The sequence below is a fragment of the Vagococcus sp. WN89Y genome, assembly GCF_052220145.1.
Taxonomy (GTDB): Bacteria; Pseudomonadota; Gammaproteobacteria; order Enterobacterales; family Enterobacteriaceae; genus Kosakonia.
Genome location: NZ_JBQPOM010000068.1, coordinates 1 through 57,671 on the forward strand (window position 1 = coordinate 1; position 57,671 = coordinate 57,671).

Annotated in this window: 43 protein-coding genes (1 of these 43 running past the window's edge); 27 read left to right on the top strand and 16 right to left on the bottom strand. The window is 51.9% G+C overall.

All coding sequences use genetic code 11. From position 1 onward, the window contains the following. Nucleotides 1-182 precede the first annotated feature (182 nt). Nucleotides 183-1,388 (bottom strand): L-lactate MFS transporter, encoded by a 1,206-nt coding sequence (locus ACTU3N_RS19620; protein WP_443087814.1) that lies wholly within the window; start codon nt 1,386-1,388, stop codon nt 183-185. A 241-nt stretch (nt 1,389-1,629) separates the two neighbouring features. Continuing rightward, on the bottom strand, nt 1,630-2,319 hold the full coding sequence (locus ACTU3N_RS19625; protein WP_443087815.1) for an autotransporter domain-containing protein: 690 nt from the start codon (nt 2,317-2,319) through the stop codon (nt 1,630-1,632). Between the two features lie 150 nt (nt 2,320-2,469). On the opposite strand from ACTU3N_RS19625, the gene tag reads away from it, so the two are divergent. Together tag and ACTU3N_RS19635 are read left to right on the top strand one after the other, a co-directional pair. Further along, a complete protein-coding gene (gene tag / locus ACTU3N_RS19630) occupies nt 2,470-3,048 on the top strand; it encodes a DNA-3-methyladenine glycosylase I (RefSeq protein WP_443087816.1) in 579 nt (192 codons plus the stop codon). Further along, nucleotides 3,029-3,469 carry an N-acetyltransferase gene (locus ACTU3N_RS19635; protein ID WP_443087817.1) on the top strand — a complete coding sequence of 147 codons (441 nt, stop codon included), beginning with the start codon at nt 3,029-3,031 and terminating at the stop codon, nt 3,467-3,469. Before tag ends, ACTU3N_RS19635 begins: the two co-directional genes overlap by 20 nt. Here the strand turns inward: ACTU3N_RS19635 and ACTU3N_RS19640 are convergent. Next, on the bottom strand, nt 3,438-5,771 hold the full coding sequence (locus tag ACTU3N_RS19640) for a molybdopterin guanine dinucleotide-containing S/N-oxide reductase (protein WP_443087818.1): 2,334 nt from the start codon (nt 5,769-5,771) through the stop codon (nt 3,438-3,440). The genes ACTU3N_RS19635 and ACTU3N_RS19640 overlap by 32 nt on opposite strands. Nucleotides 5,772-5,953: 182 nt before the next feature. Here ACTU3N_RS19640 and ACTU3N_RS19645 point away from each other — a divergent pair, with 182 nt between their 5' ends. The 5 genes from ACTU3N_RS19645 to ghrB all read left to right on the top strand — a co-directional run bounded on the left by ACTU3N_RS19645 (nt 5,954) and on the right by ghrB (nt 11,114). Then, nucleotides 5,954-6,970 (top strand): LacI family DNA-binding transcriptional regulator, encoded by a 1,017-nt coding sequence (locus tag ACTU3N_RS19645; protein ID WP_443087819.1) that lies wholly within the window; start codon nt 5,954-5,956, stop codon nt 6,968-6,970. A 100-nt stretch (nt 6,971-7,070) separates the two neighbouring features. Continuing rightward, the gene (locus ACTU3N_RS19650; RefSeq protein ID WP_443087820.1) at nt 7,071-7,832 is read left to right on the top strand and encodes a sugar phosphate isomerase/epimerase family protein; all 762 of its coding nucleotides are present in this window, start codon (nt 7,071-7,073) and stop codon (nt 7,830-7,832) included. Then, complete coding sequence (locus tag ACTU3N_RS19655; protein WP_443087821.1) at nt 7,825-8,763, top strand: sugar kinase; 939 nt, start codon at nt 7,825-7,827, stop codon at nt 8,761-8,763. The genes ACTU3N_RS19650 and ACTU3N_RS19655 overlap by 8 nt, the downstream gene beginning before the upstream one ends. An 87-nt stretch (nt 8,764-8,850) precedes the next feature. Further along, the gene (locus ACTU3N_RS19660; RefSeq protein WP_443087823.1) at nt 8,851-10,143 is read left to right on the top strand and encodes an MFS transporter; all 1,293 of its coding nucleotides are present in this window, start codon (nt 8,851-8,853) and stop codon (nt 10,141-10,143) included. Next, nucleotides 10,140-11,114, top strand: coding sequence for a glyoxylate/hydroxypyruvate reductase GhrB (gene ghrB, locus ACTU3N_RS19665; RefSeq protein ID WP_443087824.1), 975 nt, complete (start codon nt 10,140-10,142; stop codon nt 11,112-11,114). Before ACTU3N_RS19660 ends, ghrB begins: the two co-directional genes overlap by 4 nt. A gap of 46 nt (nt 11,115-11,160) precedes the next feature. On the opposite strand, the gene ACTU3N_RS19670 is transcribed toward ghrB, so the two are convergent. Beyond that, nucleotides 11,161-11,874 carry a DUF3053 domain-containing protein gene (locus ACTU3N_RS19670; protein WP_443087825.1) on the bottom strand — a complete coding sequence of 238 codons (714 nt, stop codon included), beginning with the start codon at nt 11,872-11,874 and terminating at the stop codon, nt 11,161-11,163. Between the two features lie 382 nt (nt 11,875-12,256). Between ACTU3N_RS19670 and ACTU3N_RS19675 the strand changes: the two genes are divergently transcribed. Further along, nucleotides 12,257-12,550 (top strand): HTH-type transcriptional regulator, encoded by a 294-nt coding sequence (locus ACTU3N_RS19675; RefSeq protein WP_443087826.1) that lies wholly within the window; start codon nt 12,257-12,259, stop codon nt 12,548-12,550. A 290-nt stretch (nt 12,551-12,840) separates the two neighbouring features. Here the strand turns inward: ACTU3N_RS19675 and ACTU3N_RS19680 are convergent, their stop codons facing one another. From ACTU3N_RS19680 to ACTU3N_RS19700, 5 genes are all read right to left on the bottom strand, one after another. Then, nucleotides 12,841-12,993, bottom strand: coding sequence for a Hok/Gef family protein (locus ACTU3N_RS19680; RefSeq protein WP_443087827.1), 153 nt, complete (start codon nt 12,991-12,993; stop codon nt 12,841-12,843). 338 nt (nt 12,994-13,331) lie between these two features. Continuing rightward, the gene (locus ACTU3N_RS19685) at nt 13,332-13,484 is read right to left on the bottom strand and encodes a Hok/Gef family protein (RefSeq protein WP_443087828.1); all 153 of its coding nucleotides are present in this window, start codon (nt 13,482-13,484) and stop codon (nt 13,332-13,334) included. 301 nt (nt 13,485-13,785) lie between these two features. Continuing rightward, a complete protein-coding gene (gene glyS, locus ACTU3N_RS19690) occupies nt 13,786-15,855 on the bottom strand; it encodes a glycine--tRNA ligase subunit beta (protein ID WP_443087829.1) in 2,070 nt (689 codons plus the stop codon). A gap of 9 nt (nt 15,856-15,864) precedes the next feature. Then, complete coding sequence (gene glyQ, locus ACTU3N_RS19695) at nt 15,865-16,776, bottom strand: glycine--tRNA ligase subunit alpha (RefSeq protein WP_004387598.1); 912 nt, start codon at nt 16,774-16,776, stop codon at nt 15,865-15,867. 139 nt (nt 16,777-16,915) lie between these two features. Continuing rightward, nucleotides 16,916-17,224 (bottom strand): YsaB family lipoprotein, encoded by a 309-nt coding sequence (locus ACTU3N_RS19700; RefSeq protein WP_443087830.1) that lies wholly within the window; start codon nt 17,222-17,224, stop codon nt 16,916-16,918. A 167-nt stretch (nt 17,225-17,391) separates the two neighbouring features. Between ACTU3N_RS19700 and ACTU3N_RS19705 the strand changes: the two genes are divergently transcribed. Next, nucleotides 17,392-18,381 (top strand): acyltransferase, encoded by a 990-nt coding sequence (locus ACTU3N_RS19705; RefSeq protein WP_443087831.1) that lies wholly within the window; start codon nt 17,392-17,394, stop codon nt 18,379-18,381. Nucleotide 18,382: 1 nt separating this feature from the next. Here ACTU3N_RS19705 and xylB read toward each other — a convergent pair whose 3' ends face one another. Both xylB and xylA read right to left on the bottom strand, forming a co-directional pair. After that, entirely contained in the window at nt 18,383-19,837 is a 1,455-nt protein-coding gene (xylB, locus tag ACTU3N_RS19710; protein WP_443087832.1) for a xylulokinase, read from the bottom strand. Nucleotides 19,838-19,870: 33 nt separating this feature from the next. Further along, complete coding sequence (xylA, locus tag ACTU3N_RS19715) at nt 19,871-21,193, bottom strand: xylose isomerase (RefSeq protein WP_443087833.1); 1,323 nt, start codon at nt 21,191-21,193, stop codon at nt 19,871-19,873. A 53-nt stretch (nt 21,194-21,246) separates the two neighbouring features. Between xylA and ACTU3N_RS19720 the strand changes: the two genes are divergently transcribed. The 5 genes from ACTU3N_RS19720 to xylR all read left to right on the top strand — a co-directional run bounded on the left by ACTU3N_RS19720 (nt 21,247) and on the right by xylR (nt 26,583). Then, on the top strand, nt 21,247-21,438 hold the full coding sequence (locus ACTU3N_RS19720; RefSeq protein WP_443087834.1) for a hypothetical protein: 192 nt from the start codon (nt 21,247-21,249) through the stop codon (nt 21,436-21,438). Between the two features lie 108 nt (nt 21,439-21,546). Beyond that, a complete protein-coding gene (gene xylF / locus ACTU3N_RS19725; RefSeq protein WP_443087835.1) occupies nt 21,547-22,539 on the top strand; it encodes a D-xylose ABC transporter substrate-binding protein in 993 nt (330 codons plus the stop codon). 62 nt (nt 22,540-22,601) lie between these two features. Then, on the top strand, nt 22,602-24,143 hold the full coding sequence (locus ACTU3N_RS19730) for a xylose ABC transporter ATP-binding protein (RefSeq protein ID WP_443087836.1): 1,542 nt from the start codon (nt 22,602-22,604) through the stop codon (nt 24,141-24,143). Next, nucleotides 24,121-25,302: a xylose ABC transporter permease XylH gene (gene xylH / locus ACTU3N_RS19735; protein ID WP_443087837.1), complete on the top strand. Its 1,182-nt coding sequence runs from the start codon at nt 24,121-24,123 to the stop codon at nt 25,300-25,302. Before ACTU3N_RS19730 ends, xylH begins: the two co-directional genes overlap by 23 nt. Before the next feature lie 102 nt (nt 25,303-25,404). Then, complete coding sequence (gene xylR / locus ACTU3N_RS19740) at nt 25,405-26,583, top strand: D-xylose utilization transcriptional activator XylR (protein WP_443087838.1); 1,179 nt, start codon at nt 25,405-25,407, stop codon at nt 26,581-26,583. Nucleotides 26,584-26,631: 48 nt separating this feature from the next. Here xylR and ACTU3N_RS19745 read toward each other — a convergent pair whose 3' ends face one another. Then, nucleotides 26,632-27,456, bottom strand: a complete 825-nt coding sequence (locus tag ACTU3N_RS19745) for a protein bax (RefSeq protein ID WP_443087839.1) — start codon at nt 27,454-27,456, stop codon at nt 26,632-26,634. Between the two features lie 341 nt (nt 27,457-27,797). Here ACTU3N_RS19745 and ACTU3N_RS19750 point away from each other — a divergent pair, with 341 nt between their 5' ends. The 4 genes from ACTU3N_RS19750 (at nt 27,798) to ACTU3N_RS19765 (ending at nt 34,596) form a co-directional block, all read left to right on the top strand. Beyond that, entirely contained in the window at nt 27,798-29,834 is a 2,037-nt protein-coding gene (locus tag ACTU3N_RS19750) for an alpha-amylase (protein ID WP_443087840.1), read from the top strand. Nucleotides 29,835-29,984: 150 nt separating this feature from the next. After that, on the top strand, nt 29,985-31,244 hold the full coding sequence (gene avtA / locus ACTU3N_RS19755) for a valine--pyruvate transaminase (protein WP_443087841.1): 1,260 nt from the start codon (nt 29,985-29,987) through the stop codon (nt 31,242-31,244). A 392-nt stretch (nt 31,245-31,636) separates the two neighbouring features. Beyond that, nucleotides 31,637-32,794, top strand: a complete 1,158-nt coding sequence (locus tag ACTU3N_RS19760; RefSeq protein WP_443087842.1) for a collagen-like triple helix repeat-containing protein — start codon at nt 31,637-31,639, stop codon at nt 32,792-32,794. A gap of 83 nt (nt 32,795-32,877) precedes the next feature. Then, nucleotides 32,878-34,596 (top strand): ShlB/FhaC/HecB family hemolysin secretion/activation protein, encoded by a 1,719-nt coding sequence (locus ACTU3N_RS19765; protein WP_443087843.1) that lies wholly within the window; start codon nt 32,878-32,880, stop codon nt 34,594-34,596. Here the strand turns inward: ACTU3N_RS19765 and ACTU3N_RS19770 are convergent. The 4 genes from ACTU3N_RS19770 to ACTU3N_RS19785 form a co-directional block, all read right to left on the bottom strand. Further along, nucleotides 34,588-35,061, bottom strand: a complete 474-nt coding sequence (locus tag ACTU3N_RS19770; RefSeq protein ID WP_443087844.1) for a 4Fe-4S dicluster domain-containing protein — start codon at nt 35,059-35,061, stop codon at nt 34,588-34,590. The genes ACTU3N_RS19765 and ACTU3N_RS19770 overlap by 9 nt on opposite strands. Nucleotides 35,062-35,203: 142 nt before the next feature. Continuing rightward, nucleotides 35,204-37,054: a selenocysteine-specific translation elongation factor gene (selB, locus tag ACTU3N_RS19775; protein WP_443087845.1), complete on the bottom strand. Its 1,851-nt coding sequence runs from the start codon at nt 37,052-37,054 to the stop codon at nt 35,204-35,206. Next, nucleotides 37,051-38,427 (bottom strand): L-seryl-tRNA(Sec) selenium transferase, encoded by a 1,377-nt coding sequence (selA, locus tag ACTU3N_RS19780; RefSeq protein WP_443087846.1) that lies wholly within the window; start codon nt 38,425-38,427, stop codon nt 37,051-37,053. Before selA ends, selB begins: the two co-directional genes overlap by 4 nt. Before the next feature lie 96 nt (nt 38,428-38,523). Beyond that, on the bottom strand, nt 38,524-39,132 hold the full coding sequence (locus ACTU3N_RS19785) for a glutathione S-transferase (protein WP_443087847.1): 609 nt from the start codon (nt 39,130-39,132) through the stop codon (nt 38,524-38,526). A 513-nt stretch (nt 39,133-39,645) separates the two neighbouring features. Here ACTU3N_RS19785 and ACTU3N_RS19790 point away from each other — a divergent pair. The 9 genes from ACTU3N_RS19790 to ACTU3N_RS19830 form a co-directional block, all read left to right on the top strand. Continuing rightward, nucleotides 39,646-41,556: a PTS mannitol transporter subunit IICBA gene (locus ACTU3N_RS19790; RefSeq protein ID WP_443087848.1), complete on the top strand. Its 1,911-nt coding sequence runs from the start codon at nt 39,646-39,648 to the stop codon at nt 41,554-41,556. A gap of 102 nt (nt 41,557-41,658) precedes the next feature. Continuing rightward, the gene (gene mtlD, locus ACTU3N_RS19795) at nt 41,659-42,807 is read left to right on the top strand and encodes a mannitol-1-phosphate 5-dehydrogenase (protein ID WP_443087849.1); all 1,149 of its coding nucleotides are present in this window, start codon (nt 41,659-41,661) and stop codon (nt 42,805-42,807) included. Next, a complete protein-coding gene (gene mtlR / locus ACTU3N_RS19800) occupies nt 42,807-43,394 on the top strand; it encodes a mannitol operon repressor MtlR (RefSeq protein ID WP_443087902.1) in 588 nt (195 codons plus the stop codon). The genes mtlD and mtlR overlap by 1 nt, the downstream gene beginning before the upstream one ends. Nucleotides 43,395-43,447: 53 nt before the next feature. Beyond that, nucleotides 43,448-43,810, top strand: a complete 363-nt coding sequence (locus ACTU3N_RS19805) for a YibL family ribosome-associated protein (RefSeq protein ID WP_443087850.1) — start codon at nt 43,448-43,450, stop codon at nt 43,808-43,810. Nucleotides 43,811-44,044: 234 nt separating this feature from the next. After that, nucleotides 44,045-48,982 carry a hypothetical protein gene (locus tag ACTU3N_RS19810; RefSeq protein ID WP_443087851.1) on the top strand — a complete coding sequence of 1,646 codons (4,938 nt, stop codon included), beginning with the start codon at nt 44,045-44,047 and terminating at the stop codon, nt 48,980-48,982. Between the two features lie 297 nt (nt 48,983-49,279). Continuing rightward, on the top strand, nt 49,280-50,935 hold the full coding sequence (gene lldP / locus ACTU3N_RS19815) for an L-lactate permease (protein ID WP_443087852.1): 1,656 nt from the start codon (nt 49,280-49,282) through the stop codon (nt 50,933-50,935). Then, a complete protein-coding gene (gene lldR, locus ACTU3N_RS19820; protein ID WP_443087853.1) occupies nt 50,932-51,708 on the top strand; it encodes a transcriptional regulator LldR in 777 nt (258 codons plus the stop codon). Before lldP ends, lldR begins: the two co-directional genes overlap by 4 nt. Then, nucleotides 51,705-52,892, top strand: coding sequence for an FMN-dependent L-lactate dehydrogenase LldD (gene lldD / locus ACTU3N_RS19825; RefSeq protein ID WP_443087854.1), 1,188 nt, complete (start codon nt 51,705-51,707; stop codon nt 52,890-52,892). Before lldR ends, lldD begins: the two co-directional genes overlap by 4 nt. Nucleotides 52,893-53,280: 388 nt before the next feature. Further along, nucleotides 53,281-57,671 carry the 5' portion of a hypothetical protein gene (locus ACTU3N_RS19830; protein ID WP_443087855.1) on the top strand. The gene runs 1,363 nt beyond the window's last position, so 4,391 of the gene's 5,754 nt are visible here — the first part of the coding sequence; the start codon lies at nt 53,281-53,283; its stop codon lies off the right edge, out of view.

The window sequence follows — 57,671 nt, forward strand, 5'->3', positions numbered from 1 at the left end:
TCGATCTGCTCAACAACGGCTATTTTAAAGGATAGAGGATAATCGCGTTGGGTGCGTTTGAACTCAGTCATCATCACGTTCTCCGGGTTTGAGTCAGGAATGTGTCAACGCTATTCAGGACGGGTCAGGAGATACAAAAAAACCGCCGGTTTACTGGCGGTTTTTTGCACATATCAGAATGATCAGGCGTGAGCGTGTTCTTTGTAGAACTCACGCTGCGGCTGGCGAATCGTCGAGGAGAGCGCCAGTGAAATAATCAACAGGGCGAAAATCACGCAGAAGGTGACATAAAAACCGCCAAACAAAGAGGCAATAAGGGAACCGCAAATGCTGCCGATACCGAAACCGAGGTAAATCACACCGTAGTTTTTCGCCAGATTGTTCAGGCCGAAGAACTCACTCACCAGGGATGGGAAAACGGTAATGGTGCCGCCAAAGTTAAAGGCAACACAGGCGATTGCTGCGAAAAAGCTCATGGCGTTCAACGGCGCGAACAGCAGTGCCGCCATACCGACCAGTGAAATGACCTGGCCTATTGTGATAACGCGGATACGCGCAATTTTATCGGAGAGCACGCCCAGCACCAGACGACCGCTCAGGTTAGCAATAGCGATAATAGTCACTGCGTTCGCGGCGGTGGCCACATCAAGATGTACCATGCCCTGGGCAATATCTTTCGCCACACCAATCACGTACAGACCGCTCATGCACGCCGTCAGGAACATCACCACCAGCATCCAGTACTGCGGTTTGCGCATTGACTCGGCCAGGGTAAAGTCATTTTCTACCACGCCATTCACGGTGGAGACTTCCTGGTGCGGCGCATCGGTCATCAGCATGGCGCCAAAAACAATCATCACCAGCGTAATTGCGCCCCAGATCATAAAGGTTTTTTCCAGACCGACGGTCGCCAACAGATGGCTGTCGATAAATTTAAAGCCCAGGCTACCTAACCCGTAAGAGCCGATAGAAAAGGCCGAAATCAGTCCTTTGCGTTCCGGGAACCATTTGACGCAGTTAGAAAGCGTTAACAGATAACCCGCGCCATCTGCCAGGCCCACCAGCACGCCAGCGCTCAGCCAGAGCATCAAAAGAGTGTTGGAATGGGCCGTCAGGAAAAAGCCAACGCCCAGTAAAATACCGGAAGCGATAGTGACGCGTTTGACGCCAAAACGTTCCTGTAATTTCCCGGCGATAGAAGAAGAAAGCGCGAGGCCGAGACTCAGCAAGCCAAAGGAGAACGCGACCTGGCTTACCGGCTCATTCAGTTTTTCTGCCAGCGAGCTGTTAAACAGACTCCAGGTGTAGACGGAACCTAACGCAAATTGCGTGATAATCGTTCCCAAAAGGGTTAACCAGCGAGTACGGTTAGTTATGGAATTATTCATGGCAGTTGTCCTGCAGAAAAGAAAAAGATTTCACTGCGGATAACCATAACGAAGCGCGTTTCATGGCAGGGCGAAAAAGGCATGAAATGCAGTTCAAACGGAATGAAATGCATTGAGGATGGAATGAATGACATTGAAAACATTCATTCCAAGAATGAATAAATGTGAGTTAGTACATACTATCAACAGAAAAGGCATGGTTGTTGTTTATTTAATGTGAACTTTTTGTTTTAAATTAACATCAGAAGCGCGCGCTAACGCCCATGCTGTAGAGATAATTTTGGCCAAACGCATCGTTTTCGGCCTGTGATAAAGACGCGTACGCCGCAAGGTGAGAATTCAGCAGCATATCGGCACCTAAGGTAACGTCCAGCCAGTTACCGTACTGATTCGCCGATACCAGGCGATTAAGCCCGGACTGGGTTTTCCAGATATTCTCGCCAAACTGCTGGTTATAGCTAATTTGCGCCCACGGGCGCAGGTCGCCTAAGCGGCTATCCACGCGCCAGCCCAGCGAACTCACGCTGGCATGCCACAGCGGATCGCTGTATTGCAGGGTGGTCGCGCTATCACCAAATTCGTTATACATTGAGGTTGTTGAGCCGTCGTAATGCCAGGCTGCCACTGGCCCGGTGGTCACGCGGCTGGTAAGCGGAATGTTCCAGCCGACGCTCATCGAGCTTACCGGGTCGAGCGGTGTGTCACTGGAAAGATTTAGCGCAATACCCGGCGAATTTTGCGCAGAGCGAATACGCTCAGCAAGAATATCGTCGTAGCGCGGCTGGCGCTCACTGTCCCATGTGTAGCGTTCGCTGGGAACATTTTGCCGGTCACTGCCGATGTATTCCTGCTGCCACGCATGCGCCGTCTGGCAAAATAACAGCCAGACAGGGGTCAGCGACAGCAAGAAGCCACTGGTTATAATTTTCATCAATATGCGACTCCAGAAAAGAGCCGAACTCGGCGTGAAAGTTATCGTTATCGAGAGGACTATTACCTCTACTAAACTATTGCCGTTTAATTGACCACGTCAAGACGCCGGGAAAATTTATTTCTACCTATCGCGAACGGAGTACGAAAAATGCAACGATGTGGTTGGGTAACGCAAGACCCGCTTTATCTCGCTTACCACGATAATGAGTGGGGCGTTGCAGAACGGGACGCTAAAAAACTGTTTGAGATGATCTGTCTGGAAGGGCAACAGGCCGGTTTATCCTGGATCACGGTATTAAAAAAAAGAGAAAATTATCGTAACGCTTTCCTGCAATTTGACCCGGCGCGCGTTGCTGCAATGACCGCTGACGATGTGGAAATACTGTTGCAAAATGCCGGAATTATTCGCCACCGGGGCAAAATCGAAGCGATTATTGGTAATGCCCGCGCCTTTCTGGCAATGGAACAAAACGGCGAACCCTTCGCGGAGTTTGTCTGGCGTTTCGTTGACAATACGCCGCAAATAACCCAGGCAGCGACGCTTGCGGAAATACCGGTTTCCACGCCAGCGTCTGAGGCAATGTCAAAAGCGCTAAAAAAGCGTGGCTTTAAATTTGTCGGCTCCACTATTTGCTACTCATTTATGCAAGCCTGCGGCCTGGTAAACGATCATATTACCGGCTGTTTTTGTCATCCCGGGAGCCAGCATGATCCACGAGTGGCATAACAGCGATCTCTCCCCTTTGTTGTCGCTGTGGCTGGAAAGCACCATTTATGCACATCCTTTTATTCAGGAACGCTACTGGCACGACAGCGAAGCGCTGGTGCGCGAAGCCTATCTTCCCTATGCCACCACCTGGGTCTGGCAAGAACATGGCGAGCTGGAAGGGTTTATCAGCGTGATGGATGGGCAATTTATTGGGGCGCTGTTTGTGCGCCCGGCGCTGATTGGTCGCGGCATCGGTAAAGCGTTAATGAACCATGTAAAGCAGCGCTACGACTGGCTGAGCCTTGAGGTGTATCAGAAAAACGAACGGGCGGTGAAGTTCTACTATGCCCAGGGCTTTCGTATAGAAGAAAGCGCCTGGCAAGAAGAGACCCGCCACCCGACGTGGATTATGAACTGGCAGGCGGGTCAAACGCCGTAAGCTTAAGCGCCGGGCCGTGGTATTTCTCCACCCACGCCAGCGCGGTATTACCGGCACAGCCGTTACCGAGCCGTGAGCTTGGCAAATCTTTCGTCAGCACGTTGACCGCGCCATTTTTACAGATCCCGCCCGCATTCGGGTCAAGATCGGGCCATGCGCCTTCGTGGATACAGATAACGCCCTGTTTAATCCCCTCGGTGACGACCGCGCCCGCCAGCACCTGACCGCGCTCATTCCACACGCGCACGACATCGCCGGGGGCAATTCCGCGCGCTTGTGCATCCTTAACGTTCAGCGTCACCGGCTCACGCCCGGCTACCGCATACTGCTCACGCAAGCGTGAATAATTCAGCTGGCTGTGCAGCCGATGAGCCGGGTGCGCAGAGAGCACCTGCAACTGCTGCGGCGCGGCATTCCCGTGCCACTCGTCCGGCTCCAGCCACATCGGATGCGGCGGGCAATCCGCGTAACCGAAACTGGCGATCCGCTCAGAAAAGATTTCAATTTTCCCGCTTGGCGTTTTCAATGGGTGAGCCTGCGGATCGCGGCGAAAATCGCTGTAGCGCACAAAGCGCGCATTTTGCTCGCTCTCGGGCATTTCAATCAGCTGATTGGCTTGCCAGAACTGCGCAAACGGCGGCAGCGTCACCTGCTGGCTGGCCCCGCGCTGCGCGGCGATTGCATAAAACGTCTCCAGCCATTGCAGGTCGTTTTTCCCTTCGGTAAAACGCGCACGCCCACCGGCTTCCCAGCGCTCGCTCAGCTCGGCAAACACCTCAAAATCATCGCGCGCTTCATACTGCGGAGCAACAACACGCTTCATCGGCACCAGATGCTGGTTGCTGTAATCCCCGGTCATGGTCAGGTCGTTACGCTCAAACGACGTCGTCGCTGGCAACACAATATCGGCGTGTTTCGCCGCCGCCGTCCAGAAACATTCGGAAACGACCACCAGCTCCGGTTTCTGCCAGGCGCGGATTAAGCGGTTAGTATCCTGATGATGGGTAAAGTTTGCGCCGCCTGCCCACCAGACGAAACGGATGTCGGGGAAGTGCCTGTCCATACCATTATGCTGGTAAGGCGCGCCGGGGTTTTCCAGCGCTTCAACAATGCGGGCGACGGGGATTTTATCCACCGCATCGACACCCTCTTTCACCGTACCCTGCATGGATGCCAGCACCGCCGCACGGCGCGTTGGGTTGCCGCCGTTCGCAAAATGATAAGAGAGACCAAAACCACCGCCAGGGGTGCCAATCTGCCCGAGCATGGCGGCAAGCGTTACCAGCATCCAGTGCTTTTGCTCGCCGTACTGCTGGCGCTGCATCCCCCACCCGGCCATCAGCATGGTGGTATTTTTATGGAAAAGTTCTGCCAGTTCACGGATTTTATCCGCATTTATGCCACAAATAGCCGCTGCCCATTCAGCGCTCTTTGCCACGCCGTCACGCTCGCCGCTCAGGTAAGCGGCAAAGGCCGGATAGCCAACGGTGCAGCGCTTAAGGAAATCCTCATCCTGCCAGTTATTTTCCACCAGTGTATGGGCAATACCGAGCATCAAAGCCACGTCAGTGCCCATATGCGGCGCAATCCACTCCATGCTGTCACCGAAGAAATCCACGGTTTCGCTACGCATCGGATCAATACAGATAAGCCGTTTGCCGCTTTTACGCAGCGCGTCGAACCAGGCAATGCCCTGCTCATCGGAAGCGTTCCAGGCTATTTTCAGCGTATTGAGCGGGTTCGCGCTCCACAGCACCACGACCTCGCTGTGCTCAAGAATTAACGGCCAGCTGGTTTGCTGCTGATAGACTTCGTTACCTCCAACCACATGCGGCATGATTGCCTGCGCCGCGCCAGTCGAGTAGTCCCCAAGATGGCCCGTGTAGCCGCCCGCCAGGCTCATATAGCGTTGCAGCAGCGTCGCGGCTTTGTGCAGCACGCCGTTGGAGCGCCAGCCGTAAGAACCGGCGAAAATCGACGCTGGCCCATAGCTTTCACGAATGCGTTTGTGCTGCGAATGCACAAGTGTTAGCGCCTCATCCCAGCTCACGCGAACAAACTCATCCTGCCCGCGAATACCCTGCGGGTTTTCGGGCGAGGCCAGAAACCCTTTTCGCACCATCGGGTAGCGCACACGCGTTGCGCTATGCACTTGATCCTGCACGACAGTTTGCAGGGAATTGAGGTGGCCGGTGGGCAGTGCGCCGCGGGAAGAGAGCACTTTTTCGCCATCGGTTTCGACCAGTATCGGCCCCCAATGGGCAGCGGTAAGAACGGTTTTTGTCGCAGAGTTTGCCAACACGCACTCCTGAGTAGCTTGCAGGTGATTACTTTGTTTGCGCTCTATCATCCACAGCCACGGCGCGATCGCAAAGAATTAAACGTCATTACATCGCAACTGGCGGTGATAAGCGCTTCTTTGTACTTGCTTGCGCATCATTTCACGTTAATGTGTGGACAACGATTCACGGCGAGGGAAGCAATATGGCGAAAACAGCGCGCCCCACTATCAGTGATGTGGCGAAGGCGGCGAAAACGGGGAAAACCAGTATTTCGCGTTATCTGAACGGTGAAAAGCATCTGCTTTCCGCTGCGCTTCTGGCACGTATTGAGCAGGCCATTGCCGATCTGGATTATCGCCCAAGCCTGATGGCTCGCGGTCTTAAGCGTGGCCGGACACGGCTTATCGGCCTGATTATCGCCGATATCACCAACCCCTATTCCGTCCATGTTTTAAGCGGTATCGAAGCTGCCTGTCGCGAGAAAGGTTTTACACCGCTGGTGTGTAATACCAATAATGAGCTGGATCAGGAGCTGCATTACCTTGACTTGCTGCGCAGTTATCAGGTGGAGGGCATTGTGGTAAACGCGGTGGGAATGCGCGAAGAGGGGCTGAGCCGCCTGCAACAATCGTCCCTGCCGATGGTGCTTATCGACCGTAAAATTCCCGACTTCGCCTGCGATGTGGTGGGGCTGGATAACACGCAGGCTGCCACAACGGCGACCGAACATTTAATCGAACAAGGTTTTGAAGCCTTGCTGTTTCTCAGCGAACCGCTCGGCACCGTCAACACTCGCCGGGAGCGCCTGAACGCCTTTCGCGCGACGCTCGCCCGCTACCCGGGCATGGTGGCGGAAAATGCCGAAACACCGCTGCATGAAGCGGCACAGATAGACAACACGTTGCGTCAGTTTCACGCCAGCCATCGCGGGATGCGCAAAGCGGTGATATCCGCCAATGGCGCGCTAACCTTGCAAGTTGCCCGCTCTTTAAAACGCATCGGTCTGAACTGGGGCAGCGACATTGGCCTGCTCGGTTTTGACGAGCTGGAGTGGGCAGAACTGGCCGGTGTGGGGATCACCACTCTTAAACAGCCAACCTGGCAAATCGGCTATGCCGCTGTCGAGCAAGTTGTGCGCCGGATTGAAGGCCGCAGCGATACCGTGCGCGAGCAGGTTTTCTCCGGTGAGCTAATTGTGCGGGGTTCCACCGCCCGGTAACTGACCTTCGTGATGGCGATCATACTTCCGCGATGCTGCACTTCTCTTTGGAACCGGTTCCATCTAGCGTTAAGAGAAAGCAATGCAGTGGAGCAGAAAGATGCAGAGAAAAATCATTGTCGTCACCGCCGCCTACGGCCATGAACACATTCAGCGGCTCGGGGGGCAAATCGCGCTGTTACCCATTATCGCCGGTGCCGGTGCCGACGGGGTGGAGATTCGCCGGGAGCTGCTGAGCGACAACGAGCTGGCGCACCTGCCCTCGCTGACCTTCGCCATTGAAATGCACAACCTGCAAGCCTGTTACTCAGCACCTGAACCTCTGTGCCTGGAAAACGGGGCGCTCAATCCCCGCCTGCCTGCTTTACTCAATGAGGCCCGCACGCTGAACGCGCTCTGGCTTAAAGTCTCGCTCGGTCACTTCCAGGACGAAGCGGTGCTGGCGGCGTTACATAAGTGGCTTTCGGCAAGCCGCGTCAGACTGGTGGTGGAAAACGATCAGACCGCATGTGGGAAGCTGGCGGCGATGGTGCATTTTAAAAACGCCTGCCACTCGGCGGAGTTGCCCGTCTCGCTGACGTTTGATACCGGAAACTGGTTATGGGTGGGCGATTCACCAGAGGAAGCCGCGCGCCAGCTTGCGCCCGCCGTCGACTATATTCACGTCAAAGCAGCCGTTCCCCATCATCAAAGTTATCGCGCCGTTGCGCCAGACCAGGCCGATGCGCGCTGGCTCGCCTTGCTCAAGAGCTTACCCACAGACGCGCCACGCGGTATCGAGTTCCCGCTTGAAGGCGAGGATTTGACCACCGTTACCCAACATTACGTCAATTTATTACGCCAGGAGTCAAACCATGCATAACCCACTGGATGTCATCACCATTGGCGAAGCGATGGCCATGTTTGTCGCGACAGAAAGCGGTGATTTAGCCGATGCCGGGCAATTTATTAAGCGTGCGGCAGGCGCAGAACTGAACGTTGCGACCGGTCTTGCTCGCCTGGGATTTAAAGTGCGCTGGGTAAGCCGCGTCGGCGACGATAGCTTCGGGCGCTTTATTCTTAACACGCTGCGCCAGGAAGGCATCGATACCGGTGGCGTCACGATTGATGGACGCTACGCAACCGGTTTTCAGCTCAAATCAAAAGCGGAAAATGGAACCGATCCCATTGTGGAGTATTTCCGCAAAGGCTCTGCGGCAAGCCACCTTTCCCCGGAGGATTATCACGCTCAGCAGGCGCGCCATCTCCACGTGAGCGGCGTTGCGGCGGCGCTGTCCACCTCTTCCTATGCGCTACTGGAACATGCGGTGCAATCGATGAAAGCGCAGGGAAGCACCATCACGTTTGACCCCAATCTTCGCCCGGTGCTGTGGAACAGCGAAGCCGAGATGGTGGAAAAACTTAATCGCCTCGCCTTTCAGGCCGACTGGGTTCTGCCAGGGTTGAAAGAAGGCACGATTCTCACCGGAGAGAAGACGCCGGAAGGCATTGCAGATTTCTACCTGCAACGCGGCGTTAGCGTGGTTGCCATTAAAACCGGCGCGGATGGCGCATGGTTTAAGACCGCCAGCGGCGAACAGGGAGCCGTGGCACCTGTAAAAGTCACAAACGTCGTGGATACCGTGGGCGCGGGCGATGGTTTTGCCGTCGGTGCGATAAGCGCGCTGCTGGAAGGCAAAAGCGTCCGTGAAGCCGTGCGTCGGGGTAACGCTATCGGCGCGCTGGCCATCCAGGTGCCGGGAGACAGCGAAGGATTACCCACACGTACGGAGCTTGCGGCGCTGCACGTTTAATGCCCTCTCCATAAACCATGGAGAAATCATCAACTAGCCGCGCTGTACCCTACATGCAGGCGGTAAGCCACAACGATAGAGGCAATTATGACTAATGCGACAAACTCGACCAAACGCTGGCTGTATATCATGCCAATCGTGTTTATCACCTACAGCCTGGCCTATCTCGATCGGGCGAACTTCAGCTTCGCCTCCGCCGCCGGAATCAACGAAGATTTAGGCATTACCAAGGGTATCTCTTCGCTGCTGGGCGCTCTGTTCTTTCTTGGTTACTTCTTCTTTCAAATTCCAGGCGCGATGTACGCGGAACGCCGCAGCGTGCGCAAACTGATTTTTGTTTGCCTTATTTTATGGGGAGGATGCGCCTCGTTAACCGGCATGGTCAGTAACATTCCTGCGCTCGCCGCGATCCGCTTTATCCTTGGCGTCGTGGAAGCTGCCGTGATGCCCGCGATGCTTATCTACATCAGCAACTGGTTTACTAAATCCGAACGCTCGCGCGCGAACACCTTCCTGATCCTCGGAAACCCAGTCACGGTGCTGTGGATGTCGGTGGTTTCCGGCTACTTGATTCAGGCGTTTGGCTGGCGCGAGATGTTTATTATTGAAGGCGTTCCGGCCATTATCTGGGCGTTTTGCTGGTGGGTGCTGGTAAAAGATAAACCGGCGCAGGTGGGCTGGCTGTCCGGCGCAGAAAAAGCGGCGCTGCAAACGCAACTGGATAAAGAGCAGCAAGGCATTAAGGCGGTGCGTAATTACAGCGAAGCGTTTCGTTCACGTAACGTCGTGCTGCTGTGCCTGCAATACTTTGCCTGGAGCATCGGCGTATATGGCTTCGTCCTGTGGCTGCCTTCGATTATCCGCAGCGGCGGCGAAAACTTAGGCATGGTCGAGGTGGGCTGGCTCTCTTCGGTGCCTTATCTGGCCGCGACACTTGCCATGATCCTTGCCTCCTGGGGTTCGGATAAACTGCAAAACCGCAAACTGTTTGTCTGGCCGCTGTTACTTATCGGGGCATTTGCTTTTATCGGCTCATGGGCGGTAGGCGCCAATCATTTCTGGGTTTCTTATACGTTACTGGTTATCGCCGGGGCGGCAATGTATGCCCCTTATGGCCCCTTCTTTGCGATTATTCCGGAAATGCTGCCGCGTAATGTTGCCGGTGGTGCTATGGCGCTTATCAATAGTATGGGCGCGCTCGGCTCCTTCTGCGGCTCCTGGTTTGTCGGCTACCTGAACGGCGTAACCGGCAATCCGTCGGCATCGTACATTTTTATGGGGGTAGCACTTTTTACCTCTGTATGGCTTACTTTACTTGTTAAACCCGCTAACAATAAATTGTCGCCAGCAGGCGCCCCATCACAAGGGAGAACCGCATGAAGCCGTCCATCATTCTGTACAAAAACTTACCTGATGATCTGCAAAAACGTCTGGAAGCACATTTCACGGTGACCCGTGTTCCAAACCTGAAACCGGAAACGGTGCAGCAGTACGCGCAGGCGTTTGCCAGCACGCAAGGGCTGTTGGGTTCGAGTGAAAAGGTGGATACGGCGCTGCTGGAAAAAATGCCGCAGTTGCGCGCAGCGTCCACGGTTTCGGTGGGGTATGACAATTTTGATGTGGATGCGCTGAATGCTCGCAAAATTTTACTGATGCACACCCCAACCGTGCTGACGGAAACCGTGGCCGACACCATGATGGCACTGATATTGAGCACGGCTCGCCGCGTGGTGGAAGTGGCCGAGCGGGTCAAAGTGGGCGAGTGGACGTCCAGTATTGGCGAGGACTGGTTTGGTGTGGATGTGCACCACAAAACGCTGGGCATCATTGGTATGGGCCGTATTGGTATGGCGCTGGCACAGCGTGCGCATTTTGGATTCGGCATGCCGATTCTCTATAACGCGCGTCGCCAGCATCCCCAGGCGGAAGAGCGCTTCCAGGCGCGCTATTGCTCTCTTGATACACTGCTTCAGGAGTCTGACTTTGTCTGCCTGGTGTTGCCGCTCACCGAAGAAACTCATCATCTGATCGGCAAGCCGCAGTTCGCATTGATGAAAAAATCGGCCATCTTTATCAACGCTGGTCGTGGGCCGGTGGTTGATGAAGCAGCGCTGATTGATGCGTTGCAGAGCGGGGAAATCCACGCGGCGGGCCTGGATGTCTTCGAGAAAGAGCCGCTGCCAGTTGACTCGCCGCTGCTGTCGCTGCCAAACGTGGTTGCGCTGCCGCATATCGGCTCGGCAACCCATGAGACGCGTTACAATATGGCAGCCTGCGCAGTCGATAACCTGATTGATGCGCTAAACGGTAAGGTTGAGAAAAACTGCGTTAACCCACAGGTTGCGGGCTAAACAAAAAAAGAGGCGAAATCGCCTCTTTTTTTTAGCAAGCGCGGAATTACTGCTGCATGGCGCTGACGGTTGCGCTCCACGCCTGAGTAAAGGCTTTATGTTGCGCCGCCAGCGGAGCAATAAGCGCATTATATTGGCTGGCCTGCTCTGAGGTCGGGAACTGTATACCGTTGGCAACGAAGCTCACCTGCGTGTCCTGCTGAGCGATATAATCACCAACCTGCACCAGTTGCTGGGTAAATACTTGCGCCGCAGGGATTAAAGGTTGCAGCGCATTAGCAGGGTTGGTAACGACTTTCGTATAGACCTGGTCATACACCGGTTTAAGATCATCGGCCTGTTTCAGCGCGGCGTGCGACGCATCCGCCTGCATTTTTGCATTCTGCAATTGCTGGCTCAGCACGCCGAGAGAACCATTCGCCTGGCGCAGTGGTTCGCGCTGAGTCATATAATCCTGCGGCACACGGATAGCATTGACGCTATCGACGACCGGACGCAACCCAGAATCAATGGCCTGGTTAACCTGCTGCGAGTAACCATAAATAATCGCGTAGTCAGAGACAAACGGCCCGAACTGTTTCTTCTGGTCTGCCGTCAGGGCTGGCAAACGTTCGCTGCTGCGCATTGCAGTATTTTGCAGAAAATCGATAAACGCCTTGCGCTGATCGCCTTCTTTATCGAAGCACCCACTCAGGCTAACTACCATTAATAACGCCGCAAGAGGCGCAAACCAGCGAGAGCAGGACTTTCCTGTCGCCATTTTATTACTCCTTTCACCCATAAAAGCGCACATGCGTGCCTGACGCTGACAAGGATAGTCCAGGTCAGCGCCGCAAGATACCCTTTCCTGTCATTCTGATAAAGGAAAACGCCTCGCCGACGCCCGTTTTTCACCCGGCGATTCTGATGCTGCGTCATATCATTTTTGTCTGTCGATTTACAAAAAAATACTTAGCTCCCTCACCTTAAATGGAATCAATCAATTAAGCGGCAACTTTACGCATGAACATGCATTTTCGGCACATTTTATACTCCGAATTCTTGTTAAGTTGCGAATGTGACCTCGCGCAATAATTTTTCCCGTCTATGATTAACGAGCTGTATCACGATCCCGCAGTGTGATTTTTTATGAGGAGTGCTCAATGGAATTTAAAGATCCAATGTTTGAACTGCTGAGCAGTCTGGAACAGATTGTCTTTAAGAAAGAAGATATGCAGACGGTTGCTCTGAGCCAAAAACCAAACGCTGTAAGCGATTTTGAACAACTCAGAAGAGGAACCGGTCTGAAAATTGATGATTTTGCTAGTGCCATGGGAGTCAGCGTGGCGGTAGTTCACGAGTGGGAATCACAACGCGTACAACCCACCGCCACTGAAATCAAACTGATGCGTCTGATTCATGCGAACCCGGCGCTTAGCAAGCAACTTATTGATTAATTTTTTGTGCAGTCCCCCCCGCTGAGCCGGGGGTCTATACCCACTAAACGCCCTCATAGTCCTTCACTTTCTTCCGCTCTTCGTCACACAACACCCGCAGAAAACCCTGTATGTGATACCGCACTCTTGTTCCGGCGGCGGGCCTCAATGACATGAAAAGATACCTGACTGGCTACTGAGCAACAGGTGCGACTTCAGGGCAATCCACGCTCAGGGACGCAGTGAAAAAGGGTGCAATGAGAATGCATCTCGCCAAAAGAACGGCGGGGAGCGCTCCCCGCCGGAAGCTCTTACTGTTTTACCTCGCAGGCCAGAAATGCCACCAGCTCAATATTTCCCTGCCGGAGATGCAATCCACATAATGAATCACGAATCAGCAGGGTAAATAATAAAATGGTGAGACATTTCACCATCAAGCTGAACAATAAATATTTGTAGGGCATTTGCGGCCTCCGTGTTGATTTTCAACGAGCAAGAGGCTACTCTTATGTTGTTCATGCATAGGAAGCCTCACTTTGATATTACATCGGGTGGGGCTTTTCTCTGCTTGTCATCCGGCGAATACCTGAGACAAGCAGTCTCAAGCACCCGCAGTTATTCTAACGAAAATAACCGGATTGTTTCGTTAGCAAACTCTGAAAATAAAACACGCTCAATGAATAATCTATTTCTGATTATTCACCCGCGCATTATTAACTGTTAGCGTAAAAGAGTTAAAAAGGGTGCAATGAGAATGCATCTCGCCAAAAGAATGGCGGGGATCACTCCCCGCCGGAAGCTCTTACTGTTTTATTTCGCAGGCCAGAAATGCCACCAGCTCAATATTCCCCTGCCGGAGATGCAATCCACATAATGAATCACGAATCAGCAAAGTAAATAATAAAATGGTGAGACATTTCACCATCAAGCTGAACAATAAATATTTATAGGGCATCTGCGGCCTCCGTGTTGATTTTCAACGAGCAAGAGGCTACTCTTATGTTGCTAAGCATAGGAAGCCTCACTTTGATATTACATCGGGTGGGGCTTTTCTCTGCTTGTCATCCGGCGAATACCTGAGACAAGCAGTCTCAAGCACCCACAGTTATTCTAACGGAAATAATGGATTTATTTCGTTAATAAAATCCGAAATGAGTTCTGGTGCAATCAACAATTATTATTAACGGTTGTTGTTAAAATATCTCTGATAATAAAAAGCCGCCCAAAATAAGGCGGCTTTTTTAGGATTTGCTAACTCACTGCAACAGCGAAATATCCGCCACTTGCAGGAACAGCTCACGTAATTGAGAAAGCAGCGTCAGGCGGTTGATACGCACCTCTTTATCATCAGCGTTAACCATCACCTGCTCAAAAAACTCATCGACAGGCTCGCGTAATGCGGCCAGTTCGATCAGCGCCTCCTGATAGCGCCCCTCGGCAAAATAGGGCTGCAACTGATCGCGCAGAACCACCAGATTGCCCGCCAGCTTAATCTCTGCGGCCTCTTTCAGCACCGAAGCTTGCACGGCATCATTCAGGGTTTCATCCGATTTTGCCAGGATATTGGAGACGCGCTTATTTGCCGCTGCCAGCGCTGCTGCTTCATCCAGCGTGCGGAAATGCGACACCGCTTTCATGCGCGCATCGAAATCTGCCGGTTTAGTCGGGCGACGTGCCAGCACAGCCTGAATGGTATCAACGCTGTAACCTTCGTCCTGATACCAGGCGCGGAAACGGCCCAGCATGAAATCAATCACGTCATCGACCACGTTGCCGTTGGTAAGCTTGTCACCATACAGACGCACCGCTTCTTCTGCCAGCGTTTGCAGATCCAGCGGCAGGTTCTTCTCAACAATAATGCGCAGCACGCCCAGCGCAGCACGGCGCAATGCGAACGGGTCTTTATCCCCCTTCGGATGCTGACCAATGCCGAAAATCCCTGCCAGCGTATCCATTTTGTCAGCAATTGCCAGCGCGCACGCAACCGGGTTTGACGGCAGATCATCACCCGCAAAACGCGGCTGATACTGCTCGTTAAGCGCAACAGCCACATCTTCCGCTTCGCCATCATGACGCGCGTAGTGCATCCCCATCACACCCTGGGTGTCGGTAAATTCAAACACCATATTGGTCATCAGGTCACACTTGGACAACAGCCCTGCGCGCGTGGCGTGGTTCACATCAGCACCAATCTGCCCGGCAATCCAGCCCGCCAGCGCCTGGATGCGATCGGTTTTATCGCGCAGCGTTCCCAACTGCTGTTGGAACAATACGGTTTGCAGACGTGGCAGATGGTCTTCCAGACGTTTTTTACGGTCAGTATTAAAGAAGAATTCAGCATCTGCCAGACGCGGGCGTACAACCTTCTCGTTACCGGCGATAATTTGTTGCGGATCTTTCGATTCAATATTGGCAACGAAGATAAAGTTCGGCAGCAGCTTGCCGTCATTGCCATACACCGGGAAGTACTTCTGGTCACCCTTCATGGTGTAAACCAGCGCTTCTGCCGGAACGGCGAGGAATTTTTCTTCGAACTTCGCAGTCAGCACCACCGGCCATTCTACCAGCGAAGTGACCTCTTCAAGCAGGTTGTCGCTCAAATCAGCGTTACCGCCAATCTGGCGCGCAGCAGCTTCAGCGTCGGCTTTGATTTTAGCCTTACGCGCAGCATAATCCGCCATCACTTTCCCGCGTTCAAGCAGAATGTCCGGGTACTGGTCAGCATTATCAATCGTGAACTCCGGCTCACCCATAAAGCGGTGCCCACGGATCACGCGATTAGATTCGATGCCCAGAATGGTTGCCGGAATAACGTTATCGCCCAGCAACAGGGTGACAGTATGAACCGGGCGCACAAAGTGCACATCGGAGGCACCCCAGCGCATCAGTTTCGGGATTGGCAGCTTGCTAAGCGAAGTGGCGACCATATTCGGCAGCAGCGCTTCCACGCTTTCGCCTTTCACATGCGCGCGATAGAGCAGCCATTCGCCCTTTTCCGTCTTCAGACGTTCGGCCTGGTCAACCGTGATGCCACAGCCGCGCGCCCAGCCTTCTGCTGCTTTGCTCGGATTGCCGCTGGCATCAAACGCCTGGGCAATGGCCGGGCCGCGTTTTTCGACTTCACGATCCGGCTGCGAGGCCGCCAGCGAAGCGACTTTCAACGCCAGACGACGCGGTGCGGCGAACCACTGTACCTCACCATGAGCAAGGCCAGCCGCATCCAGTTCTGCGGTAAAATTGGCAGCGAAGGACTCCGCCAGGCTGCGCAATGCTTTTGGTGGCAACTCTTCAGTGCCTATTTCCACCAGGAAGGTTTTCTCAGACATGGCCGCCTCTTATTTGTTTCTGTTGCACATCGGGAAGCCAAGGGCTTCACGGGAAGCGTAGTACGCTTCAGCGACTGCTTTGGTCAGCGTACGGATGCGCAGAATATAGCGCTGGCGTTCCGTCACGGAGATGGCTTTACGCGCATCCAGCAAGTTGAAGCTGTGGGCGGCTTTCAGAATGCGCTCATAAGCGGGCAGCGGCAGCGGGTTTTCCAGCGCCAGCAGCTGCTGAGCTTCTTTCTCGTACTGCTCAAAACAGGTGAACAAAAAGTCCACGTCCGCATACTCAAAGTTATAGGTGGACTGTTCGACTTCGTTTTGATGGAACACATCCCCGTAGGTCGTTTTCCCCAGCGGGCCATCGCTCCATACCAGATCGTAAACGCTGTCTACGCCCTGGATATACATCGCCAGACGTTCCAGGCCGTAAGTGATCTCGCCGGTTACCGGTTTGCACTCCAGGCCGCCGACTTGCTGGAAGTAGGTGAACTGCGTCACTTCCATGCCGTTCAGCCACACTTCCCAGCCCAGCCCCCAGGCACCCAGCGTTGGGTTTTCCCAGTTGTCTTCAACGAAGCGAATATCATGAATGGTCGGGTCCATGCCCAGCTCTTTCAGCGATCCGAGATACAGCTCCTGAATATTGTCCGGTGAGGGCTTAATGATCACCTGAAACTGATAATAGTGCTGTAAACGGTTCGGGTTTTCGCCATAGCGACCATCAGTCGGGCGGCGTGACGGCTGCACATAAGCAGCGGCGATAGGCTCCGGGCCGAGGGCGCGCAGGCAGGTCATCGGGTGAGAAGTGCCGGCGCCGACTTCCATGTCCAGTGGTTGAACAATGGTGCAGCCCTGGCGAGCCCAGTAATCCTGTAAGGTCAGGATCAGGCCCTGAAAGGTCCTGGTATCAAACTTTTGCATATGATTTCGTGCTGGATACGTGTGGATTTAAAGGAAGGGACCAGTATACCCGCTGACTGCAAGATATACAGTACGAAACGGGTTCTTTAGGCAAAATTGGGTAAAACGGGCGGTAGCAAGTAGGCCGCCCCGGGTCAGTTTAGCGCATAGAAAGATGTAAAAACTGCCCTTCTGGATCAAAAGCGCAGACAAAAGCCTCATGCCGGGGCGTCATCCCCCGCATTTCGTAACTTCCCTGAAACTGTTCGAAGGCGGTGACATTAATTTGCTGTGCGCCCGTATTGTAACGATGCGCAGCGTTCTGCCTGCACAGCTGTTCCATATCAAGAGACGACACCGGGCCAGGTTTCACTTTTTGCGCTTTCTGGGCAGGAATATCCTGAGAAGCACTGCACCCGACTAACATCAGAATGAATACCGGGGCGAGATACTTGCTCATTTTTATCATTGCGCTGTCCATTGGCTGCTATTTTAAATGCGTGAAAGGTTTGATTCTGCAAACCTGAGGAATAGTGTACAAGCACGAGCGGCAAAACTCAGAATTATCCAATGAGATATGTGCTAAAAAGATGAGTCCCAGGGAGAGAAGATGCGAATACTGAAGGATTGCTACCGTTGAAAATTTACTGGATAGATAACTTACGCGGCATCGCCTGTTTGATGGTCGTTATGATACATACTACGACCTGGTATATTACCAACCCGGCAAGCGTAAGCCTTTTCGACTGGAATATTGCGAATATCCTTGATTCCGCCTCCCGCGTCAGCGTTCCCTTATTTTTTATGATATCGGGCTATCTCTTTTTTGGTGAACGCAGCGCGCAGCCGCGCCACTTTGCCCGTATCGCCCTGTGCCTGCTTTTTTACAGCGTTATTGCATTGCTCTATATCTCTCTTTTCACCACGATGAATACAGAGCTGTCGTTACGAAATTTGCTGCAAAAACCGGTGTTCTATCATCTGTGGTTTTTCTTTGCGATTATCGTTATTTATCTGGTTTCGCCCCTGATTCAGGTGAAAGCCGTCAGCGGAAAAATGCTGCTGGCGCTAATTGCCGTAGCGGGTATTCTGGCAAACCCTAATACGCCGGCGCAAAAAGCAGGCGACGTACAGTGGCTACCCGTCAACCTCTTTATTTACGGCGACACCTTTTACTACATTCTTTATGGCATGCTTGGGCGCGCGATTGGCATGATGGAGACGCAAAAGCGCGCCGTAACGCTTGCTTGCGCAGCGGTTTTTATCCTGGCGGTCGCGGTTATTTCTCGCGGCACGCTGCACGAACTGCAGTGGCGCGGCAATTTCGCTGACACCTGGTACCTCTACTGCGGCCCAATGGTGTTCCTCTGCGCAGTATCGCTCTTTACGCTGGTGAAAAATACGCTGAACATCCGCACGCTGCCAGGCCTGAAAATAATTTCCCAACATTCGCTCGGGATCTACGGTTTCCATGCGTTCATCATCCATGCCCTGCGCACTCGCGGCATTGAATTCCAGGACTCGCCGCTGCTTGATATTGCCTGGATTTTCACCGCCACGCTGCTGGCAAGCCTTGCTTTGTCGATGCTGGTACAACGCATCGACAAAAAGCACTTCGTAAGTTGAATCAAGACATCAGCGGTAGCAGCTGCTGGTAGATACGGCGGAAAGTATCCCGCCGCGCAGCATAATGCGTGTGGCGCGCTGCATTTGGCGTATGCTGCTGCTCTATCGGTAACTGCGGTAACAAGGTGGCTAACGGTGTGTTCGGATTACAAGCAATTTGCGCCAGCCGCGCCGCGCCAAGCGCCGGGCCAACGTCCCCACCGGTACGATAATCCAGTTTCAGGCCGCTGATATCAGAGAGCATTTGCCGCCACCAGGCACTACGCGCACCGCCGCCAATAAGTGTAATGCTTTCTGGCGTTACACCACATGAATGCACAACATCCATACCCTCTGCCAGCGCGTAGCCGACGCCCTCCAGCACCGCACGCGCTAACTCTTCTTGCCCGTGCTGGTGAGTCAGACCGAAAAATACCCCTTTCGCCTGTGGATTGTTATGCGGCGTACGCTCACCCGACAGATAAGGCAAAAACCAGAGATCGCCCGCGTTCTCGTCCGCTCGCTCCGCCGCGCTCACCAGTGCCGGAACCGTCCCAAGACCGGTCAGTTTTGCCGCCCAGTCCAGGCATGAAGCGGCGCTGAGCATCACCGACATCAGGTGCCAGCGCCCGGGCAAGGCATGGCAAAAACTATGTACTGCGCTTTCGGGTTTGCTGAGAAAACCTTCGCTGACGGCGAAATAGACGCCGGATGTCCCCAGCGAGAGCATGGCCTGACCTGCATCAGCCATACCAATACCTACCGCGCCAGCGGCGTTATCGCCCCCGCCTGCCGCCACCGGAACCTGCGCCAGCCCCCAACGCCGGGCAACCTCCGGCAACAGCGTACCGGTGATCTCGCTGCCTTCGAACAGCGCAGGCATGTGGTCGCGGGAAAGATGGCAGGCGGCCAACATCTCGTCGCTCCAGTCTCGTTTTGCCACATCCAGCCACATGGTGCCGGCGGCATCGGACATATCGCTGGCGAAATCACCGGTCATTTTGAAGCGCAGATAATCTTTCGGCAGCAGTACCTTCGCCACGCGGGAGAAAATGTCCGGCTCATGGCGCTGCACCCACAGCAGCTTTGGCGCGGTAAAACCGGGCATCATCAGGTTACCCGTGATAGCCCGGGATGTTTTCACACGCGCTTCCAGCAACTGGCACTCTTCGCCGCAGCGCCCGTCATTCCACAAAATAGCCGGGCGCAATACACGGTTTTCGTTATCTAAAAGCGTTGCACCGTGCATTTGCCCCGCAAGGCCGATAGCTTTGACTGCTGAAAGCGAATGCGCCGCGCCAAGCGCCTGAAATACACGGTCAGTCGCCTGCCACCACTGTTCAGGGTCCTGCTCGGACCAAAGCGGGTGCGGGCGGGATACGCTGAGCTTTTCCGTATGGGATGCCAGCACATCGCCCTGTTCGCTGAGCAGAATAGCCTTCACACCTGAAGTGCCAAGATCGATCCCGATATACATAGCGACGACTCCTTTGCGCGGCGCAGCCGCTGATTATTTATTAAACAAATACGCGTTGACCAGATTTTCGAGCAGCTCCTGGTGGCCGCTCTGATGACGAGGCGCCAGATTTTGCTCCTCTGCATACTTCGCCAGTTCTGCAAGGCTAAGCTGCCCCTGCAAAATCTGCTGGCCCAGTTCACCGTTCCAGCCGGCATAACGCTTCGCAACGCGTTTATCCAGCTCGCCATCCTCAACCATACGCGCCGCAACCTTCAGCGCCAGCGCCATCGTATCCATTGCACCGATATGCCCATAGAAAAGGTCATATTTATCCGTGCTTTGGCGTCGCACTTTTGCATCAAAGTTGAGGCCGCCCGTGGTGAACCCCCCGGCTTTAAGGATTTCATACATCACCAGCGCGTTCTCTTCTACGCTGTTCGGAAACTGGTCTGTATCCCAGCCCAGCTGTGGGTCGCCGCGGTTGGCATCCACCGAACCGAAGATCCCCAGCGCAATAGCCGTGGCGATTTCATGGTGGAAAGAGTGGCCGGCAAGCGTAGCGTGGTTGGCTTCGATATTGAGTTTGATCTCTTTTTCCAGGCCAAATTGTTTAAGGAAACCATAAACGGTGGCGACATCGTAATCGTACTGATGCTTGGTGGGCTCCTGCGGCTTCGGTTCTATTAACAGCGTACCGCGAAAACCAATTTTGTGTTTGTGCTCAACGACCATATGCATAAAACGGCCAATCTGCTCACGCTCCTGACGCAAGTCGGTATTAAGCAACGTTTCGTAGCCTTCACGACCGCCCCACAGCACATAGTTTTCGCCGCCAAGTTTGTGGGTAGCGTTCATCGCGGTCACAACCTGAGTCGCCGCCCAGCTGAATACTTCCGGGTCAGGATTCGTGGCCGCCCCGGCACCATAGCGAGGGTTGGTAAAGCAGTTTGCCGTACCCCACAACAGCTTCACGCCGCTCTGTTGCTGCTTTTCAGCCAGTACGTCTACCATTTGGGCAAAATTGTTCAGATACTCTTTTAACGATGCGCCTTCCGGAGAGACATCCACATCATGAAAGCAATAAAAAGGCACATTCAGTTTCTGAAAAAACTCAAAGGCGACATCCGCTTTGCGTTTTGCCTGCGCAATCGCTTCACCCGGCTGCTGCCAGGGCCTGTCGAAAGAGCCAACGCCAAACATATCCGCGCCGTTCCAGCAGAAAGTGTGCCAGTAGCAGGCGGCAAAACGCAGATGCTCTTCCATACGCTTACCGAGTACTAACTCATCTGGATTGTAATAGCGAAACGCTAAAGGGTTGGTTGTTTGCGGGCCTTCATAACGAACGCGATCCAGCTGGTCGAAATAAGCTTGCATAATGAGCTCCATTGGCGAGTGTACAAATCTGAAGTAAATACTGGAACCTATCTTTGAACAGCTCAATTACGTTATTTCACTCTGCCATTAAGATAATGCTCAAATGTGCGCTGGCTCGCAAAATAGCGCTATTTTTAGTTGCGGCACATCTTCCTCTTTTTAATGCAACAGATGTTTTAGTATTTTTAAAATACGATCGAGGTCATAAATCAACAAATAAACCAAAAAACGTAATGCCTGGATAAAAATCTGTAATTGCCAGTCTGCGATTCTGCGTTAAGAATTTGCAACGTCCCAGGCTATGCATATGTCTTTTATCTCGTCCATCACCCTATGAAAAAGGTATTACTATTATGAAGATAAAGAACCTTTGCCTTACACTCTGCGCATCCCTGTTGCTGGCATGCTTTGCCAGCCACGCTAAAGAGGTGAAAATCGGCATGGCGATTGACGATTTACGCCTCGAACGCTGGCAAAAAGACCGGGATATTTTCGTTAAAAAAGCCGAATCGCTGGGTGCAAATGTGTTCGTCCAGTCCGCCAACGGCAATGAAGAAACGCAAATGTCGCAAATAGAAAACATGATTAACCGCGGCGTTGATGTGCTGGTGATAATTCCTTACAACGGTCAGGTACTTAGTAATGTCATCAAGGAAGCCAAACAGGAAGGAATAAAAGTTTTGGCTTACGACAGGATGATTAATAACGCTGATATCGATTTTTATATATCATTTGATAATGAAAAAGTCGGTGAATTACAGGCACAAAGCCTGGTGAGTAAAGTGCCCCAGGGAAATTATTTTTTAATGGGTGGCTCACCGGTTGATAATAATGCCAAACTGTTCCGCGCCGGGCAGATGAAAGTATTAAAACCCTATATCGACAGCGGGAAAATTAAAATCGTGGGCGATCAATGGGTAGACGGTTGGTTACCTGAAAACGCGCTGAAAATTATGGAAAACGCCCTCACCGCGAACAATAACAAAATCGATGCCGTCGTTGCCTCCAACGACGCCACAGCCGGTGGCGCAATCCAGGCATTAAGCGCGCAAGGGCTGGCCGGCAAAGTGGTGATTTCTGGGCAGGATGCGGACCTGGCAGGGGTAAAACGCCTGATCAACGGTACTCAGACCATGACCGTGTACAAACCTATTACCCAACTTGCAAATACCGCCGCTGAAATTGCTGTTGAACTGGGAAATGGTCAGCAACCGAAGGCGGACTCCACGCTAAATAATGGCCTGAAAGATGTGCCTTCCCGTTTGCTGACGCCTATTGAGGTCACAAAAGACAACATCGACGCGACTGTCATCAAGGATGGTTTCCACCAGAAAAGCCAGCTGTAGAACCGGTAGCGCGCCCGCTCATTCGTCGGCGCGCCCACCGCTATACCTTACGTGGAGCAGCCATGCCTTATTTACTTGAAATGAAAAACATCACCAAAACTTTCGGTGCGGTGAAAGCCATAGATAACGTCAGCCTGCAACTTAACGCGGGCGAGGTTTTATCGCTTTGTGGGGAAAATGGTTCCGGTAAATCCACGCTAATGAAAGTGTTATGTGGAATCTATCCCTTCGGTAGCTACAGCGGGGAAATCCTCTTTTCCGGCGAAACGCTGCAGGCCAGCCATATCCGCGACACCGAGCGTAAAGGCATTGCTATCATTCACCAGGAGCTGGCGCTGGTGAAACATCTAACCGTCCTGGAAAACATTTTTCTCGGCGCGGAGATCGTTCGTAACGGGGTGATGGATTACGATTTGATGACGCTGCGCTGCGAGAAATTATTAAAACAGGTGAGTCTGGCGGTATCGCCCAATACCCGCGTCGGAGATTTGGGGCTTGGTCAGCAGCAACTGGTGGAAATAGCCAAAGCGCTGAATAAGCAGGTGCGGTTACTGATCCTTGATGAGCCAACCGCCTCGCTCACAGAGCAAGAAACCGCCATTCTTCTGGATATTATCCGCGATCTGCGTAACCACGATATTGCCTGTATTTATATTTCCCATAAGCTCAATGAAGTCAAAGCGATATCTGATGGCATATGCGTGATCCGCGACGGTCAGCACATCGGCACACGGGATGCCGGAGGAATGAGCGAGGACGACATCATTACCATGATGGTGGGTCGTGAGTTGACCGCGCTCTACCCGAACGAGCCCCACGCGACGGGTGAAGAAATCTTGCGCGTTGAGCATCTGAGCGCGTGGCATCCGGTAAACCGCCATATCAAACGGGTCAACGATATCTCCTTCAGTCTGAAACGTGGGGAAATTCTCGGCATTGCGGGGCTGGTCGGTGCAGGCAGAACAGAGGCCGTGCAATGCCTGTTCGGCGTATGGCCGGGGCGCTGGGAGGGGAAAATTTTCCTGGATGGGCAGCCGGTGAAGATAGCTAACTGCCAGCAGGCCATCGCCCACGGCCTTGCTATGGTGCCGGAAGATCGCAAAAAAGATGGCATCGTGCCGGTCATGGCGGTGGGGAAAAATATCACGCTGGCGGCGCTCAACCAGTTTAGCGGGGCATTAAGCAGCCTCGACGACGCGGCCGAGCAGGCCTGCATTTTGCAGTCTCTTCAGCGCCTGAAAGTCAAAACATCTTCTCCGGAATTGCCGATTGGTCGACTGAGCGGCGGCAACCAGCAAAAAGCCATTCTCGCGCGTTGTCTGCTGCTTAATCCGCGCATTCTTATCCTTGACGAACCCACGCGCGGGATTGATATCGGCGCCAAATATGAAATCTACAAACTGATTAATCAGCTGGTACAGCAAGGGATCGCAGTGATTGTTATCTCATCTGAATTGCCCGAAGTTTTGGGTCTTAGCGATCGGGTGCTGGTGATGCACGAAGGCAAACTTAAGGCCGATCTTATTAATCGCAATCTGACCCAGGAGCAGGTCATGGAAGCGGCACTGAGGAGCGAACACCATGTCGAAAAGCAACCCGTCTGAAGTCAAACTCGCCACCGCGTCGCCGGGCGCTTTTTCGGGGTTAAAATCCCTCAACCTGCAAGTCTTTGTGATGATAGCCGCCATTGTCGTCATTATGCTTTTTTTTACCGGCATGACCGACGGCGCGTATCTGAGCGCGCGTAATGTTTCTAACCTGCTGCGCCAGACTGCCATTACCGGGATTCTCGCCGTGGGGATGGTGTTTGTCATTATCTCCGCCGAAATCGATCTTTCTGTTGGTTCGATGATGGGGCTGCTGGGCGGCGTGGCGGCGATTTTTGACGTCTGGCTGGGCTGGCCGCTACCGCTGACCGTGGTGGTCACGCTGATTCTCGGCCTGCTGCTGGGCGCATGGAATGGATGGTGGGTAGCCTACCGTAAAGTGCCATCATTTATCGTTACGCTTGCCGGAATGCTGGCTTTTCGCGGGGTGCTGATTGGCATCACTAACGGCACCACCGTTTCGCCCACCAGCGCGGCGATGTCGCAAATCGGCCAGAGCTATTTACCTGACGGCGTTGGGTTTGGCGTGGGTGCGCTGGGGCTGGCGGCTTTTATGTTCTGGCAGTGGCGGGGGCGCATGCGCCGACAGTCGCTTGGGCTTGCTACGTCGGCCAGCTCGACGGCGGTGGGTCGTCAGGCCATTATTGCAGTGATTGTGCTTGGCGCTATCTGGTTATTGAATGATTACCGGGGCGTGCCGACGCCGGTTCTGCTGCTGGTGCTGCTCCTGCTGGCGGGTATGTTTATGGCAACCCGTACCGCTTTTGGTCGGCGGATTTATGCGATTGGCGGCAACCTGGAGGCTGCCCGACTCTCCGGCATCAATGTCGAGCGCACCAAGCTGGCCGTGTTCGCCATTAACGGTTTAATGGTCGCGATTGCCGGGTTGATTCTCAGCTCCCGCCTCGGCGCAGGTTCTCCTTCTGCCGGGAATATTGCCGAGCTGGACGCTATCGCTGCCTGTGTCATTGGCGGCACCAGCCTGGCTGGCGGCATTGGCAGCGTCGCGGGCGCGGTAATGGGCGCTTTTATTATGGCATCGCTGGACAATGGTATGAGCATGATGGATGTGCCCACCTTCTGGCAGTACATCGTCAAAGGCGCCATTTTACTGCTGGCAGTATGGATGGATTCTGCAACCAAACGGCGGGCCTGAGCATTACGAATACAGGGACGATCACACTGCCGGATCTTTTTTCTCCCGGCGTGTGCTGAATATGATAATCAGATCTGATGAATCATCAGGAAGCGAACCGTCATGTTTGAGAAACGTCATCGTATCACGCTGTTATTTAACGCAAATAAGGCCTACGATCGGCAAGTTGTTGAAGGTGTCGGCGAATACCTGCAGGCATCGCAATCCGAATGGGATATTTTTATTGAGGAGGACTTTCGCGCCCGTATCGAAAACATCAAAGACTGGCTCGGCGACGGAGTGATTGCCGATTATGACGACCGGGATATTGAGCGCCTGCTTGCGGATGTCAACGTCCCCATCGTTGGCGTTGGCGGCTCTTACCATCTGCCAGAGCACTATCCGGCGGTGCATTACATCGCTACCGATAACTACGCGCTGGTCGAAAGTGCTTTTCTGCATCTGAAAGAGAAAGGCGTGCACCGTTTTGCATTCTATGGTCTGCCTCCCTCCAGCGGTAAAGGCTGGGCCGCTGAGCGTGAATATGCTTTTTGCCAGCTGGTCGCTCAGGAAAAATATCGCGGCGTAGTCTATCAGGGGCTGACAACCGCGCCGGAAAACTGGCAGCACGCGCAAAATCGCCTCGCTGACTGGCTGCAAACTCTGCCACCGCAGACCGGAATTATTGCCGTGACCGATGCCCGCGCCCGCCATCTTTTACAAGTTTGCGATCATTTACATATTCCGGTGCCGGAAAAACTGTGCGTTATCGGTATTGATAATGAAGAACTCACCCGCTATCTCTCCCGCGTCGCGCTCTCCTCTGTGGCGCAGGGCACCAGGCAGATGGGCTACCAGGCCGCAAAACTGTTACATCGGTTGCTGGATAACGAAACCTTGCCGCTACAACGCTTGCTGGTGCCGCCGGTGCGCGTCATCGCCCGGCGCTCTACAGATTACCGTTCCCTTAACGATCCTGCGGTGATTCAGGCCATGCACTACATCCGCAACCATGCATGCAAAGGTATTAAAGTTGATCAGGTCCTTGATGCGGTAGGTATCTCGCGATCGAACCTGGAAAAGCGGTTTAAAGAAGAGGTGGGTGAGACGATTCACGCGGTCATCCATGCCGAGAAGCTGGAAAAAGCGCGTAGCCTGCTGATTTCGACGTCGCTCTCCATTAATGAGATCTCGCAAATGTGCGGCTATCCCTCGCTGCAATACTTCTATTCAGTATTTCGCAAAGAGTACGACAGCACGCCGAAAGACTACCGTGACCGCTACAGCGAAGTGCTTGTCTGACAATTGCTTAGCAATAAAAACCGCCTTCCGCAGGGAAGGCGTTCTGCTTTACATATGCGCGGCAATTAATCGCCGATTGTCCTGATACATGGCAAACAGGTAGTTGTTATATTTCGCGCCCTGGGTTGAGTAACCCTTCAGCTTGTGAATCATATTCGTTGCCGTTACTTCCTGATCCGCTTTACGCAGTTGCGCCCGCGATTTGCGGAAAGACGCATAAGCCGCGTGCGTATTCAGATTGGCAACATACGCCTCCACAGACTCCTGCACCGAATCAAAGGCCGCATAACCTTTAACTTTGCCGGAACCACTATTACAGCGCCCTTTGGCACACTTCATGCCAAACAGATTATTGTTAACGCGTGCCAGCTTCGAGGTTCCCCAGCCGCTCTCTGCAGCAGCCATAGTCGCAACCATGCTGTCAGGAATAATGTCCACTCGCTCCAGCAGCGCATTCCACGGAACATGGCGCGTATTGCCAGACCAGCGAACTTTATAACGCTGAGCAATATCCTTCAGGCGCGAGCGCTCGGCTGGCGACCACTGGCTGTCATATCGTTTACTTAGCAACCACTTACGCTCGGCGGTTATGGCTGAGTTTTTGCTGGTAATGTGAGGCATTACTGTCCGGAGAAACGCTTTTTTCCTTTGGGTTCCGGAAGGGTATTTTCGCAAATCAGGAAGTGAACCACTTTTTACACTATTGCGAGAATACTCTTGTTTACTGCTTGCCTGTTTATTTACGCTTGCTTTAACTGTGTGGGCTTTGTGACTCGCTGTTTCGTGCGTCTTTGAAAGCACCCCACCCGAAAATGAAAGGGTGAGAAACATGAGTATCGTCGCCCCGGTTCGTCGCATGGGTATCGATATCATTAGGTCTCCTGGTCGGATATAAGCATTCCAACACCTTCTTTTTTCACAATTTTGAGAAGTTAGCTCAAAATTATACCAAAATTACCCGCTAAGGGCATCTGCTGAAATAATCCAATTCCGAAATCATCCCCCTGGTAAACTGCACATAAACCAGGCAGCACCCTTCAAAGTGTAATGCTTTTCACAAAGACCATACCCAACGCAAGGTCACACTTCCCTCTCCGCCCATAAGCTCCTCCCCGTAGATCCTTGTCGCAGGATGAGTTTTTATTCGATTGATGCTGGCAAACTGGGAAAAATCAGGCAGTAAACCCGGAAAAATCACCATCACAGGGGATGCAATGAAACGATCTGCGCTGTTACTGCTGCTGTTGCCCGCCACCGCCCTCGCTGACTGGTCTGCCGCACGCTTTCCCGCTTTTACTCACGATGAAACCGGCATCTGGCAAAGCCATGCCACCTTGCCAAAAGGCACGTATCCACTCACGTTAAAAGATGACCAGCGCTGCTGGCAGCCTGCCACTGACGTTAAGCTGAACCAGATGCTCTCGCTCATCCCCTGTGAAGGCAGCACGCCGCAGTGGCGGGTTTTTCGCGACGGCGATTATCAGCTACGCATCGACACCCGCTCCGGCTCACCCACGCTGTTGCTGAGCGTCAAAAGCCAGGCGCCAGACTCTCCGGCAACCCCTGTGCACCAATGCCCGGTGCGCAACGACAAACCATTGACCCTGGACGTTGGCGATACCTTTGCTGAAGGCAGCACAGTGCGTGATTTTTACAGCCAACAAACGGCAACTGTTCGCAACGGTAAGATTACGTTGCAACCCGCAGCGGGTAGCGATGGGCTTTTGTTATTAGAAAACGCGCAAACGGCCGTGCCTGCGCCGTTTCAGTGGCATAACGCCACCGTCTATTTCGTGTTAACCGACCGCTTTGTGAATGGCGACACGAGCAACGATAACAGCTACGGGCGGCATAAAGATGGCATGCAGGAAATTGGCACCTTTCACGGCGGCGATCTTAAGGGCCTGACCAGTAAACTTACGTACCTGCAAGAGCTTGGCGTTAACGTGCTATGGATAAGCTCGCCGCTGGAGCAAATTCACGGCTGGGTTGGCGGCGGTATCAAAGGTGATTTTCCCCATTACGCTTACCACGGCTACTACCCGCAGGACTGGACCCGTCTCGATGCCAACATGGGTAGCGAAGCGGATTTACGCGCCCTGGTGGATGAGGCGCACCGGCGCGGCATCCGCGTCCTCTTTGATGTGGTGATGAACCACACCGGCTACGCAACACTTGCGGATATGCAACGCTATCAGTTCGGCGCACTCTATCTGGGCGAGGAAGAGCGCAGCAAAATTTTGGGTGAGCAATGGACCAACTGGCAACCCGCCGCCGGGCAAAACTGGCACAGCTTTAACGATTTTATTAATTTCAGTGATAAAAAAGCCTGGCAAAAGTGGTGGGGTAAAAAATGGATCCGTACCGATATCGGTGATTACGATAGCCCTGGTTTTGATGATCTGACGCTTTCGCTGATGTTTTTGCCGGATTTGAAAACGGAATCCACCACGCCTTCCGGGCTGCCTGCGTTTTACCAGCACAAGCCCGATACCCGCGCGCAGGAAATAGCAGGCTATACGCCGCGCGATTATCTCACGCACTGGCTCAGCCAATGGGTTCGCGAATACGGTATCGATGGGTTTCGCGTAGACACGGCTAAAAATGTTGAACTGGCGGCCTGGCAGCAGTTAAAAACCCAGGCCACCCAGGCGCTCGCCGCATGGAAACAGGCAAACCCGGAGAAAAAAATTGACGACGCGCCGTTCTGGATGACCGGTGAAGCCTGGGGACATGGCGTGATGCAAAGCGACTATTACCGCCACGGTTTCGACGCAATGATCAATTTTGACTATCAGCAGCAAGCCGCGAACGCTGTACCTTGCCTGGCCAATATGGATAGCACCTGGCAGGAGATGGCGCAGAAGCTGCAAAATTTTAACGTATTGAGTTATCTCTCTTCTCATGATACGCGCCTGTTTCGTGAAGGCGACGATGCGTCGGCACAGCTTTTACTGCTGGCACCAGGAGCCGTGCAGATCTTTTATGGTGACGAATCCGGGCGTCCTTTTGGCCCGACAGGCTCCGATCCGCTGCAAGGAACACGCTCAGATATGAACTGGCAGGACTTGCAAGGCCCGGCCGCGCAACGGCTGCGCCACTGGCAAACTCTTGGGCAATTTCGCGCGCGTCATCCCGCGATTGGCGCAGGCCAACATCGCACATTGAACCTTCCGCAAGGCTATGGTTTTGTGCGCCAGCAAGGAGATGACAAAGTGATGGTCGTCTGGGCCGGGCTGAAGTCACCCTGAGCCTGTCGGCAAATATCAGCAGATTATTTGGCGAAGATAGCCAGTTATAAACATAAAACGCTGACATAAGCGGGCCGTGCCGATTTGCACCCTGCGATTCTGAGCGCTATGGTTACCCACTTTGAACAGCAGCGCAGCAGAGCAGTAGCTATGACATTTTCACTTTTCGGCGACAAATTTACGCGCCATGCAGGCATTACCCGCCTGATGGAAGATCTCAACGACGGTTTGCGCACGCCAGGAGCCATTATGCTTGGCGGCGGAAACCCGGCACAAATCCCGGCCATGACCGATTATTTTCACCACCTTCTGACAGAGATGGTCGAAAACGGCAAGGCGACCGATGCGCTGTGTAATTATGATGGCCCACAGGGTAAAACCGAGCTGCTAACGGCGCTGGCAGGCATGTTGCGTGAAACCCTGGGCTGGGATATTGAAGCGCAGAATATTGCGCTGACAAATGGCAGCCAGAGCGCATTTTTCTACTTATTTAATTTGTTTGCTGGCCGCCGTGCCGATGGCAGCACGAAAAAAGTGCTGTTCCCGCTGGCTCCTGAATACATTGGCTATGCGGATTCCGGTCTGGAAGAGGATCTGTTCGTCTCTGCGCGCCCCAATATCGAACTGTTGCCTGGCGGGCAGTTTAAATATCACGTCGATTTTGAACACCTGCACATTGGTGAAGAGACCGGGATGATATGCGTCTCGCGCCCTACCAACCCCACCGGCAACGTGATTACCGATGAAGAATTAATGAAACTTGATGTGCTGGCCAATCAGCACAACATTCCGCTGGTGATTGATAATGCCTACGGCGTCCCTTTCCCCGGCATCATCTTTAGCGAAGCGCGCCCGCTCTGGAACCCGAATATCATCCTGTGCATGAGCCTGTCGAAACTGGGCCTGCCCGGCAGCCGCTGCGGCATTATCATCGCCAACGATAAAGTTATCTCAGCCATTCGCAATATGAATGGCATCATCAGCCTTGCGCCCGGTGGGATCGGCCCGGCCATGATGTGTGAAATGATCAAGCGTAAGGATTTGCTGCGCCTGTCTGATGAAGTGATCAAACCGTTTTATTACCAGCGGGTGCAGGAAACCATCGCCACTCTCCGCCGTTACTTGCCCGAAGAGCGTTGCCTGATTCATAAACCTGAAGGGGCGATTTTCCTCTGGCTGTGGTTTAAAGACTTACCCATCAGCACCGAACTTCTGTATCAGCGCCTGAAAAAACGCGGCGTACTGATGGTGCCCGGTCACTATTTCTTCCCTGGGCTGGATAAGCCCTGGCCTCACACGCACCAGTGTATGCGCATGAACTACGTGCCGGAGCCGTCGCTTATCGAAACCGGGGTTAAAATCCTCGCCGAAGAGATAGAAATAGCCTGGCAAGAAAATCATAAAAAGTAATAAGAGCAAGCCATCTCAGGATGGCTTTTTTCTTTAATAAAGATTAGTAACCGCACTAAAAGTAATATTATTAAAATGGCGAAAATTTTTAAACCAATATATTATACACCGCGTAACTTACTGCCCTTCTTTATTTATGTAACCGCTCCCGGATATCTTTTCAGTTAAATAAAACTAAAAAACACTCTAAATACGTTAGCAGTACTTAATTCATGTTATTTTTTATCTTTATGATTTTAAAAAGGTATTTATCAGTAAAAATAGTAACAATTAGGAATAATCATATTTTTGATATTTTTTTGATAAATTGCGCCAGCCAACATTGCTGGCTTAAAAATACGACATACACTCTTTAATACGCTGTCCGGCGTTTTATTTAGTGGAGTATTATCATGGCTACTAATAACGTTAGCCGCCTTAGCATTATGGCGGTGGCGGTACTTTTTGCATTCTCATTATCAGCCTGTAGTGGGAGTGGCGGCGGATCTCACACCTCTGCAAAAAATAACCCAGTCACCGGCACGGACTCCTCCGGTACAACAGGAGGCGGTAGCGATGATACCGCAGGTAACGGCGGGGGAAGCGGCGGCACGGATGGCAACGGCGGTGGAACAAGCGGCACGGACGGCTCCGGCGGCACCAACGGCGGTACCGTCACCGCATCAACCGTTAACACCCTGGTCGGCGATGTCGGTTCAACGGTCTCCGGCGTCGGCGACACTCTTAACGGCCTTGGCAGCCAATTACCGACTAACAATCCGGTGACCTCAACCGTCTCCACCACCGTGAGCGGTCTTGGTAGCGCAGTCGATACCGCTGGTAGCGGATTAGTCACTGGGCTTGGCGATCGTAGCAACACAAACGGCGTCGGCACCAGCGTGCAGGGCGTGACAAATAGCGTCGCTGTTGTCGGCAATACCGTTTCCGGCATTGGTAACCAGCTTGCCAGCACCACGGTAAACTCACGCCTTAGCCCGGTCACCGGTGCCGCTGGCGCGATTGTGAACAGCGCCGGTCAGTTAGTCAGCACCACCGGAAGCTCGCTGACCAATGTTGTTGCCAGCCAGGATGTGGCTCGCGTGACCACGGGCGCAACCACGCTTGTTAATCACACTGTCGGCGGAGTTGAGAAATTAACCCAGGGCGTCGGGAAGACCACAGGGCTGGGTAAACCTGTGAATAACCTGCTCACCGCCGTCGGTAATGGCGTCAGCGGCATCGGTAGCAATATCAGCACGACGAACCCGGGCCTGAACGGTGTTGGGCAAATCGTGCAAACCGTGGGTCAAACGGTGACAGATGTGGGTGGCCTGGTTAAACCCGCCGTCGCCACAGGCAGTAACAATGGCGGCCTCTCTGCAGACGCCTCCGTAGACGCCAACAAAACCGGCATTCTTGCCAACGTCAACACCACCCTGAATAACGTAACGACGGGTTTAACCGCCGGTGCGACCACCAGTAGCAACGCCAACACCAGTGAAACCTCCACTCCACGTCCCGGCAGCTTAGCCGGTGTTTTGGGTGGCATTCTAAAACCAAACCGTTTGTAAACCTTTCATGCCCCCTTACGGGGGCATTATTCACAGCAATTGATTTCACCGGCAAATGTGCGGTGATTAAAAGAGACTGAGCGATGAAACGCCCATTTTGCCTCGCAGTGCTTTGTGTGGCGCTCCTGCCCGTGGTACGCGCCGAAACCTTGCCATCAATTGTGGATAAAGATAACCCGGCGAAACCCTCGCGAAACATTCCTGACCCCAATGCTACACCCGCGCGTGCGCCGACGGTTACCGTTGACAAACCCGACAGCGAACTGACGCCGCAAACCCGCGTGCAGGTCAGGCATATCCAGTTTATTGGCGGCACGGTCTACCCGTTGAAATCCTTGCTGCTGCCTTTCGCGCCCTGGGCGGGTAAAACGGTTCCTCTGCAAACAATCATTGAGCTGACCAATGCCATTACGGCCCGTTATCAAAAGGATGGCTATCCCCTCTCTTACGCCTGGCTCCCGGATGATAATTTTCACGATGGCACCGTAAAAATTGTGCTGGTTGAAGGTTATGTGGCGCGCAGCGATATCAAAAGCGATAACGCCAACACGGCGCAACGCCTGAAGCGGCTGGCGACGAAGGTGATGAATGAAAAACCGCTGTCGCAAAACACATTCGACCGCTATAGCCAGCTGATGACGCGCACGCCTGGCAGTACCGTTGATGTAAACGCCCAGTTGCCGCAGAACATTTACGGGGCGGCCGTCATGGAAGCCCGCGCCACGCAACCACATATCTGGGATCTCTCTTCCACGCTGGATTTACGCAAAGACCAAAACCTGGCGCTGGTGAATGGCTCGCTGAGCAATTTGACCCGTTATGGCGATCAGCTTGGTCTGGCGGCTTTTGTGCCGCTGGATAGCAAGCGTGAAAAGCGCTACTTCGGGGCTAACTACCAGCAGTTTTTGACGGACGAAGGGCTGTCCATGCAGCTGAAAGGGAGCTTTTATCGCGACATGCCAAAAGGCTTTGAGCCGCTGCTCACACTGCCTGGGGATATCCGCGTCGAAGCCCGGCAAAACACCACGCAATACAATGGCGGTGTCAGCTTTGGCTACCCTTTGCTGCTGACCCGGCAGAAACAAATCAGCCTCTCTGGCGGCGCCGATTACACCGACAAGCGCAACGACTACGCATTGCAGGCCGCGGGGTTCGGGCAGACTCTCGCGCTGGGTACACAGCATCAGCATGTGCGCTATCCGGCGCTGGAAGTAGGGATTAACGGTTTTCGTGGTTTCGATACCGCAAGCCTCGCAGGTAGCCTGACGCTTCGCCAGGGCATCGACGGCGCAGGCGCGGATGTTTCCCCCTCCGGCTTGACCGACCTGAGCTTTACACGCTGGAAAGCTACGCTTGATGGTGCATGGCTGCTGGCGCAAAACTGGCGGCTTGCCACCTCGCTGGAAGGTGACTGGTCAGATAACAACTTGCCGGACGCAGAACAGGTAAACTTTGGCGCGCAGCGCTTCGGGCGCGGTTATCAGGACGGCGAAGCCAGCGGTGATTACGGTTATGGCGGCCAGCTCGAACTGCGTTACCTGTTTATGCGTAACAACAGCCCGTGGCTGGCGACCGTTCAGCCATATTTGCTCGCCGACACGGCACGCAGTGGCTACAACCAGTCGGGCATTCGCAAGCAGCGGTTAAGCTCCGTCGCCGGTGGGGTGATGCTTGGTGATAACCGCCACTATAGCCTGACGCTGGAGGCGGCGCGCCCGACCGGGGATTTGCCCACCGATAGCGACAAACGTAGCTGGCGTTATAGCCTGACGGTGACCTGGAATTTCAACAATTTACGCTAACCAGCGGTGCAAACGCGCTGCGCTGAGCTGTGCTGGATCAACACAGCTCAACGCCTGCGTCGGGCACGCTTGCACACACGCAGGGCCTGCGTCGCGATGCTGGCAGAGATCGCACTTCACCGCCTGCACACGCTCAGCCACCCGCGTGACCTGCATCGCGCCAAACGGGCAGGCCAGCATACAGCTTTTACAACCGATGCAGCGCGACTGTTCAACGCACACCGCGCCATCCTTACGGGAAATGGCTCCGACCGGGCAGACAGCCGCGCAGGGCGCATCTTCGCAATGGTGGCAGGTGACTGCCGTGGAAAATGTCCCGGTTTTAACCACCCGGATACGGGCGCTAAAAACGGCAGGCGTCACTGATGCGCAGTCCTGATTGTCCTGATGCGAGACCACACAGGCGACCTCGCAAGTGCGACAACCGATGCATTTAGCTGAGTCTGCGATAATAAAACGGTTCATTCCCCACTCCGCTGGCGCAAAAATACCAGGATGCCAGAAAAGCCGCATCCGCTGCTTTGATCGCAGCAGGCATAGCGATCAGATTATTCAGGGGAAGAATAAGATTTCACGTCTGGCGAAGCGATCGCCAGACGGAAAACTGTCAGGGGTTTTCTTTACCAAACAAGGCGCTGTCGCGCAGGATATGATCGTTACCACGGCGGCGCGTAAAGCCGACACGGTCAAAATACTCCAGAATCTGCACCGCCAGTTTGCGCCCGACGTTCAGCGTGTCGCGGAAATCCGCAGCGCTGGTCGGCCCGCGAACTTCATCCAGGTGGCGGATCATACTGGCGAAGGTCACGATACGATCATTACGGTAGTAACGATCTTTGACGATCGCGGTAATCAGCCCTTGCTGCGCGGCCTGGCGTAACACGCCGCGCATCTCCTGCTCATCAGCCCCCACTTCCCGCGCCAGATCGCGCACCCACCAGGGCTCATCGCCAAACAGTGGCGCGACTTTTTGCCACCACTGTTCCTGCTGTTCGCTAAAGCCAGCTTTATGATCGGGGAGATGCAACCAGCCGTGATGGCTATGGATATCGCCGCTCTCGCGCATGCGCTCAATCAGCGTCAGCACCAGCGCTTCATCTTCCATCGGCAGCGCCATCCGCCGCAGGCGCTCACGCCCCGGCCCTGGCTCTTCGCGATGCTGCGCATGATAAGTTGCCAGCGTATCCAGCAATTTGCGCTGCCAGCGCGCCGCCACTGGCGCGTTGAGTAAATTATCACCGGCACGAATAAACCCTGGGTTATCCAGCAGCTTCTCCAGACCGCTGGTACGCAACTGCCGCGCCCAGCTAAACGCCGGGAGATTGACCGCCCCGCGCTGCAGATGTACCGCTAAAGCCTGCGCATCATCGCTGCTCTTCGCCAGCCCGGCGAGCCATTGCAGGTACTCCGGCTTGCGTTTACCCCGACGCGGCGAGTTCAGCAGCACGACGCGTGCGCCAGCGAGCGTATTACGCGCTGAAATATCGCGCAGCACCAGCCGATCGTTATCCGCAAGCCACAGCGGCGTATCCAGTACCAGCTCGGCCAGGTCATTTTCCAGCAGCGACACGCGCCCTGTAACATGGCTCGCCGCATGATGAATATGCAGCGGCTGCCACTGCGTCAGCGGTACGTGGGTTTGCAACGCAACGACGAGGCGTTCGACCGGCCCTGGCGGCGGCTCTGACAACAGCCAGTCACCGCGATTGATAGCGTCTTTCTCTGCATCACCGGCAATGTTTAGCGCAATGCGCTGCCCGGCATGGGCATGTTCAACCGGCTGATTTTGCGCATGCAGGCCGCGCACGCGCATCGGTTTATTCACCCCGGTTAACCACAGCGTATCGCCAACGCGCACGTCGCCAGACAACGCCGTGCCCGTCACCACCAGCCCCGCACCTTTCACGGTGAAGGCGCGATCGAGCGCCAGGCGAAAACGCTGATGCTCAGGGTGCGCACGCTCCGGCAACGCCAGCAAGTGCGCACGCAGTTCTGCAATGCCCCGCTGCGTGGTCGCGGCAGTCACAAAAAGCGTTGCCTGCGGGTAGCCAAACGCGCGCAAGGTGTTTTCGACATCGTCACGGACTTCGTTGATGCGCGCCTCATCCACCCGATCCGCTTTGGTTAGGGCCACGGTCAGCGCCGGATTACCAGTCAGTTGCAAAATCGCCAGGTGTTCGCGCGTTTGCGCCATCACCCCATCGTCACAAGCAACCACCAGCAAGGCGTGATCGATGCCGCCAACACCTGCCAGCATATTGGTGAGAAACTTTTCATGCCCTGGCACATCGATAAAACCTGGCACACGTCCATCCGGCTGAGGCCAGTAGGCATAACCGAGATCAATGGTCATCCCGCGCTTTTTTTCTTCCGGCAGACGGTCAGCGTTAACGCCGGTAATGGCTTCAATCAGGGTGGTTTTGCCGTGGTCGACATGCCCGGCAGTGGCAATAATCATTTAAGCAACATCTCCAACAAGCGGGATTCATTCTCAAGACAGCGGCAATCCAGCCACAGGCGACCATCGTAAATACGGCCAATCACCGGCTGCGGCAGCGACCGCCACTGCGTTGCCAGGGTTTCCAGCCGACGACCGCTGCCATCGCGCGGCGTGAAGGTCAGCGCCGCGCCCGGTAACCTGTCTACCGGCAACGAACCGCTGCCAATTTGCGACAGGCAATCCTCCACCTGCACCTCAAAGTCGTGATAATGCGCGGCAAGTGTGCTGCATAACCGCTGCGCCTGCGCCTGTATCTCAGGGCGCGAGCGCGTCAGGTAACGCAACGTCGGTAGGTTATCGATAAGTTTTTCCGGGTGCAGATAGAGTCGCAGCGTGGCTTCCAGCGCGGCGAGGGTCATTTTATCCGCACGCAGCGCACGTTTGAGCGGATGCTGCTGCAACTGCTCAATCAGCGCTTTTTTGCCGACAATAATACCGGCCTGCGGGCCACCGAGCAGTTTGTCCCCGGAGAAACTCACCAGACTGACGCCAGCGGCAATCAGCGCCTGCGGCATCGGCTCCTTCGGTAAGCCATACAGGCTTAAATCCACCAGCGAGCCGCTGCCGAGATCGGCAATCACCGGCAGGCCAGATGCCTGCGTCAGCGACACCAGCTCCGCTTCATCTACCGCTTTGGTAAAACCGTAGATATGGTAATTGCTGGTATGCACCTTCATCAGCAGCGCTGTATTGTCGTTAATGGCCTGCAGATAATCTTTTGCATGCGTGCGGTTGGTGGTTCCGACTTCTCGCAGCGTACAGCCCGCCTGGCGCATCACGTCCGGGATGCGAAACGCCCCGCCTATCTCGACCAGTTCTCCCCGCGAAACCACGACTTCGCGGCCCGCCGCCGTCGCCGCCAGCATCAGCAGTACTGCCGCGGCGTTGTTATTAACAATGCAGGCATCTTCCGCGCCGGTGAGCTGGCACAGCAGGTCAGCTAGCGCCCGGTCACGATGACCGCGCCCGGCACCGTCGAGATCGTACTCCAGCGTCACCGGTGAGCGCATGGCTTGCGCCACCGCCTCGACCGCCGCTTCAGACTGCACCGCGCGCCCCAGATTTGTATGCAGTACTGTACCGCTCAGATTAAACACCGGACGTAGCGCGCTGGTATCGCTCAATTGCAAGCGCTGGCGAACTTCATCCGCCCAGTTCTCGCACCAGTCGGGCAAGGTTTGCTGGCTGCGGATTTGCGCGCGCGCTTCGTCCTGGAGCTGACGCAATGTTTGCGCAACACGACTGTGGCCGAAGGTTTCTAACAGGGATGTGAACGCCTCGTCACGTAACAGGCGATCGGTGGATGGGATCTGGCTGTAAAGAGTTGTCATGAAAAGGCCTGGCTCGTTGATTGCCCCCTCATGTCATGAGGAGGTTTGACATGGGGGGATTGTACAGCGACTTTGCTCAGGCTGACAGAATAGCGATTACGCCCTTGGCGGTTGCGTGCGGGCAAAGCTCTCGCGCTGGAACAAATTTTCCACCAGCTTCACCAACAGCGGGCGATCAACACACCAGCCCGGAGAAACATGGCGGAAGTTGAGATAGCCAATCGCGCAGGCAATGGCGATGGTCGCCAGGTTTACGGTGTCAACGCTCAGCGTGCCGTCTTGCAGATAGCTTTCCAGCGCATCCAGCCCGCGGTTGATTTTTTCCCGCTGGCGCAGCGGCTCGGTCTCTGACTGCTGCTCTACCGGTCGCGCCAGCTCGCGTACGGCCACCAGCCCGGCATCCATAATGCCATCAGCCAGCGCTTCAAGCTGGCGAACTTTTAACGCGGCCTTAGGGTCAGCAGGCAGCATCGCCGGTTCCACGCCTAATAAATCGATATATTCCGCGATGATCGGCGAGTCGTACCAGATTTCCCCCTCGTCGGTCACCAGTGCAGGCACTTTGCCCAGCGGGTTGTAGTGCGCGATACCCGTGTCTGCGTTATAAGGCTGTTCGTTGATAAACTCGAACGTGATGCCCTTTTCCAACAAAATTACCGAGATTTTACGTACAAAGGGGCTGGTGTAACTGCCGATAAGTTTCATCGCCGGGTCCTTTTTCGCCAACAAAAAAGTAATTATGAACTAGTCGCGGCAGATTTTTTCATCAATATGAAAACTTCTCTGATTAATGTGAATCGTGCACGACCTGCTGAAAGGAAGTTACAGGGGCTGCGGGTGAAAATCATACAGTTTGCGGGCGATCACATATGGAAAAATCGGGGTGCATATTTATTGTGATTTAGATCACAAATAAATAACAAAATCCCGCCAGAAAACCGTGAATTGAATCACATTTCAAGCGCTTGCAAGCCGTTTTTTTCACCAATGTTCTTTTTTTACACCACCATTTTGTGACGCGCATCACGCAAAACAGCTGATAAACCGGGGTTCATATGTGATCAAGATCACACTAACAGCCGTTCTCTGGACAGGTGAGCAATTCGGTGCGAGATTTCGCGTCATTAGATAACTCAGGTCCGGCTACCTCTGCCGCCGCGTTAACAACAAACCTCGGGCTTCCGGCCTGTGCGATAGCAAACATAATAAGGGGTTTTTATGTCATCCGATATCAAGATCAAAGTGCAAAGCTTTGGTCGTTTTCTTAGCAATATGGTAATGCCCAACATCGGCGCGTTTATCGCGTGGGGTATCATCACCGCATTGTTTATTCCAACAGGGTGGTTACCTAACGAGACGCTGGCGAAGCTCGTTGGCCCAATGATTACGTATTTGCTGCCGCTGCTCATCGGTTATACCGGTGGTCGCCTGGTTGGCGGCGATCGCGGTGGTGTCGTCGGTGCGATTACCACGATGGGTGTGATTGTCGGTGCGGACATGCCGATGTTCCTTGGTGCGATGATTGCCGGTCCGCTGGGCGGCTACTGCATCAAGAAATTTGACGCCCTGGTAGACGGTAAGATCAAATCCGGTTTTGAAATGCTGGTGAATAACTTCTCCGCTGGCATTATCGGTATGATCCTTGCCATCCTGGCGTTTCTTGGCATTGGCCCGGCGGTTGAAGTCCTGTCAAAAATTCTGGCGGCTGGCGTTAACTTCATGGTTGTCCATGACATGCTGCCGCTGGCGTCTATCTTTGTTGAACCGGCGAAAATCCTGTTCCTTAACAACGCCATCAACCACGGTATCTTCTCACCGCTGGGTATTCAGCAGTCTCATGATATTGGTAAGTCCATCTTCTTCCTGATTGAAGCGAACCCGGGTCCGGGTATGGGCGTGCTGATGGCGTACATGTTCTTCGGTCGCGGCAGCGCGAAACAGTCTGCTGGCGGTGCGGCTATCATCCATTTCCTGGGCGGTATCCACGAAATTTACTTCCCGTACGTGCTGATGAACCCGCGCCTGCTGCTGGCGGTGATCCTCGGCGGTATGACTGGCGTATTCACGCTGAGCGTGCTGAACGGTGGTCTGGTTTCTCCGGCGTCTCCGGGTTCAATTCTGGCCGTGCTGGCGATGACGCCGAAAGGGGCTTACTTCGCGAACCTGGCCGCAATCTTCGCCGCGCTGGCGGTCTCCTTCGTTATCTCTGCCATTCTGCTGAAAACCAGCAAAGTGAAAGAAGACGAAGAAGATATCGATGCCGCAACGCGTCGTGTGCAGGACATGAAAGCGCAGTCTAAAGGCGTTACGGCAACAGCTTCCGGCGATACCACGAATGACCTGAGCCACGTGCGTAAAATTATCGTCGCCTGTGATGCGGGTATGGGTTCCAGCGCCATGGGCGCAGGCGTGCTGCGCAAGAAAGTGCAGGATGCGGGCCTGACGAATATCTCCGTCACCAACAGCGCAATCAACAGTCTGCCGTCAGACGTTGACCTGGTGATTACGCACCGTGACCTGACTGAGCGTGCGATGCGCCAGGTTCCGCAGGCGCAGCATATTTCGCTGACCAACTTCCTCGATAGCGGCCTGTACACCAACCTGACCGAACGTCTGGTTGCTGCTCAGCGTCATACCGATAACGCCGCGAAGGTCAGCAGCAGCCTGCAAGATAGCTTTGATACCAGCAACAGCCACCTGTTTAAGCTGGGCGCAGAGAATATCTTCCTGGGGCGTACGGCGAGTAACAAAGAAGAAGCGATCCGTTTTGCTGGTGAACAGCTGGTAAAAGGCGGCTACGTGCAGCCGGAATATGTGGACGCCATGCTGGAACGTGAGAAACTGACGCCGACTTATCTGGGTGAATCTATCGCGGTGCCGCACGGTACGGTTGAAGCCAAAGATCGCGTGCTGAAAACCGGCGTGGTGTTCTGCCAGTACCCGGACGGCGTGCGTTTTGGTGAAGATGAAGACGACATCGCTCGCCTGGTCATTGGTATCGCTGCTCGCAATAATGAGCACATTCAGGTGATTACCAGCCTGACTAACGCACTGGATGACGAGACGGTTATCGAGCGTCTCGCGCATACTGACAGCGTCGAAGAAGTGCTGGCGTTGCTCAATAAGTAAATTCTTCCCTCTCCCTGCGGGGAGAGGGCTGTGGTGAGGGGAAAGTCGCCCGTTTCCTCACCCCAGCCCTCTCGGGTAAAAACATTGATAAAGGTTAACACTATGAAAGCATTGCATTTTGGCGCAGGTAATATCGGACGTGGTTTTATCGGCAAACTCCTTGCCGACGCGGGGATTAAGCTGACATTCGCCGATGTGAATCAGGTGGTTCTGGATGCCCTGAATGCCCGTCATAGCTATCAGGTGCATGTTGTTGGTGAAAACGAGCAGGTCGAAACAGTAAGTGGTGTCGATGCCGTGAGCAGTATCGGTGATGAGGTGGTTGACCTGATTACAAGCGTTGATCTGGTAACTACCGCTGTTGGCCCGGTTGTACTGGAACGCATCGCGCCGGCCATCGCGAAAGGCCTGGTAAAACGTAAAGCGCAGGGCGTGAACACGCCGCTAAACATTATCGCCTGCGAGAACATGGTGCGCGGCACCACGCAGCTTAAAGGCCATGTTTTCGCCGCGCTTCCTGAAGAAGACAAAGCCTGGGTTGAAGAGCATGTGGGCTTCGTTGACTCTGCTGTTGACCGCATCGTTCCGCCGTCGGCCTCCGCTACCAACGATCCGCTGGAAGTGACGGTAGAAACATTCAGCGAGTGGATTGTTGATAAAACGCAGTTCAAAGGCGCGTTGCCGACGATTGCAGGTATGGAGCTGACAGATAATCTGATGGCATTTGTCGAGCGTAAACTCTTTACGCTGAACACCGGTCACGCTATCACCGCCTATCTCGGGCAGCAAACCGGCCATCAAACCATCCGTGATGCCATCCTTGATGACAAAATCCGCGCCGTCGTCAAAGGTGCGATGGAGGAGAGCGGCGCGGTGTTGATTAAGCGCTATGGTTTCGATGCGCAGAAACATGCTGCCTACATTCAGAAAATCCTCGGTCGCTTTGAAAATCCCTATCTGAAAGATGATGTCGAGCGCGTGGGTCGCCAGCCGCTGCGTAAACTGAGCGCGGGCGATCGCCTGATTAAACCGCTGCTCGGCACGCTGGAGTACAACCTGCCGCACGCCAACCTGGTAAAAGGTATCGCTGCAGCGATGCATTACCGCAGCGAGCAGGATCCGCAGGCACAGGAACTGGCCGCCCTTATCGATGAAAAAGGGCCGCAGGCTGCGCTGGCACAAATTTCGGGCCTTGACGCGAGCAGCCCGGTCGTCGCTGAAGCGGTTAACGCGTACAACGCAAAGGCATGATGCCGACTATGGCGCGGGATACCCCGCGCCAGTTAACGAAATGGTCTGAAATGCAGGCAATAATGGAACAGACGCAGGCTTTCGAAAACCGCGTGCTTGAACGTCTCAATGCGGGTAAAACCGTACGAAGTTTTTTGATTGCTACCGTTGAGCTTCTCAACGAGGCGGTCAATATCTTAGTTCTTCAGGTGTTTCGCAAAGACGATTACGCGGTGAAATACGCCGTCGAACCGCTACTTGACGGCGACGGGCCGTTGGGGAATTTGTCGGTGCGTTTAAAGCTTATTTACGGACTTGGCGTGATTTCCCGCCAGGAATATGAAGACGCAGAGCTGCTGATGGCGCTACGCGAGGAGCTTAACCACGACGGAACAGAGTACGCTTTCACCGATGATGAAATCCTCGGCCCTTTCGGAGAGCTACACTGTGTTGCTGCACTGCCTCCTGCTCCGCAGTTTGAGACGAGCGATGCCGAGCTTTTCGCGATGCAAAAACAGCGCTACCAGCAGGTTGTTCGCTCTACGATGGTGCTATCTCTGACCGAGCTGATTTCCCGAATCAGCTTAAAAAAAGCATTCCAGAAGTAACCTGCACCACAAATGTTGTATCCTTGCTGTTTACCCCAATGAAACTGAGCACCATGAAAGAAGTTGAAAAAAACGAAATCAAACGCCTGAGCGACCGCCTCGACGCACTTCGCCACCAACAGGCCGAGCTCTCTTTAGCCGAGTCTGCGGACAAGTACGCAGAGCTTGAAAAAGAAAAAGCCACGCTGGAAACAGAAATCGATCGCCTGCGTAATCAGTACAGTCAAAAGCTGAGTAAAGAGGCGCAAAAATTGATGAGTTTGCCTTTTAGCCGTGCGATTACGAAAAAAGAGCAGGCAGACCTCGGCAAGCTGAAAAAAAGCGTTCGTGGCCTGGTCGTTGTACATCCCATGACCGCGCTGGGACGTGAAATGGGCCTTGAGGTCATGACCGGCTACGCAAAAAGCGAGTTTTAATCCGCATCTCCTGATCCTTTACCAGATGGATCAGGAGTATTCCCCCCTTTCTTTTTAATCTATCTTTTTTATTCATTACACTTAATATTCTTACCGACACTCTACATATTAATTTTTTCTTAAAATGCCCTCATAAAAACGCAGCCATATAATTTCACGGTCAGTGAATGTACTATATTGCAGCGGATACTTTGCAGAAACGGATTTTCTGTACCAATAATAAAAGGATGCCACATGAAATCTTTACCTTTAGCCCAACAATTCCGTCGTTCAACCGGTGAGTTTCTCAACAAACAAGATGAAGCAGATTTAAATCAAACCCAACAAGATGAAAGAATCAAAATGCTCGCTGCGTATCCCGGGCGTCATCAGGGAAATGCAGCGAGGCAAGATCTGGCTAATGCCACTCTGAACATAATAGCCTTGCTGAGTGTCCTCCAGCCAGACCACAACTCTCTCCCGCTTCAGCGTTTAAATTCCGCTCCTCCTGTTAATCCTGCATTATTAAATGCTGCCGAAGCGGGAAATTCAATCGGCGCACAAATCAAATCCGTTACGCCCTATACGTTATTATCAGAACTTCCCAAACCGGTACTGGACAAGCAGCAGAAAAATAGTCTGAGTTTACCTGAAGCTAATTCACAGTCTTTATCCCGCGCTCGCAGAAGTATAGCTTTATCTCCTGCACTCTCGTCGGTTACATCATCAACACTTACGCCAGCACCCAATAATAAATATTCAGCACCGGAAATATCAGATATTCTTCATCGAGTGCAAAATCATCTACTGGATAAATTTCTGGATACACATCGCCAGACTTTTGCCATACGCTCATCGTTTGAGCGAGTAAACAACCTGGTCGAATATATAAAAGAAAACGAAGAAGAGAATATTGATAAAGTCGCAAGGATTTTATTATCAGCCTCTGCGAGTTATGGTGAAAATAAGGAAGAGTATCTCTCTAAAGGCCAAAAGCGCGCCATCATTGTAGAATATTTGAACAAAGCTATACTCGGCAAATCCCTTGATAGCTGGTGTTTGCAGCAGGCGCATTTAATGCGCCAGAAAGATAACGCATTATACAACCACGGTAACCTGCAGCATCGATTAACTCGCCTGTTAAACGACAGCTCAAAACCTGAAATGTTGTCAGCGCAAGCGCGTATTTTTTATCAGAACGCATCTTTAAAGAAAATTCTGCCCACCTTAATGCTTACCCCGGACAGCCAGGACAGGGAAGATCTGGAAAAGATGATGGTCAACGATCCCCGATGGGCATTCATTCATGCAGGCGCCATGTTACTCAGTAGCAGCGATACCGAATTTATATCGCTTCCTCTCAAGCAACTCGAAGAAATCGGTATCACGCTGGATGTCTTATTACACCAGGGAGCAGTACCTCAGGAATATATTGAGTTTTTTAAAATTCCTGCACTATTTGATTATATTAATTATCATCAATCCACTACGGAAGATATTCTCTATGACACAGATAAATTAACGCAGATATTTAAATATTTTTTTGATAACACCACCGACTGGGTAAAAAGTAATAACCCGTTTGCTTTACTTCCTGATTTAGTCAGTGCGTGGAAAACCCGAAGTGAACTCGCCAGTGACATGCTGACCCGAAATGGGATATCAGAAGAATTATTAACTCACTACCTGAATAGCCATAACGAAATAAAATTACCCGTAAAAGAGGGTTATGAACGGATCCCTCTGCCGAATATTGATAATGTTTTTTATAACCAAAATGAAAAGATAGAGATAACGACAAATAAAGCAGATAAACTCCTGCTTCCCCTGGTCTTTGACTCTCTTAGCAATGAAGATCAACTATTTATTCAAAAAGCCAAAGTTGAACGGGTTACCGCCGCATTTGATGCCAGAGATGAAATTCGCAACGTTCCTCTGCCCCCTTCCGCAAGGCGAGGGATCGATGCCGCAGGCGCGCTGGTTTACCATGTCCCGGACCGTATCGATCTCCTGCGCTGTACAAATGGCAAGACAGAAAAAATTTATGCACTTAAAACAATTCGCAGTGGCGAATATATTCTTGAGCGCGTGGACAGAAAACGCGATGCAATTTTAAATTTACTGGATGACGGGTTCACTCCGACTGTTGATAAAGATTATAAATTAAAAATCACCTCACCTATAACGCTGAAAGAGCGAAACGAATTGCCAACGGTTATTATTGATGCACTCGCTAACCTGCACAGTAAAAAATTACGTTCTGATCTGGATAAGAGAGGCTATGAGAAAACAACGAAGGAGAAAGTCGGTGATTTTTTTCTTGGCCTGATACCATTCTACACCTGTATTTCAGAAAGTATAAAAGGCAATGTCGACAAGGCACTTCCCTCTTGTTTAATGGATATTCTTGGTTTAGTACCAGTAGCAGGTTTAGCGGCAAGAACAACTTTTCGTTTCGGTGCAGCACTGAGTAGTGCAACAATTGGGGCGCTGACGTATGGCCTGCGGGAAGCGACTCTTAACGCGATGATACGCCAGAGTGGCAACAAGCTAGTAAGCCAGTTCCCCTTAATTGCCAAAGAAATATCGCCGCAGGTGATGCGAAACTTAGGTGTCGCGTTTTTACGCAGTGTCGATCCTGGCGTTGAATTATTAAGCAGGGCCGGAATAAAAGGTGTTACTGCGCTTAAAGCCATCGCCAGGGCTTCAAAAAAAGATAAAAGCCTTGCTTTATTAGCACCTTCGCTTGATAAAATTCCCCTCCCGGAAACTAAAATTCAGTCATATCAAGCATCGTCCATTTCTAGCTCACAAAACGACAAATTGCTGGACGTAGTGAATATTGGAACAGTTGATGGGAAGCCCCTGTGGGTGCAATTAAATCGTGAAACCGGGGAATTTTTTGAGCAGAAGTATCGGCTTGATCCGGAAGGAAAGCTTGGGCCAATACAATCACCACTATCAGAAGAGTTAGAACGCCTGAAAATACTTTCAGCAAAACTGGGTTTAAAGCTGATGAACCCGGGTGAGCCACAAGCATCGGGATCGCGCGATATGTCAGGTACTCAGCTCGCCCTACCTGCCTACAATCGTCTTCCCCCTGTCGCCGGTAATAGCGAAAAATTCAACAGAGTGCGGAAAGTGTCAGACATACAATATCCCGTGGCACGACCGGGTATAGTTAATACCCAGATACAAAGACTTAGTCATTTTATCCCGGTCCATCCGCTGTTTACTATTGAGCCAGAATACGTCAACCAATTATTTATGCATTTTAATAATGAAGTACTGGGGCCCCATCCCTGGCGTGCATACGCAGGTTTTGCTCTTAATGTTCCTCCCGCCATCGCCTGGGCGCAGCAAAAAGTTCGTACTAATCTATATAAAAGTAAACGGACGCTGGAAAAAGCGCATCAGCTTATGACGTCGATTAATTACTCTTCAATAATGGATCATCGTGTCGGTAAATACCTTTCCGGGATGTTAGGTACCGACCGGGTTGAGGTGATAGCAGAAGCCTCCAGGAGATTAACGCAAACAATTTTAAAATGCAAAAAACTATTAAAAGCATCTGAGGAAGTTGACTTCAGTAATATTATTACCATTTCAACCGACTTGATAAAATCCCCATATGATCCTAATAAATATATGTCTGTTCTTTCCGATGAAGAAATTTATCATATGCCTTTTGGCGCAACATCCATTCCGGATGCCGAAGGGCGCATAATGATTTATGTCGATTCATTTCTTGGCCAACACGACGTTTTAGATAAAAATAATCTCTCGGTCAGTTCAAAAACAAAGCTGACAATGGCGGAAACATTTAATCATGAGCTATCGCATTCTGCTGCGGGTACGCTCGACATATTTAAAGTGTATGTCGCGACCAAAAGACAAAAATTAAATGGTATGGATCTTCGTACATCGTTTATCAAGAGGCTCTATTTTAAAGAGATGGGTGACAGGCTGCCGAGTATATTTGATGGTAATGATATTTATCTTTTCTTCAACAACTTGAAAGCATATCAGGGAATTACAACGCCAATTACCGAAGCATCAATGGTCCGGGCGATTATGTCCGATAAGATGTTGTTTGCGAACTTAATGCTATCGGATGCTGATGTTGTTTCCAGAACCATTACTGCACTGGTTGATAAACGCCAGTTTAATGCCATATACATGAAAAAAAGAGAAGTGTCTAATGCCTCAGAATCGTCAGAGAGCGATACTGATATCACCGAGGTTTTGGATATCTCTGATAAATTTATAACGCTTCTTCTTGCGCAGGTGATGGATGGCATAATTAAACAAGATGATCCACTCACTATTCCGGAAGAAAACTACCAACCACCCCAGAAAATAAAAAATATAAAAATAAACGGTGTAACAATGGAGGTTCAAATTTATGGTAATACAGAAGACGAAAACTTACTGTTTCCGGAGATAAATGAAGTCATACCTGCCAATAAACCGCTTAACGCCAAAAAATATAAGAAAGCCTTTTCAACACTTTTGCCTCAGCAGAAAAAAGCATTAAAAATATGGGCAGCCAAAGGATTACATCACACTGCAAATTATAACGATGATACGCCTGGTCTGCCTGGCGGCATTTATCCTGCAATAAATAAAAAACTTATCAAAGGTGCCACTCTCAACCGTAAAGAGCTGAAAATAATACAAAATATTATGTCAGCAATAAGCAGTAAAAAAATTCCCCCGGCTCCCGGCAACTATGTTCGCGCCAGTTGTTATATAAATGGCAAGCATAATCCGTGGCTGGAAGATGCTATAGAGATAGGTGATTACCTGACGATGTCACCCGCCTTTATGAGCGTGTCTTCCGATCCCTCTCAGCTACTGCCAACCATTGTTGATTCTGCCAATATTGATAACCGCATCGACAGCTTACTATTTTTCAAAATAGAAAATGCTACCAACGCGCTGCCTTTACTCTCTGTTGTACCAGCAAAATCGCCTTTAAAGGATGATTTTATCTACCCGCCCGATGCCTTGTTTAAAGTGAAAAGCCTGGTTTATGCCACCCCGGTCTCCTCAGAGGCTTTATACGCGAATAAAGAGATGTATTTACCCACCAGAGTGGGTGTTGTATTAACCGAAGTCGATGAAGAACAAGCAAAAACAGTGGTGATGGCAAAGAATATTTTCACCGGGGAAAACGAAGTCCTTAAATAAAAGGTATCGCAGCAACTCCGTTCCTGTGCCAGGGGGAGCGTTATATAACCTGCAGCTGGCGCTTCATGCAGCCGCGCCCAATTGGCCCTACCAATTGGGCGCGGTTACGTTCACTGGTTCACAATTACGCCTCATTCAGTCACAGAAACATTGCCATGCCGCAACATTTGAGCAACCATTTATTTTCATAAACCCTACACCACTATACTGGCAGGACCACTTTTACAAAACATGTGACGCAGAGATAAGCCCAGACTTGCCGCGTCCCTTGTTTTGAAGGGTTCTCAGGAGACCTGCATGAATCTCTGGCAACAGAATTACGATCCGGCCGGAAACCTCTGGCTTTCAAGCCTGATCGCATCGCTACCGATCCTGTTTTTCTTTTTTGCGCTCATCAAGCTCAAGCTGAAAGGTTATGTTGCGGCCAGCTGGACTGTTGCCATTGCCCTTGGCGTCGCGTTGCTGTTTTACGATATGCCGCTGGATAATGCGCTGGCGTCGGTAATTTACGGCTTCTTTTATGGTCTGTGGCCGATTGCCTGGATAATTATCGCGGCAGTCTTTGTGTATAAAATCTCCGTGAAAACCGGGCAGTTTGACATTATCCGCTCTTCTATTCTCTCGATTACTCCCGACCAGCGCCTGCAATTAATTATTGTCGGCTTCTCATTCGGTTCGTTTCTGGAAGGTGCCGCCGGATTCGGTGCCCCGGTTGCTATCACCGCTGCGCTGCTGGTTGGCCTCGGTTTTAACCCGCTCTACGCAGCAGGTCTTTGCCTTATTGTGAATACCGCGCCGGTGGCCTTTGGCGCAATGGGCATCCCTATTCTGGTTGCCGGTCAGGTCACCGGTCTGGACAGTTTTGAAATCGGCCAGATGGTCGGTCGCCAGCTTCCCTTTATGACGATTATTGTGCTGTTCTGGATAATGGCCATCATGGATGGCTGGCGAGGCGTAAAAGAGACGTGGCCTGCGGTGATGGTTGCCGGTGGCTCCTTTGCCATCGCGCAATATTTGAGTTCGAATTATATTGGCCCCGAACTGCCGGATATCATCTCATCCCTGGTTTCGCTGGTCTGTCTGACGCTGTTCCTCAAGCGCTGGCAGCCGGTGCGCATCTTTCGCTTCGCCGATATGGGTGCCTCTCAGGTTGACCTTAATCTGCAACGCACTAAATACAGCGCAGGTCAGATCCTGCGAGCCTGGTCACCGTTTTTGTTCCTGACTGCAACCGTTACGATATGGAGCGTACCGCCGTTCAAAGCGCTATTTGCGCCGGGCGGCGCGCTGTATGACTGGGTCGTGAATATCTCTGTACCGCATCTTGATAAACTGGTTGAACGCATGCCGCCGGTGGTTAGCTCAGCGACACCTTACGCTGCGGTATATAAATTCGACTGGTTCTCTGCCACCGGCACCGCCATCTTCTTTGCGGCGATCTTGTCTGTTTTCTGGCTGCGGATGAAGCCAAAGGAGGCAGTCAAAACCTTCACCAGTACGCTGCGGGACCTGGCGCTGCCTATTTACTCCATCGGCATGGTGTTATCCTTTGCCTTTATCTCTAACTACTCCGGGTTGTCCTCCACTCTGGCATTAGCGCTGGCACATACTGGCCAGGCATTTACCTTTTTCTCGCCGTTTCTTGGCTGGCTTGGGGTGTTCCTTACCGGGTCTGATACCTCCTCAAACGCACTTTTTGCCGCACTGCAAGCGACCGCTGCGCAACAGATTGGCGTGTCGGATGTGCTGATGGTCGCCGCCAATACTACCGGTGGGGTAACGGGAAAAATGATCTCTCCTCAGTCAATCGCTATTGCCTGCGCAGCGGTCGGACTGGTCGGCAAGGAGTCAGACCTGTTCCGCTTTACCGTTAAACACAGCCTGATTTTCACCTGTATGGTCGGGGTGATTACGACACTTCAGGCTTATGTCTTTACCTGGATGATTCCATGAAAGTATTACCCAGACGCCTGGCAGACGACGTTGCCGATCGTGTGCGGGCGTTGATTAGCGAACAGCAGCTGGAAGCGGGCATGAAATTGCCCGCCGAACGCCAGCTCGCGGTGCAGCTTGGTGTTTCGCGTAATTCACTACGGGAAGCCCTCTCCAGGCTGGTGAGTGAAGGGGTGTTGTTGAGCCGCCGTGGCGGTGGCACTTTTGTGCGCTGGCAGCATGACAAATGGTCGGAGCAGAACATTGTCGAGCCATTAAAAACGCTGCTGCATAACGACCCCGATTACAGTTTTGATATTCTGGAAGCTCGCCACGCGATTGAAGCCAGTACCGCCTGGCACGCGGCAATGCGCGCGACCGACGCCGATAAAGAGAAAATTGCGCTGTGTTTTGACGCTTCTCAGTCCGACGACCCGGACCTTGCTTCGCAGGCGGATGTCCGTTTCCATCTGGCCATCGCCGAAGCCTCACATAACGTGGTACTGCTGCAAACGATGCGCGGTTTTTTCGATCTGCTGCAATCTTCGGTCAAACAGAGCCGCCAGCGCATGTACCTCGTCCCCCCCGTTTTTTCACAGCTCACCGAACAGCATCGGGCAGTCATGAACGCCATCTTCGCCGGTGATGTCGACGGCGCACGCCAGGCAATGATGGCGCACCTTGCTTTTGTCCACACCACTATTCGCCAGTTCGATGAAGATCAGGCCCGTCAGGCGCGTATTACCCGTTTGCCTGATGAGCAGCACACTCAAATCAGGGAGAAAAAAGTATGATTATTTCCCAGGCCAGCGACTACCGCGCAGCGGCAAAGCGCATTTTGCCCCCGTTCCTCTTTCATTATATTGATGGCGGCGCCTACGCCGAATATACCTTGCGCCGTAACGTAGAGGATTTATCGCAGGTAGCGCTGCGCCAGCGCGTGCTGAAAGATATGTCTAATCTCAGCCTCGAAACTACCCTATTTAACGAAAAACTGGCTATGCCTGTGGCGCTGGCACCGGTCGGCTTGTGCGGGATGTATGCACGGCGCGGCGAAGTTCAGGCGGCTGGCGCAGCAGATGCCAAAGGCATCCCATTTACCCTGTCGACCGTGTCCGTCTGTCCTATCGAAGAGGTAGCGCCGACCATCAAGCGACCGATGTGGTTTCAATTATACGTTCTGCGCGATCGTGGATTTATGCGTAATGCGCTGGAGCGCGCGAAAGCGGCGGGCTGTTCAACATTAGTGTTCACCGTGGATATGCCGACGCCTGGCGCGCGTTACCGCGATGCGCATTCGGGGATGAGCGGTCCGAACGCCGCGATGCGTCGTTACTTACAATCGGCGCTGCACCCGCAGTGGGCCTGGGATGTTGGTGTTAATGGTCGCCCGCACGATTTGGGCAATATTTCTGCCTACCTGGGTAAACCCACGGGCCTGGAAGATTATATTGGCTGGCTGGCAAAAAACTTTGACCCCTCAATTAGCTGGAAAGATCTGGAGTGGATTCGGGAATTCTGGGATGGCCCGATGGTGATTAAGGGAATTCTTGACCCACAAGATGCGCGGGACGCGGTGCGTTTTGGCGCTGACGGTATCGTGGTGTCTAACCACGGCGGTCGCCAGCTCGACGGCGTGCTCTCCTCCGCCCGCGCGCTACCTGCAATCGCTGACGCGGTCAAAGGTGATATCGCTATTCTGGCCGACAGCGGGATCCGCAACGGTCTTGATGTCGTGCGTATGCTTGCGCTGGGCGCAGATACGGTGCTGCTGGGCCGTGCCTATCTCTACGCGCTGGCCACACATGGTCGTAAAGGCGTCGCAAACTTGCTGGATCTGATCGAAAAAGAGATGCGAGTAGCCATGACCCTGACCAGTGCCAGCTCGATTAGTGAAATCAGTAAAGATTCGCTGGTACAGGAACTTAACCAGCTGCCTGCCGGGCTGGCACCGTTATCAAAGGGTGATGCGGCCTGAACACAGCGACCTTGCGAGGCTCAGAGATGGGCCTCGTTATAAACCCCTGCTTTAGATAGCATCGTAAAAAAAGTAATAAATATTCTCATGCTAACTTTTATCGCATAATATTATTTCTCTTTTAATTTTAGTGTTAATAACCGCTCGCCTCCCTCCTTTAGCTCCATCATATTATCCGGGTCTCATGCCTGTCAGAATACCTGCATAGTGAATAGCGATAATCTTTTATTAAGTTAAACAAAAATACAATATCCAAAAATAATGCACTGTAGTCTTTATATTTTAGCGTTTTCAAAACAAGTACATCCTGAATCGCCCCTATAATTATCATCCGTAAAAAGGTTAAGAGAGAATGGATATTCATCGCACTAATTAAAAAGGATTTTATATGAAAACTATTTCTCACCCTCAGCACGTTCGGCGCGTAACCGGGGAATTCCTGGCAAGGCAGGATCGGGCAGCCGGTGATGCAAGACAACAGCAAGACCGCATTACAGAACTTGCAAAATACCCAGGCCGTAATAGCCAAAATGCCAGCCAACAAGATTTAGCCTATTCGCTCTTAAATCTTGTGACTTTATTAAGCACTATCCGACCTGGACCAGAGTCTGTCACTTCATCAGAATTAACTAAAACGCCAGAGACGCAAAATAGCTTAGATATAGATTCTCAACATAAGGTAAGAGACACATATTCGCATTTCGTTGATAACATAGCGTTACCGGCTCTGTTAAGTCAGAGCCAACCTGCGCACAATCAGAACATTATCAAAACCCCAAAAGCGCTACGTCATCATCGCAGCGTAACGCTTTTAGCGGAGCCAGTGAAAAATAGTGCGCCGCCCCTTTCTCCGACGGATCGCATAAGCAAAAGAAGTGAACCTGAAACATTAACTGAAAAACAAAACAAAATCCTGGATACATGGTTGCTTGAAAACAACTTAAAACCAGACAGTAATCATAAATTCGAACGCCTGAACTGTATTGCTCGTTATATGGCAGAAAATATAATCGACAACACAACAGAAATTGCCAGATTATTACTTTTAGCCTCGAACAGCTATGGTGCAGAGGAACACGAAATACTCACAGACTCACGTAAGTGGGCTGTTATCGCTGAATATTTTCATCACGTTATTTTGGGTGCAAGTCTTGAAGAGTGGTTACTTAAACAAATTCAGCAAATAAAAAATCAGGAAAACTATTTATACCATCATGAAAACCTACAACGTGCATTTACCAATAAACTCAATGCTTTTTCCGGGGGCGAAACGCTTTCATCCACTTCACGAAAATTTTATCAAAATCATATTCTGATAAACCTGTTACCGACCTTTATGCTACAACCATCCCTGGAAGCACAAGCAGAGCTGGCAAAAATGGACATCAGCAAAACTCAATGGGGGTTGATACACGCCGGAGCAAGGTTATTAAATTATGCGGGATCTGAATTTCGCACACTTAATATTAACGATCTGGCAGAAATTGGTATAACGCTCGATATATTAATTCGCCAGGGGATTATCCCTCAGGAATATGTCGATTTCTTCTTTCTGCCCGCACTTATTCATTATGCCAGCACCGAGGAAAGCCTTGTGGCCAGGCATGAGCTTATCCACCAAAACATGCCGCAGATTATTACACGTTATTTCGAACATATCGCTAAATGGGCCAATAAGCATAACCCCATCGCCCAGTTATCTGACTTAGTTAAAAACTGGAAATCCCGGCGAGAACTTGCCCAGGAAATTCTTTCTGAAAAGAACATCCCGCTAACATTATTAAATTCATATATGAATCAGCATAGCGCGACAATTTACCATTACCCCAATGGGGCAAGTATAAACATTCCCAACATTGATGAGGTATTCGATCTACAAAATCAGAAAATTGAAAAGGTCGCGAGAGAAGCAGACAGCATTGTTCTGCCTCAGGCATTCAATGCATTAAGCCAGGCAAGCCAGGCATTTATTGCAAACGCTTCAATCAATAGAGTCACGGCAAAGTTTACTGCTGAAAAAGCGATTCACGGTGTTCCGCTCAGTAAATCAGTAAAAATGGGCATAGATCATTCAGGTGCGCTGGAATACCCTATTCCCGATCAGTATGACCTTCTGCAATGTATAAATGATGGCGAAGAGCGTATTTATATTCTGCAAACACAAGCTAGTGGGGAGTATTCGATCTTTCATGCCAACACATTAAGAGAAGATATGTTCTGGCTTCTTGATGATATTCCGCCGGGAGGGATAACGGATTATGACCTGAAGATGACTTTTGACAGGCAATTAAAGAGTAAAGAGGAAGCGCCCGCAAAATTAATAGATAAACTCGCTACGCTACACAGTTCCCGGTTACGACGTGCTCTTGAACAGCAAGGTTATCAGAAAACGCCAGATGAACATCTACGAGACTTTATTTTAAGCCTGATTCCATTTTATACATGTATTTCCGAAGCGATTAACGGTGATAGCGAAGCAGCAACAACTGCCTGCATGATGGATATAGTAAGCCTCTTACCCCTTGCTGGTATCACGGTCAAAACCGGTTTTCGATTCGGTACCGCACTGGCAAAGAGTACGACACTGGCCCTGACATGGAGCGCCCGCCAGGCTACGTTAAAAACTATGTTAAAGCAGGCAGGGCAAATCTATATTAAGCAATTCCCTGACATTTCCGTGACCATATCGCCTTCTGTGATGCAGAGGATGGGCGTCATTTTTTTACGCGGCATTGACCCCGGCGTCGAGTTATTAACTCAGGGGATGTTGAAAGGAACAAAAGCACTGGAGAAGGCTATTTCGCACCTACAAGAAAAAGGGCGAGGCCTTACCGACCTGGCAAAATCATTAAAAAAGCTTATCCGAAGACCTGTTCCCCAGATGGATATAAAAAAGTATTCAACTCAAACGCTATTTAGCAAAAGGCATAACAGAGAAGTAGACCTCGCGGCTATCGGAAAACAAAGCGGTAAGCAAATCTGGGTACAATTTAATAGTGAATCGGGGGAACTCTTCGGCAGGAAATATTTTATCAATAGTCAGGGTATGCTTGAACCAGCACCGTATTCTGCGAAGAAGCGATTCAAATCTTTGCAAACGGAGGGGCTGGGTGGGAAAGGCGCTATTAAAAAAAACTGGCCAGCCGACAGGCAGGTTGCTGGCCCATCTTATACAAATCCTGATGCTCTACCGGTATTCAGAGACAGCCTTATCAATAACATTCCGGTGCAGATAAGGACATACGGCGAGCCCGGCAGTGAAACATTGCTCTACCCTGAAATAAATGAGATTACGCTTCTCGCTGCACCGATGGATATAAAAAAATATGAACTTGCACTTTCAACATTATTACCTGAAGAAGTGGCGGCATTAATGGCATGGATAACGCCAGGTAATCCGACGTTGATTCATCGGGACGGCACAAGTGAAATGGTTGACAATATCAGCATCGAATTAAATAAAAAATTAATTAGAGGTTTACCGTTCACCCCTTATGAAAAGCTAACGTATGACAATCTGATTAGCGCGATAGAGAGCAAGAAAATACCAGGCATTCAAGGAGACTATCTGCATGTTAGCCATTATAGGGCTGGCGCCCCTAATCCCTGGTTAAATGGTGAGTTAGCAATTAATGATTATGTTACCAATCATCCGGTGATCATGAGCCTTTCTGCTGAACCCACTTTTGCGCTTGCCGCTATAAAAGAAGCCCATACGATCAGCGCAGATATAGCAAGCTTTATTTTTTATAAGATCGAAAACGCAAAAAATACTTTTCCATTAATTTCGTCCTCGTTCTCTTTTCCAATGTTTGAGAATGATTTTCTCTACCCGCCTAATACAGTATTAAAAATAAAATCAATTACAATATCTCAACCGATTTCTCCTGAAAATATTGGCCATAACGAAATCTCGTATAAGGCAAACCGTATAGGCGTGATCCTTACTGAGGTTGATGCGACCGAGGCAGCACAAATTAGTACAATCAAAAATCTCTTTAATGGCGTAAAAATACCGATTGTAGTCTTGCCTGCTTATAATACCCTCCCCGCTTTACCGGTTAATCGCGGCTATTGGGATAGAGTGAGAGAGGTCGTTACTGCCCCGCTGATACCGCCACCATCATTTTTAAAGTATTCAACGCTTCAGAAACTGGAAAAATTTATACCTGAAATTCCAATACAGGTCACAGCTGACACCAGTATAATTACAAAAAACACAGAGGAACATATAAACAAATATTTATCACCCGCTAACTGGCGAGCTTATGCAGGGTTAGGTGGGGATGTACCGCCTGAGATTTCATGGATGCAAAGAATAATTCGAAACCACTGCGAAGAAAGCCTGAGAAAACTGACCAATGTCGATAATATATTAAGCAATATTTCGCCAGAAAACATCATGAAGACCGACATCGGAAAATATCTCATGAAATTAACTCCAACCCATGACAAAAACATTGTTACCGAAGCATTTACCAAAATATCGAAAGTATTTAACCGCGCACGTGTTTTTATGGATGCCGCAAAAAAGATTGATTACAGTAATTTCGTAATTGTTTCCACAGAGCTTTTTCAAGTGCGTGATGCTCGTCAACAATATATTTCTTTACTCAGCAATGAAGCTCTCCGTAAATTACCCAAGGCCTGCACGCATAAACTTGATCCTGAAGCGCGCATAGTAATCTTTGCCGACCAATTTATCGGTAACTCGCCTGAAGCTGAAGGTGTTCGGGCCTCATTAACGTCTTCCTCGGAATTTAAAATTCATCAGAGTAT

Excerpts from the sequence above, each read along its gene's own strand:
- ACTU3N_RS19620 (WP_443087814.1), bottom strand. The coding sequence starts at position 1,388 with ATGAATAATTCCATAACTAACCGTACTCGCTGGTTAACCCTTTTGGGA.
- ACTU3N_RS19625 (WP_443087815.1), bottom strand. The coding sequence starts at position 2,319 with ATGAAAATTATAACCAGTGGCTTCTTGCTGTCGCTGACCCCTGTCTGG.
- tag (WP_443087816.1), top strand. The coding sequence starts at position 2,470 with ATGCAACGATGTGGTTGGGTAACGCAAGACCCGCTTTATCTCGCTTAC.
- ACTU3N_RS19635 (WP_443087817.1), top strand. The coding sequence starts at position 3,029 with ATGATCCACGAGTGGCATAACAGCGATCTCTCCCCTTTGTTGTCGCTG.
- ACTU3N_RS19645 (WP_443087819.1), top strand. The coding sequence starts at position 5,954 with ATGGCGAAAACAGCGCGCCCCACTATCAGTGATGTGGCGAAGGCGGCG.
- ACTU3N_RS19650 (WP_443087820.1), top strand. The coding sequence starts at position 7,071 with ATGCAGAGAAAAATCATTGTCGTCACCGCCGCCTACGGCCATGAACAC.
- ACTU3N_RS19655 (WP_443087821.1), top strand. The coding sequence starts at position 7,825 with ATGCATAACCCACTGGATGTCATCACCATTGGCGAAGCGATGGCCATG.
- ACTU3N_RS19660 (WP_443087823.1), top strand. The coding sequence starts at position 8,851 with ATGACTAATGCGACAAACTCGACCAAACGCTGGCTGTATATCATGCCA.
- ghrB (WP_443087824.1), top strand. The coding sequence starts at position 10,140 with ATGAAGCCGTCCATCATTCTGTACAAAAACTTACCTGATGATCTGCAA.
- ACTU3N_RS19670 (WP_443087825.1), bottom strand. The coding sequence starts at position 11,874 with ATGGCGACAGGAAAGTCCTGCTCTCGCTGGTTTGCGCCTCTTGCGGCG.
- ACTU3N_RS19675 (WP_443087826.1), top strand. The coding sequence starts at position 12,257 with ATGGAATTTAAAGATCCAATGTTTGAACTGCTGAGCAGTCTGGAACAG.
- ACTU3N_RS19680 (WP_443087827.1), bottom strand. The coding sequence starts at position 12,993 with ATGCCCTACAAATATTTATTGTTCAGCTTGATGGTGAAATGTCTCACC.
- ACTU3N_RS19685 (WP_443087828.1), bottom strand. The coding sequence starts at position 13,484 with ATGCCCTATAAATATTTATTGTTCAGCTTGATGGTGAAATGTCTCACC.
- glyS (WP_443087829.1), bottom strand. The coding sequence starts at position 15,855 with ATGTCTGAGAAAACCTTCCTGGTGGAAATAGGCACTGAAGAGTTGCCA.
- glyQ (WP_004387598.1), bottom strand. The coding sequence starts at position 16,776 with ATGCAAAAGTTTGATACCAGGACCTTTCAGGGCCTGATCCTGACCTTA.
- ACTU3N_RS19700 (WP_443087830.1), bottom strand. The coding sequence starts at position 17,224 with ATGATAAAAATGAGCAAGTATCTCGCCCCGGTATTCATTCTGATGTTA.
- xylB (WP_443087832.1), bottom strand. The coding sequence starts at position 19,837 with ATGTATATCGGGATCGATCTTGGCACTTCAGGTGTGAAGGCTATTCTG.
- xylA (WP_443087833.1), bottom strand. The coding sequence starts at position 21,193 with ATGCAAGCTTATTTCGACCAGCTGGATCGCGTTCGTTATGAAGGCCCG.
- xylF (WP_443087835.1), top strand. The coding sequence starts at position 21,547 with ATGAAGATAAAGAACCTTTGCCTTACACTCTGCGCATCCCTGTTGCTG.
- ACTU3N_RS19730 (WP_443087836.1), top strand. The coding sequence starts at position 22,602 with ATGCCTTATTTACTTGAAATGAAAAACATCACCAAAACTTTCGGTGCG.
- xylH (WP_443087837.1), top strand. The coding sequence starts at position 24,121 with ATGTCGAAAAGCAACCCGTCTGAAGTCAAACTCGCCACCGCGTCGCCG.
- xylR (WP_443087838.1), top strand. The coding sequence starts at position 25,405 with ATGTTTGAGAAACGTCATCGTATCACGCTGTTATTTAACGCAAATAAG.
- ACTU3N_RS19745 (WP_443087839.1), bottom strand. The coding sequence starts at position 27,456 with ATGATATCGATACCCATGCGACGAACCGGGGCGACGATACTCATGTTT.
- ACTU3N_RS19750 (WP_443087840.1), top strand. The coding sequence starts at position 27,798 with ATGAAACGATCTGCGCTGTTACTGCTGCTGTTGCCCGCCACCGCCCTC.
- avtA (WP_443087841.1), top strand. The coding sequence starts at position 29,985 with ATGACATTTTCACTTTTCGGCGACAAATTTACGCGCCATGCAGGCATT.
- ACTU3N_RS19760 (WP_443087842.1), top strand. The coding sequence starts at position 31,637 with ATGGCTACTAATAACGTTAGCCGCCTTAGCATTATGGCGGTGGCGGTA.
- ACTU3N_RS19765 (WP_443087843.1), top strand. The coding sequence starts at position 32,878 with ATGAAACGCCCATTTTGCCTCGCAGTGCTTTGTGTGGCGCTCCTGCCC.
- ACTU3N_RS19770 (WP_443087844.1), bottom strand. The coding sequence starts at position 35,061 with ATGAACCGTTTTATTATCGCAGACTCAGCTAAATGCATCGGTTGTCGC.
- selB (WP_443087845.1), bottom strand. The coding sequence starts at position 37,054 with ATGATTATTGCCACTGCCGGGCATGTCGACCACGGCAAAACCACCCTG.
- selA (WP_443087846.1), bottom strand. The coding sequence starts at position 38,427 with ATGACAACTCTTTACAGCCAGATCCCATCCACCGATCGCCTGTTACGT.
- ACTU3N_RS19785 (WP_443087847.1), bottom strand. The coding sequence starts at position 39,132 with ATGAAACTTATCGGCAGTTACACCAGCCCCTTTGTACGTAAAATCTCG.
- ACTU3N_RS19790 (WP_443087848.1), top strand. The coding sequence starts at position 39,646 with ATGTCATCCGATATCAAGATCAAAGTGCAAAGCTTTGGTCGTTTTCTT.
- mtlD (WP_443087849.1), top strand. The coding sequence starts at position 41,659 with ATGAAAGCATTGCATTTTGGCGCAGGTAATATCGGACGTGGTTTTATC.
- mtlR (WP_443087902.1), top strand. The coding sequence starts at position 42,807 with ATGCCGACTATGGCGCGGGATACCCCGCGCCAGTTAACGAAATGGTCT.
- ACTU3N_RS19805 (WP_443087850.1), top strand. The coding sequence starts at position 43,448 with ATGAAAGAAGTTGAAAAAAACGAAATCAAACGCCTGAGCGACCGCCTC.
- ACTU3N_RS19810 (WP_443087851.1), top strand. The coding sequence starts at position 44,045 with ATGAAATCTTTACCTTTAGCCCAACAATTCCGTCGTTCAACCGGTGAG.
- lldP (WP_443087852.1), top strand. The coding sequence starts at position 49,280 with ATGAATCTCTGGCAACAGAATTACGATCCGGCCGGAAACCTCTGGCTT.
- lldR (WP_443087853.1), top strand. The coding sequence starts at position 50,932 with ATGAAAGTATTACCCAGACGCCTGGCAGACGACGTTGCCGATCGTGTG.
- lldD (WP_443087854.1), top strand. The coding sequence starts at position 51,705 with ATGATTATTTCCCAGGCCAGCGACTACCGCGCAGCGGCAAAGCGCATT.